This is a genomic window from Polaromonas sp. P1_A2, assembly GCF_056406895.1.
The window spans coordinates 1-57,671 of record NZ_JBFTZI010000009.1; the positions used below are offsets into that span (position 1 = coordinate 1).

The 57,671-nt window shown below is 66.5% G+C and carries 46 protein-coding genes (1 of these 46 running past the window's edge); 24 read left to right on the forward strand and 22 right to left on the reverse strand.

Annotation, left to right across the window (positions count from 1 at the left end; genetic code table 11):
• The 5 genes from AC1D09_RS23205 to AC1D09_RS23225 all read right to left on the reverse strand — a co-directional run bounded on the left by AC1D09_RS23205 (window position 1) and on the right by AC1D09_RS23225 (window position 14,737).
• Window positions 1-2,754, reverse strand: a complete 2,754-nt coding sequence (locus AC1D09_RS23205; RefSeq protein WP_477701250.1) for an SdrD B-like domain-containing protein — start codon at window positions 2,752-2,754, stop codon at window positions 1-3.
• Window positions 2,751-8,801, reverse strand: coding sequence for an SdrD B-like domain-containing protein (locus tag AC1D09_RS23210; RefSeq protein ID WP_477701251.1), 6,051 nt, complete (start codon window positions 8,799-8,801; stop codon window positions 2,751-2,753). The genes AC1D09_RS23205 and AC1D09_RS23210 overlap by 4 nt, the downstream gene beginning before the upstream one ends.
• 114 nt (window positions 8,802-8,915) lie before the next feature.
• Complete coding sequence (locus AC1D09_RS23215) at window positions 8,916-11,558, reverse strand: beta strand repeat-containing protein (RefSeq protein WP_477664799.1); 2,643 nt, start codon at window positions 11,556-11,558, stop codon at window positions 8,916-8,918.
• A gap of 92 nt (window positions 11,559-11,650) precedes the next feature.
• Window positions 11,651-12,151, reverse strand: coding sequence for a hypothetical protein (locus tag AC1D09_RS23220; protein WP_477664800.1), 501 nt, complete (start codon window positions 12,149-12,151; stop codon window positions 11,651-11,653).
• A 1,101-nt stretch (window positions 12,152-13,252) separates the two neighbouring features.
• A complete protein-coding gene (locus AC1D09_RS23225; RefSeq protein ID WP_477663422.1) occupies window positions 13,253-14,737 on the reverse strand; it encodes an aminotransferase-like domain-containing protein in 1,485 nt (494 codons plus the stop codon).
• Between the two features lie 130 nt (window positions 14,738-14,867).
• On the opposite strand from AC1D09_RS23225, the gene AC1D09_RS23230 reads away from it, so the two are divergent.
• From AC1D09_RS23230 to AC1D09_RS23290, 13 genes are all read left to right on the forward strand, one after another.
• Entirely contained in the window at window positions 14,868-15,479 is a 612-nt protein-coding gene (locus tag AC1D09_RS23230; RefSeq protein ID WP_477663423.1) for a LysE family translocator, read from the forward strand.
• On the forward strand, window positions 15,476-16,414 hold the full coding sequence (locus AC1D09_RS23235) for a DMT family transporter (protein ID WP_477663424.1): 939 nt from the start codon (window positions 15,476-15,478) through the stop codon (window positions 16,412-16,414). The genes AC1D09_RS23230 and AC1D09_RS23235 overlap by 4 nt, the downstream gene beginning before the upstream one ends.
• Entirely contained in the window at window positions 16,414-16,761 is a 348-nt protein-coding gene (locus tag AC1D09_RS23240) for an antibiotic biosynthesis monooxygenase family protein (RefSeq protein WP_477663425.1), read from the forward strand. The genes AC1D09_RS23235 and AC1D09_RS23240 overlap by 1 nt, the downstream gene beginning before the upstream one ends.
• Window positions 16,758-17,087, forward strand: a complete 330-nt coding sequence (locus AC1D09_RS23245) for a DHCW motif cupin fold protein (protein ID WP_477663426.1) — start codon at window positions 16,758-16,760, stop codon at window positions 17,085-17,087. The genes AC1D09_RS23240 and AC1D09_RS23245 overlap by 4 nt, the downstream gene beginning before the upstream one ends.
• A gap of 151 nt (window positions 17,088-17,238) precedes the next feature.
• A complete protein-coding gene (locus tag AC1D09_RS23250; protein WP_477701256.1) occupies window positions 17,239-18,432 on the forward strand; it encodes an aminotransferase-like domain-containing protein in 1,194 nt (397 codons plus the stop codon).
• Window positions 18,429-19,070, forward strand: coding sequence for a LysE family translocator (locus tag AC1D09_RS23255; RefSeq protein WP_477663427.1), 642 nt, complete (start codon window positions 18,429-18,431; stop codon window positions 19,068-19,070). Before AC1D09_RS23250 ends, AC1D09_RS23255 begins: the two co-directional genes overlap by 4 nt.
• Window position 19,071: 1 nt before the next feature.
• On the forward strand, window positions 19,072-19,692 hold the full coding sequence (locus AC1D09_RS23260) for a glutathione S-transferase (RefSeq protein ID WP_477663428.1): 621 nt from the start codon (window positions 19,072-19,074) through the stop codon (window positions 19,690-19,692).
• A gap of 34 nt (window positions 19,693-19,726) precedes the next feature.
• A complete protein-coding gene (locus AC1D09_RS23265; RefSeq protein WP_477663429.1) occupies window positions 19,727-20,641 on the forward strand; it encodes a PhzF family phenazine biosynthesis protein in 915 nt (304 codons plus the stop codon).
• 14 nt (window positions 20,642-20,655) lie between these two features.
• A complete protein-coding gene (locus AC1D09_RS23270; protein WP_477663430.1) occupies window positions 20,656-21,369 on the forward strand; it encodes a VOC family protein in 714 nt (237 codons plus the stop codon).
• A 1-nt stretch (window position 21,370) separates the two neighbouring features.
• Window positions 21,371-22,012 carry a LysE family translocator gene (locus tag AC1D09_RS23275; protein ID WP_477663431.1) on the forward strand — a complete coding sequence of 214 codons (642 nt, stop codon included), beginning with the start codon at window positions 21,371-21,373 and terminating at the stop codon, window positions 22,010-22,012.
• Window positions 22,013-22,067: 55 nt separating this feature from the next.
• Window positions 22,068-23,069: a threonine dehydratase gene (locus tag AC1D09_RS23280; protein ID WP_477663432.1), complete on the forward strand. Its 1,002-nt coding sequence runs from the start codon at window positions 22,068-22,070 to the stop codon at window positions 23,067-23,069.
• A gap of 51 nt (window positions 23,070-23,120) precedes the next feature.
• On the forward strand, window positions 23,121-23,789 hold the full coding sequence (locus tag AC1D09_RS23285; protein WP_477663433.1) for a histidine phosphatase family protein: 669 nt from the start codon (window positions 23,121-23,123) through the stop codon (window positions 23,787-23,789).
• A 101-nt stretch (window positions 23,790-23,890) separates the two neighbouring features.
• Window positions 23,891-25,042 carry a hypothetical protein gene (locus AC1D09_RS23290; protein ID WP_477663434.1) on the forward strand — a complete coding sequence of 384 codons (1,152 nt, stop codon included), beginning with the start codon at window positions 23,891-23,893 and terminating at the stop codon, window positions 25,040-25,042.
• 40 nt (window positions 25,043-25,082) lie between these two features.
• Here the strand turns inward: AC1D09_RS23290 and AC1D09_RS23295 are convergent, their stop codons facing one another.
• The 3 genes from AC1D09_RS23295 to AC1D09_RS23305 all read right to left on the reverse strand — a co-directional run bounded on the left by AC1D09_RS23295 (window position 25,083) and on the right by AC1D09_RS23305 (window position 28,698).
• Window positions 25,083-25,541 (reverse strand): Lrp/AsnC family transcriptional regulator, encoded by a 459-nt coding sequence (locus AC1D09_RS23295; protein WP_477663435.1) that lies wholly within the window; start codon window positions 25,539-25,541, stop codon window positions 25,083-25,085.
• Window positions 25,542-25,831: 290 nt separating this feature from the next.
• Window positions 25,832-27,976, reverse strand: coding sequence for a sensor histidine kinase (locus tag AC1D09_RS23300; RefSeq protein ID WP_477663436.1), 2,145 nt, complete (start codon window positions 27,974-27,976; stop codon window positions 25,832-25,834).
• A complete protein-coding gene (locus AC1D09_RS23305; protein WP_477663437.1) occupies window positions 27,973-28,698 on the reverse strand; it encodes a response regulator transcription factor in 726 nt (241 codons plus the stop codon). The genes AC1D09_RS23300 and AC1D09_RS23305 overlap by 4 nt, the downstream gene beginning before the upstream one ends.
• Window positions 28,699-28,908: 210 nt before the next feature.
• Here AC1D09_RS23305 and AC1D09_RS23310 point away from each other — a divergent pair, with 210 nt between their 5' ends.
• Window positions 28,909-30,192: an SPFH domain-containing protein gene (locus AC1D09_RS23310; protein ID WP_477663438.1), complete on the forward strand. Its 1,284-nt coding sequence runs from the start codon at window positions 28,909-28,911 to the stop codon at window positions 30,190-30,192.
• Window positions 30,192-31,613 (forward strand): hypothetical protein, encoded by a 1,422-nt coding sequence (locus tag AC1D09_RS23315; protein ID WP_477663439.1) that lies wholly within the window; start codon window positions 30,192-30,194, stop codon window positions 31,611-31,613. Before AC1D09_RS23310 ends, AC1D09_RS23315 begins: the two co-directional genes overlap by 1 nt.
• A gap of 10 nt (window positions 31,614-31,623) precedes the next feature.
• Here AC1D09_RS23315 and AC1D09_RS23320 read toward each other — a convergent pair whose 3' ends face one another.
• Both AC1D09_RS23320 and AC1D09_RS23325 read right to left on the reverse strand, forming a co-directional pair.
• A complete protein-coding gene (locus tag AC1D09_RS23320) occupies window positions 31,624-32,460 on the reverse strand; it encodes a creatininase family protein (RefSeq protein ID WP_477663440.1) in 837 nt (278 codons plus the stop codon).
• 29 nt (window positions 32,461-32,489) lie between these two features.
• Window positions 32,490-34,076, reverse strand: a complete 1,587-nt coding sequence (locus tag AC1D09_RS23325; protein WP_477663441.1) for a B12-binding domain-containing radical SAM protein — start codon at window positions 34,074-34,076, stop codon at window positions 32,490-32,492.
• 103 nt (window positions 34,077-34,179) lie between these two features.
• On the opposite strand from AC1D09_RS23325, the gene AC1D09_RS23330 reads away from it, so the two are divergent.
• The 5 genes from AC1D09_RS23330 to AC1D09_RS23350 all read left to right on the forward strand — a co-directional run bounded on the left by AC1D09_RS23330 (window position 34,180) and on the right by AC1D09_RS23350 (window position 39,908).
• A complete protein-coding gene (locus tag AC1D09_RS23330) occupies window positions 34,180-36,375 on the forward strand; it encodes a protein-disulfide reductase DsbD family protein (RefSeq protein ID WP_477663442.1) in 2,196 nt (731 codons plus the stop codon).
• A 43-nt stretch (window positions 36,376-36,418) separates the two neighbouring features.
• A complete protein-coding gene (locus AC1D09_RS23335; RefSeq protein WP_477663443.1) occupies window positions 36,419-37,084 on the forward strand; it encodes a thioredoxin family protein in 666 nt (221 codons plus the stop codon).
• Window positions 37,085-37,103: 19 nt separating this feature from the next.
• Entirely contained in the window at window positions 37,104-37,550 is a 447-nt protein-coding gene (locus AC1D09_RS23340; RefSeq protein WP_477663444.1) for a CoA-binding protein, read from the forward strand.
• A gap of 80 nt (window positions 37,551-37,630) precedes the next feature.
• Window positions 37,631-38,413 (forward strand): hypothetical protein, encoded by a 783-nt coding sequence (locus AC1D09_RS23345; protein WP_477701252.1) that lies wholly within the window; start codon window positions 37,631-37,633, stop codon window positions 38,411-38,413.
• 163 nt (window positions 38,414-38,576) lie between these two features.
• A complete protein-coding gene (locus AC1D09_RS23350; RefSeq protein WP_477663446.1) occupies window positions 38,577-39,908 on the forward strand; it encodes a class I SAM-dependent methyltransferase in 1,332 nt (443 codons plus the stop codon).
• A 9-nt stretch (window positions 39,909-39,917) separates the two neighbouring features.
• Here the strand turns inward: AC1D09_RS23350 and AC1D09_RS23355 are convergent, their stop codons facing one another.
• Window positions 39,918-40,217: an RNA recognition motif domain-containing protein gene (locus AC1D09_RS23355; protein WP_477663447.1), complete on the reverse strand. Its 300-nt coding sequence runs from the start codon at window positions 40,215-40,217 to the stop codon at window positions 39,918-39,920.
• Window positions 40,218-40,477: 260 nt separating this feature from the next.
• On the opposite strand from AC1D09_RS23355, the gene AC1D09_RS23360 reads away from it, so the two are divergent.
• On the forward strand, window positions 40,478-42,982 hold the full coding sequence (locus AC1D09_RS23360) for an EAL domain-containing protein (RefSeq protein ID WP_477663448.1): 2,505 nt from the start codon (window positions 40,478-40,480) through the stop codon (window positions 42,980-42,982).
• On the opposite strand, the gene AC1D09_RS23365 is transcribed toward AC1D09_RS23360, so the two are convergent.
• Window positions 42,963-43,325, reverse strand: a complete 363-nt coding sequence (locus AC1D09_RS23365; RefSeq protein WP_477663449.1) for an aminoacyl-tRNA synthetase — start codon at window positions 43,323-43,325, stop codon at window positions 42,963-42,965. The two genes, AC1D09_RS23360 and AC1D09_RS23365, sit on opposite strands and share 20 nt — an antisense overlap.
• Window positions 43,326-43,405: 80 nt before the next feature.
• Here AC1D09_RS23365 and hemE point away from each other — a divergent pair, with 80 nt between their 5' ends.
• Both hemE and priA read left to right on the forward strand, forming a co-directional pair.
• Complete coding sequence (gene hemE / locus AC1D09_RS23370; protein ID WP_477663450.1) at window positions 43,406-44,515, forward strand: uroporphyrinogen decarboxylase; 1,110 nt, start codon at window positions 43,406-43,408, stop codon at window positions 44,513-44,515.
• Between the two features lie 376 nt (window positions 44,516-44,891).
• Window positions 44,892-47,093 (forward strand): replication restart helicase PriA, encoded by a 2,202-nt coding sequence (gene priA / locus AC1D09_RS23375; RefSeq protein ID WP_477663451.1) that lies wholly within the window; start codon window positions 44,892-44,894, stop codon window positions 47,091-47,093.
• 284 nt (window positions 47,094-47,377) lie between these two features.
• Here the strand turns inward: priA and AC1D09_RS23380 are convergent, their stop codons facing one another.
• The 6 genes from AC1D09_RS23380 to AC1D09_RS23405 form a co-directional block, all read right to left on the reverse strand.
• Entirely contained in the window at window positions 47,378-50,209 is a 2,832-nt protein-coding gene (locus AC1D09_RS23380) for an autotransporter family protein (RefSeq protein ID WP_477663452.1), read from the reverse strand.
• Between the two features lie 351 nt (window positions 50,210-50,560).
• Window positions 50,561-51,142 (reverse strand): hypothetical protein, encoded by a 582-nt coding sequence (locus tag AC1D09_RS23385; protein WP_477663453.1) that lies wholly within the window; start codon window positions 51,140-51,142, stop codon window positions 50,561-50,563.
• Window positions 51,143-51,164: 22 nt separating this feature from the next.
• Complete coding sequence (locus AC1D09_RS23390) at window positions 51,165-51,704, reverse strand: alpha-ketoglutarate-dependent dioxygenase AlkB family protein (RefSeq protein ID WP_477663454.1); 540 nt, start codon at window positions 51,702-51,704, stop codon at window positions 51,165-51,167.
• 84 nt (window positions 51,705-51,788) lie between these two features.
• A complete protein-coding gene (locus AC1D09_RS23395; RefSeq protein ID WP_477701253.1) occupies window positions 51,789-52,367 on the reverse strand; it encodes a hypothetical protein in 579 nt (192 codons plus the stop codon).
• Between the two features lie 174 nt (window positions 52,368-52,541).
• Window positions 52,542-52,901: a hypothetical protein gene (locus AC1D09_RS23400; protein WP_477663456.1), complete on the reverse strand. Its 360-nt coding sequence runs from the start codon at window positions 52,899-52,901 to the stop codon at window positions 52,542-52,544.
• Between the two features lie 94 nt (window positions 52,902-52,995).
• Window positions 52,996-53,757 carry an ArsR/SmtB family transcription factor gene (locus AC1D09_RS23405; protein ID WP_477663457.1) on the reverse strand — a complete coding sequence of 254 codons (762 nt, stop codon included), beginning with the start codon at window positions 53,755-53,757 and terminating at the stop codon, window positions 52,996-52,998.
• Window positions 53,758-53,877: 120 nt separating this feature from the next.
• Between AC1D09_RS23405 and AC1D09_RS23410 the strand changes: the two genes are divergently transcribed.
• Window positions 53,878-55,164: an MFS transporter gene (locus AC1D09_RS23410; RefSeq protein ID WP_477663458.1), complete on the forward strand. Its 1,287-nt coding sequence runs from the start codon at window positions 53,878-53,880 to the stop codon at window positions 55,162-55,164.
• 6 nt (window positions 55,165-55,170) lie between these two features.
• On the opposite strand, the gene AC1D09_RS23415 is transcribed toward AC1D09_RS23410, so the two are convergent.
• The 4 genes from AC1D09_RS23415 to AC1D09_RS23430 all read right to left on the reverse strand — a co-directional run.
• Window positions 55,171-56,469, reverse strand: coding sequence for an RNA polymerase sigma factor (locus AC1D09_RS23415; protein WP_477663459.1), 1,299 nt, complete (start codon window positions 56,467-56,469; stop codon window positions 55,171-55,173).
• A 6-nt stretch (window positions 56,470-56,475) separates the two neighbouring features.
• Window positions 56,476-56,919, reverse strand: a complete 444-nt coding sequence (locus tag AC1D09_RS23420) for a YciI family protein (RefSeq protein WP_477663460.1) — start codon at window positions 56,917-56,919, stop codon at window positions 56,476-56,478.
• A gap of 31 nt (window positions 56,920-56,950) precedes the next feature.
• The gene (locus AC1D09_RS23425) at window positions 56,951-57,496 is read right to left on the reverse strand and encodes an SRPBCC family protein (RefSeq protein ID WP_477663461.1); all 546 of its coding nucleotides are present in this window, start codon (window positions 57,494-57,496) and stop codon (window positions 56,951-56,953) included.
• A gap of 172 nt (window positions 57,497-57,668) precedes the next feature.
• On the reverse strand, window positions 57,669-57,671 hold the final stretch of the coding sequence (locus tag AC1D09_RS23430; RefSeq protein WP_477663482.1) for a YciI family protein. 360 nt of this gene lie beyond the right edge of the window; 3 of the gene's 363 nt are visible here — the last part of the coding sequence; its start codon lies beyond the right edge, outside the window; the stop codon is at window positions 57,669-57,671.

Here is a 57,671-nt window from a genome sequence, read left to right on the forward strand (position 1 = left end):
CTACTGGTCGACCTTGACGCGGTAAGTGACGATCAGTTGCCCGCCCGAGGCCAGCGAGCCGGTGAAGGTCCACTTCAGCGCCCCCTGCGCATTGACCGCCGGCTGCGTCGTCACCGTGCAGGCCGTGATGCCCGTGGGCAGCGTGCCCGGGCAGGCGGCCGACACAAAGCCGGTGAAGGCCGCGGTGGAGTCGCTCACAAACAGCGTGGACAGCGGCTGCGTGCCGTTGTTGGTGGCCGTCAGCGTGTACTGCAGCGTGTCGCCGGGATTGGCGTTCACGCTGGTGGCCGCGGGCAGCGCCTGGGTCACATTGCTCACCAGCTTGGCCAGCGACAGGTCGCCGGCCTGGCCCACCGTGGTGATGTCGGTGGCCAGCAGGGTGCTCACGGCCAGGGCCGGGGCCGAGTTGGTGTAAGTGAAGGCGGCGCTCAGCGTGATGCTGTTCTGCGCACCCTGGCCGGCACCCGCGGGCACGAACTGCTTGATCACCAGGCACACAGTCTGCCCGGCGGTGACAGTAATGGTCGCGGCAGGCTGCGTCTCGCTGGCCTCCACCGCAGCGTTGCAGTTGCTGTCCTGGTAAAGCACCTGGTTCCAGGCGGGGCTGGCCGGCGTGGCGGTGTTGGCGATCGAGAAGGCGACTGACCCGCCGGTAGCCGCCTTGTAGGTATGGGCGTAGAACACCACGGTGCCGGGCTGGGCGGTCTGCGCGCCGTTGGGGCTTAAGGTGTTGGGCGCCACCATGCCGAAGCTGATGCCGGTGCGGGCCAGGCCCGAGCCGGCGGTGTAGCTCACGCTGGGGCGGGTGTAGCTGCCACCGGTGGTGCCGGCCGAGCCGCCGGTGGCGGTGTAGCCGGCCGGCAGCACGGGTGTGAGGACCACGGTGCCGCTGGTGGCCCCGGGAATCCACAGGGTAAAGCTGCCGTCGCTGGCCGTGGGCTCGCTGTCCAGCGTGGTCGCGCCCTGCATGGCGTTGACGGTGATGCCGGCCAGGCCGGGCTCGGTGCCGGCCTTCACGCCGTTGTTGGCCGTGCCGCCGCCCGCGCCGTTGTCGGCGAACACAGTGCCGCTCAGGGTGCTGCCGCTGTACAAGCCGAAGTTCTGCGGGACGGGCGGTGCGCCCACGATGCTGAACTGGATGATGCCGGTCGGGTTTTGCGTGCCGATAAAGCCGGCCGGGTAGGCCGCCGTGATGTCGCTCAGGGTGGCGTTGCCGTCCACGACCAGGCAGTAGTTGCCCTGCTGTATGTTGGTGAAGCTGTAGGCGCCGGTCGTGAGGTTGACCGAGGCCGCCACCGTGGCCGGGCCGTTGCAGGTGCTGCCCGAGCGAGGCACCAGCTTGACCCACAGCGCGCTGGAGCCGCCTATGCCGGCTTCGCCCGCGTCCAGGTTGCCGTTGTGGTTGGGGTCGCTGTACACGTTGCCGCCGAAACCCAGGGCCACCGCGCTGACCACGGGCGCGGCGCAACCGGCGCTGGGTGTGTTGGCGGCCGTGCAGGTGGTCGGGGTCGGCGGGCTGGTGCCGCCGGCCGGGTCCACGGCGGTGTAGTTGGTGACCGTGATGTTGCTGGTGGGCCTGGCCGTGATCTGCAGCACCGAAGTGCCGCCGCTCGCAGCGATGGTGCCGGTGAAATTGCAGGTCACCAGCGTGCCGCCGGCGTTGGCCGCGGTCGAGCAGGTCCAGCCGGTGCCGCTGCTGCTGACGTAGGTCATGTTGACGGGCAGCTGGTCGACCACGCGCGCCACAAAGGCCGGCGTGGTCGTGGTGGTCGCCACCGTGAGGCTGTAGACGCTGTTGATGCCCACTTGCAGCGCCGGGCTGGGCTGCGATTTGGTGACGGTCAGCGTGGGGAAAATGGGCGTGATGATCACCGAGCCGTTGCCGCCGGGGTTGCCGCTGGCCGGTGCCGTGCCGGTCACCGAAGCCCCCCCCGCGCCACCCAGGGAGGCAGTGATGCTGAAGGCCGAAATTGCCGCCGTGTCACTGCAGGAGCCGCCGCCCGTGGCCTGCCGGGTGTTGTTGGTGCCGCTGCTGTCCACCAGTTCCGCGCCGCCCGCGCCGGCCGCGCAACCGCCGCCGCCGCCGCCGCCGCCGGAACCATCACCGGTGCGCGTCGTGCCGGCGGTGCCGGCACCACCCGGCATGGTGCCAACCGTGGTCGTCGCCGCCAGGCCCGCCCGGCCCGACACGTCGAGCGCGCCGCCCTGCCCGCCGCCGCCGCCGCCGGCAACAATCAGCCGGGCATTGGCGGCCGTGGCCACCACGCTGGCGGCACCGCCGCCGGCGCCGCCGCCGGACCAGCCGCTGCAGCCGGCCTGGCCGCCCGAGCCACCAGCCCAACCGGGCGCGCCGCCCGCCAGGCCGCCCGCGCCGGCCGCATTGGCGCAGGTGAAAGCGCCCTGCGAGGTATTGCCGGCGCGCCCGCCCTGGCCGACGGCCACGTTGAGCACGGTGCCTGGAGCGATGTAATACGTGCCGGTGGCCCGCGCGCCCGCGCCGCCGGCGCCGCCCCAGCCGTTGGAGTCATTGCCGCCGCTGCCGCCACCCGCGCCGAAGGCCTGGATGATCACCCCGCCCGCACCCGCGGGCACGGTATAGGTCTGCAAGGCGCCGGTGTAGTTGAGGGTGGTCTGCGCCATCGCCCAGGGTGCGGCCAGCAGCAGCAAGGCGGCGCCCCATGCGGCCCGCGCCAGGCCGCGTGAAAACACCGGCTTGCGCGGCAAACGGAAAACGGGGCGCTGAAAAAGCATCATTGTTGGGGGGCCGCCGTGCGGGAAGGAGAAGCCGCGGCCGCGCCGGAAGGCTCGCCAAACACGTTCTCGTCAAACTTGAAGCGTACACGCAGATAGAGGCCGCGCTGGGTGTAGGCCTCGCCCGCCATGTCCGCGGCCTTGAAACCCTTGACGTTGTAGCCCACGGACACCCACATGTTTTTCCAGGCGAGGTAGCCGACCTCCACACCCACGGCGGTTTCGGCGGCGCCGTTGCCCCACATGCGGTAGGCCTGCAGGCTGAAGTCCCAGCGCTCGGTGAGGTCCCAGGTGGAGCGCCCGCCGATCAGCTGCGTGAAGGAGCGGCTGCTGATGCCGTTGGAGCGGTCGCTGCCCCACTTGGCGGCGTAACGCCCGCTCATGGTCCAGTGGCGGTTGGGCTGCACATTGAGGTGGGTGGACAGGATCAGGCCGGACTCGTCGCGGCTCAGTCCCGGGCCCAGGGTGCTGTCGGAATCTTTTTTGTACTCGATGCGGCCCAGGGCATTCCACTTGTCGGTGTCGACCGGGCGGTAGGCCACGCCGGACTGCGCCGTGATGAGTTCGCGCTTGCCGCCGCCGGCGCCGAGGTTGGACTGCTCGCTGTAGAGGCCGCGGTTGAGCAGCGTCCAGCTGTCGTCCAGCTTGTTGGCCAGCGCGCCGGTGAGCAGCCAGCTGCTCGAGTTGGTCGAGGTCTGCCACTGCAGCTGGCCCGAGGCCTTCCAGGTGGCGGCGGCCGTGTAGTCGGCGCCCAGCGTCACAGCGCTGGAGTCGTCGACCACCACGCCGGAGATCGGCTTGATGCGCTGCACGCTGGCCGTCAGGCCCACGCCGTTGTCCAGGCGCCAGAGCCGGCGCAGGCCCAGGGCAGCTTCGCTGGTGCGGCCGTTGATGCTGTCGCCCATGCGGTATTCGTTGAACAGCTGGGTGCTGTCGGTCAGCTCGGTGTTGATGCCGGCGACGGTGGTGTACTGCGAGGTCGAGGCGTTGAGCGTGTAAATGCTCTTGAGGCTGTTGATGAAGTCGTGGCGTGCATAGAGGCGCGTCGTCGAATTGATGGCGTAGTTGCCGCCCACGCCGACTTCGCGGCCGCCGCTGCCGTCGATGGCGTACTCGGCCAGGCCGTAGACGTCGGCCTGCGGCACGTCGGGCACGGGCACCGTCACTTTGACGCGCGCGGTGGTGGTACCGACTTCTTCGGAGGAGCCCGCCGCCAGCGCCGTGGCCGAGGGGACGATCGGCTGGGTGGAGCCAGGCAGGGCCGGGCCGGACAGGGCCGCGGCCGTGTTGGCGGCGCTGTAGCGCACGCCGACTTCCACCTTGACGTTGCCGGCCATGCTGTGTTCCAGCTTGAGCTCTGCGCCGGTCTGCGACGCGCCGGTCACGCTGTTGGCGGTGCGCAGCGCTTCGCCGACCACGCGGTTCCTGTCGTCCACCGCGTAACCGACCTTGGCGCCGTATTCGGATTGGCCGGCCGACTGCACGCTGTTGGGGTTGTAGAAACCGGCGCTGGTCTTGGCACCCCAGACGCGCGCCTGCAGCGCCTGGTCTTCGTGGCGGATCTCCACGCGCTGGCCCGAGCCGCTGCCCTGCAGGTCGGTGCTGCTGCGCGCGATTTCGCCGGTGGCCACGGTTTTCTCGCCGAGCTTGGCCGTCACGTTGAGGCCGTCCAGGTTCTGGCGGTTGGCCGGGTCGGTGTCGCGCAGCGTCGAGGCGCCCAGCGTCACGGCCGGCGTGACCTGCACACGGGCCTCGGCGCCGGCGACCGTGTGCTTGGCGCCGCCGGAATCGACCGAGTAGCTCACGCGCACGAAGATGGGGTTGAGGTCGGGATCCACACTGGGCACCGGCGCCTTGAGCAGCAGCCGGCCGCTCATGGGCTCGATCTCGTAGTCGGTGAACTGCGTGAGCGGCGTGTCGTTGACGATGACCGAGGCCTGGCTGCGGTTGCGCGTGAGGATGTTGACCTGCTGGCTGTTGACCACGCCGTTGATGTTCAGCAAGAAGGGGCCGGAGGTGCCGTTGGCGCGGAATTCCTGCACCAGCTGCGTGGTGGCGGTGCGGCTGGCAAAGCCTTCCACCGTGACCGCGCCGTCCTGGTAGCGGCCCTTCACGCCGTTCAGGGCCCGCGAATACTGCGTGAGCTGGCGCGCCTGGTTGTCGGTCTGGGTCGAGTAGTCGCCCAGCAGCGCGTAGTTGCTGCCGTTTTGCAGCATCACATAAAGCTTGCCGGTGGACTGCGCGTCAAAGCCGCGCGCCGACGAGTCGCCGTAGACCGGGTAGAACTGGCCGGGCTGGATGTCGCGGAACAGCGCCGTGTCCGAAGGCTTGTCCGAGTCGTAGGCCAGCGTCAGCAGCGAGGAGCCCAGGACCTTGCCCTTGAGGAACAGCGCGGTGCGCGCGGCGGCCTCGCCCTTGCCGCCGGAGAAGCTGCGCGAGGCGCTCTGGATCTGGCGCTCGAACACGTCGCCGCTTTGCGCGGGCTGCAGCGCGGAAGGATTGAGGCGGCGCAGGTTGATCGTGCCTTCCACGATGCCGGCGGCGATCATGGGCCGCAGGTTGGGCATGAACTCGATGGGCGAGACGGACTTGACGGTGCCGCTGGTGACGGTGAGCTCGGCCTTGCCGGGCTGGGCCGGCGGCAGCAGCAGGAAGCGGCCTTCGCCGCCTTCGACAAACACCTGGGTGCCGGGCTGGCGCGCATCGAGGTCGGGCGTCTGCCACTGGCCCTGGCTGGCCTGCAGGCTGACCTGGGTGCGCACCGCCACGGGCAGGCCTTGCGCGTCGCGCAGCGAAATTATCACGGGCACGGCGGTCGCGCCGTCGGCGACCAGTTGCGCGGGCGCGGCGACCTCGATCTTGGCCAGCGCGCCGGGCACGCGCACCGTGATCTGCGCCGTGCCGCGGGCATTGCCGAAACCGTCCAGGGCGCGCACGGCCAGGGTGTTGCGGCCGGGCTTGAGGTCCACGCCTATGTATTCCCAGGCCAGGACCTTGTTTTTCTCCAGGCTGCTCTTTTTGCCGACCTGGGTCGCGGGCACGGGCTGGCCGTTGACGGTGAGTTCGAAGCGCGCGCCCAGCGGCCCCTTCACGCGGACCCGGGTCTGCGCGACCGGCAGCAGCTGTTCGTCCACCAGGCCGACAAAACCGGTGGCGGCGTCCAGTTCCGGCAGCAGGTCTTCCAGCGGCTGCGGCACCTGCTCGGCCGCGGGCGCCTCGGCGCCGGCGGGCGCGGCGGGCTGGGCCGGCTCGACGCTAGCCGGCGTGTAGATGGGTTTGGGCAGGCGGGCATTGGGCGCGGTGGGACCACCCGTGTCGCCGACGGCGCCCAGGGTGCCCGGCAGGGGCGCCGCCGCCATGGCATTGCTGCCGGCGTTGTTTTGCTGCGCGCCCGGCAGTCCCATGGCGCCGCTGGCCGGCAGCGTGCGGCTGTCGGCCGCGGCGGCAGCGCGGTTGGCCTGCAGCAGCGTGCCGGCGGCCTGGGTGATTTCCGACGCGTTGCCCAGCGCCTTGCGGCGCGCCGCGATCTGCTCGCGGATGCCGGGCGTGCATTCGGCAATCGCGAAGTCGGCCTTGTGCAACTCGCCGTTGGTGAGGTCCGCGAAGCGGCTGCCGGCGTCGAAGGCATTGCGGTTGTTCAGCACGGCCAGCGTGGCGCCCGCGGGCAATGTGGTGTTGTCGACCTTGGCCACATGGGTGCGCGGCTCCAGGCCGTAGAAGCTGTACTTGCCCTCTTCGTCGGTCACGGCGTAGGTGCCGTCCTCGAGGTAGATGCGCACGCCCGGGATGCCCGGCTCGCCGGCGTCCTGCACGCCGTCCCTGCTGCAGTCGGCAAACACCTTGCCGATGACATAAGCCTTGTTGGAAAACACGCCGCCCACCACCTGCACGCGCACGCTGGAGCTGTTGGAGCGCACCGCGCCGCTGGCGGCCTGGGCCGTGTTGATGCCGTTGCCGCTCTGGCTGCCCGCGCCCACGCGCACGCGGTAGGTCAGCACGGGCTGCGCGCCGGCGGCCAGCGTGCCCACGGCGAATTGCAGGCTGGGGCCGGCGCCGCCGGCGGGATCGGCCAGCGCCGCGCCATTGAGGCGCGCACTGCCGCGCACATAGGCGAAGCCGGCCGGCAGGCTGTCGCTGACCACGGTGGCCGGCAGCGGCACGGTCGAGACGTTGTTGAGCTTGACCGAATAATCGACAAAGTCGCCGATCTCGGCGGTTTTTTTGTTGGCGGTTTTCTGGATGAACAGGCCGCCGGTGGTGGCGCCGGGGTCCAGGGGCACGTCGAAATGCACCGGCGCCAGCGCCACCAGAAAATTGCCGCCATAAGACCCCGACGTGTCTATCACCCGGCCGGCCGGTTGCAAGGCCACAGGCACCCGCGAAGGAAAGGAAAAGCCAGCCGGCGGGGTAACCACCAGTCGATAGCGACTGTTGAGCACCAGCGGGAATTCAAAAAAACCGTCGGCCGCCGTCACGACGACGCTGGGCGCCGGCGTGATGCCGTCCATCAGGAACACCACGGCCGGGCCGCCGGGGTTGCCGCCGTTGCCCGCGCCGAGGACGTCAATCAGCTGCACCGTGGCGCCGGCGATGGGCTGGTTGGTGGCCGAGTTGTAAACGGTGCCCGAAGGGTCCACCAGCAGCGTGGTGGTGACCGACACCGTTATGCCGCCGCAGGTCGTGATGCTGGCGGTCACGGTGTCGTTGCGCAGCACCTCGAGGATGCCGTCGCCCGAGGCCACGATGTGTGAAGCCGCGTTCGCGGTGGGAACGCTGGGCAGGATGCGGAACACGCCGGTGTTGGGCCCGGTTTCCACGGCAGTGTAGGTTTCCGAATCACCGGTGAGCTGGCTCACGATGGTGATGGGCACCGTGCCTATCGTGCTTGGGTCGGCATTGCAGATGGACGCGTCAGCCTGCACAAACAGGGCGTTGCCGGGAATGCTCTGGGCGGCGTGCGCCGTATAGGTGTTGTTGGTATAGAACTGGAGGCTCGCCGTGTGCGCGGGCAGCGGCAGCACCACGGTGTTGCTGGTGGTGGTCAGTGGGGCGGCGGCGTCGGTCCAGTCGGCATAGGCGGCACCGCTCACGTTGCCGGAGGCGTTGGAGTTCACCATGACGCTGAACTGCCCCAGGAACAGACCGCCCTGCGGCAAGGTGGCGATGGCCCAGGCCACCGCGTCCACCACGCTGCCGGCCGGCACAGTGGTGACATAGCTGCCGGTGGCGGCGCCCTGCAAGTGGTACAGCGTCTGTGCGCCGGGATTGGTGGCGGGCTGGGCCGAGGTGAAGGTGGTGTTCACCGGCACCGGTGCGCGCAGGATGAACAGCGCGGCGGGCGCGCCGTTGACCGTCACGTTGGCGGGGCTGGCCGCCATGTTGCCGTTGTTGATGGCCCTGGCCGTGAAGTTGAGCGCCACGCTTTGGGTAGCGGTGGCCGCCCCGGCCGCGTAGCTGACCTGCACGGCCGCGCCATTGGTCAGGTTGATCGTGTCCGTGTTGGTGGCCGTGGCGCTTTGCAGCTGGCTGATCGCGCGCAAGCTGATCTGCGCGGTCTGGCCGGGCACCGCGCCGGGCGGAATCTGGCCGGTGATCAGCAGGCCCGCGGTGGCGCCGACGGCCACCGGCACCACGCCGCCGGCGGGCACCACGGGCTCACCGGCATCGACCAGGCCGTTGCCGTTGACGTCCAGCACCACCTGCAGGTTCAGCGGCGTGAAGACGCTGCCGGCGGCCACGCTGGCGGTGACCAGGTAGTTGGTGGTGGTGTTGCCGGTGTTGGCGAGGTTGTGGTTGATGGTGAAGGAGGAGCCGACGCCGATCAACAGGTTCTGGCTGGCGTTCAACGTCAGCGCTTCCAGCGCCGCCACCCTGGTGTTCACGGTATTGGAATTGATGCGCACCGGCAGGCCCGTCGCAGCGTCCGTGAAGGTCGCGCTCGCGGTATTGCTGATCACCGTCCCCACCGGGGTCGGCGCTGCCTGTGCGGCTGCCCAGAAGAGCAGCAACATGCAGGAAATCAGCAGTTTGCGCAGCGGGCGAAAGAGCATGTGGGCTGGGTGGGTGGTGGGTTGCGGCAGGGCGTCGCTTTCCAAAGGGCGCGTTGCCGTGCCCTTGGAAAAGCGGGGAAGCTTTCGCTTCCCGCGCTGGAGGTCAGTCCCGGGTTAGGGGTTGATGCGCACACCGAAAGTCACGACAGCCGACTGACCGGGGGTCAGGGTGCCGATCGTTGCGGTGACGGTGCCGGCCGCGCCCGCGGCGGGGCCGGTGACCGTGCCCACCGTGCTGGCGGCGGCGCTGCTCAGCGTGGTGTAGCTCGGCGTCGCGTCGGACACGACGACGGAGGTCGCATTCGCGGATCCCACATTGGTCACCGTGATCTGGTACAGCACGCACTGGTTGGGACGGGCGCTCAGGGTGGCCGCCGCGTAAACCGTGCCGCCGTTGGGACCGGCGCAGGCCGTGTCCAGGGATTGCGCCTTGGCCAGGGTCAGGTTGCCGGCGATGACGGTGGTGCTGTCAATGGCCGTGGCCACCGCGGGAACCGTCGTCACATAGCTGCCGTTGCTGGTCGTGACCGTGATGGTCGTGGCATCCACCGCGCCGGGGGTCGCGCCGCTGGGCGCGATCACCTTGTTGAACACGGTGATCGATGCGCCGGGAGCCAGGCCCGCGGGCAGGACACCCGCGGCATGCAGGGTGCTGCTGATCTGCGGGTCGGTCGCGTCGAGCACGCCGTTGGCGTTGGCGTCGTAGTACAGCGCGGAAGTCCAGCCGGCCTGGTTGTCGGCGCCGGCAAGGGTCACCGTGCTGACCGTGCCGTTGCCTTCCAGCACGTTGCCGGTGTTGGTCAGGGTGTGGCTGTAAACATAGGAGCCGCCGGGGTAGGTCTGGCCGGCGCCGTTGGGCGTCAGGGTGATGGAGCGCACGGCGTTCACGACCACCGCGTCATGCAGCGTATCCGAAGCGTTCGAGGTGGGCGACAGCGTGCGGAAGTACAGCTGCGTGGTGCCTGCCGCGAAGCCGGCCGGCACGCCGACCACCGCGCAGACCACGACGTTGCCGCCGGCGGCCACGGAGCCGGTGTTGGTGATGGTCGCGCCGGTGGTCGAGCAGTTGCCCGCGCCGCCGTCGGCGCGGAAGCTGACCGTCCAGCCGGCCGGCAGCGTCACGCTGGCGAAGGTGTTCACCGTGCTGGCGCCCAGGTTGTAGCTGTCCGGCGAGGGGCCGGTGTTGTTGGCCACGATGGTGAAGACCGTCGAGGCGCCGGGGTTCAGCGTGTTGGTGACCTGCGCCGCGCCTTCACCGTTGGCGAACACGCCCACGCCGGGAACACCCACCGCGGTCGGCAGGTTGTTGGTGGCGTCAACCGCTGCGTTGGCCACGGCGGTCAGCTGGTCGGGGGTGCTGGCCGTCTTGGTCGGGTCGAACACGGAGGTGGCCGTCTTGGTGATGATGAAAGGCGAGCCGGTGTTGGTCGCGTTCGGCGGCAGCGTGGCCTTCAGGATCACGTTGTAGGTGGCGCCGGCGGCCAGGGGGCCGGTGTCGACCGTGCCGTCGCTGTTGGTGTCGACCAGCGGCGTGACGCCGTCGCTCTTGAACAGCTGGAAGGTCGTGCCGGCCGGGAAGTTGCCCGCGCTCAGCGTGATGTTGAAGGTGTCGGAGCCGTTGCCGGTGTTGGTCACCGTGTTGGTGAAGCTCACCGTCGAGCCTGGCGCGGCCGGGCCGGGCACCGTGGTGCCGGTCAGCGTCACGGCGGCGGTCTGCAGCACCGTGAAGGGCACGGTGTTGGAGCCGCCCGTCACCGTGGTGGCGCCGTTGTTGTAGGACGTCGTCGCGGTGTTGTTGAGCACGCCGGGCGCCGTGCCCGGTGCCACGGTCACGCCGAAGCTGATGGTGCCCGACTGGCCGGCCGTCACCTGGTTGAGCGTGACCAGCAGGGTCTTGGTGCCCAGGGTGTAGCCCGAAGTCAGGGTGTTGGGCGCGGAGCCGCTGGAGCCGCCGCTGTCGCTCAGCGCGGTGGCGCCGGTCACGCTCCAGCGAGCGGAGCCCGCGGTGTAGGTCAGGCCTGCCGGCAGGACGTCGGTGATCGCCACGGCGGTGGCCGTGCTGTTACCGGTGTTCGTGTAGGTCAGGGTATAGGTGATGGCCGTGCCGGCCGCGCCGCTGGACACGCTGGCCGACTTGGTCAGCGTCACCACCGCATTCGTCGTGGCCGTGGTCACGTCGGTGTTGGACTGCGTCTTGGTGTTGTCGAACACGCTGGTGCCGGTCACCGTGATGGTGTTGGTCTGCGTCGCCGTGGCCGTGCCCGGGAGCGTGGCAACCACGATGTACTTGAACTGGCCGCCCGCGGCGAGTGCGCCGGTCGAGGTGATCGCGGGGCCCGTGGGGGTGCCGCTGCCGTTGTCGGCAAAGATCTGCACGCTCGCCATCGAGAAGGCACCGGTGTTGCTGGTGGTCAGGTTGAAGGTGTCCGTGCCGTTACCCGTGTTGGTCAGGGTATGCGGGTAGTACACCACGCTGCCCGGCGTCGCGTTCTGCGCGCCGTTGGCGGCCAGCGTCAGGCTGGCGATCTGCTGCACCGTGGTCTGCACCACGTTGGAGGTCACCGTGCGCGTGATGCCCGAGGCATCCGAGTAGGTGGCCGAGGCCTGGTTGCTGATCGACGTGCCGGCGGGCGGCGGTGCGGCGTGCGCAGCCGTTCCGGCCATCACCAGCGCGAAGGCAACGAGCAAGCCCACAATCCAGTGGGTGAAGAAGTGCGGCAGCCCTAGGGGCCGCGGACTCGGGGGGTTGGCATACATGGCGTATTTCTCCTGGCTACAAGACAACGGTGAATCGACAGACAACTAACAACAAAAACTGGGAAGGGCGCTGTGGACGGATCCGGCCGCCATCAGGGCTTGGCCGCCGAGGCGACCGCCGGCGCATCGATGCTCACGCGCAGGCTGACCACCGAGGTGGCGCCCGCTGGCAGGCTGCCGAGTTCCCAGCGCAGGGCGCGGTAGTCGGCCAGGGGCACGGGCTCTTTGCGCGTGCTGCCGTCAGCCTGCTTGACCATGCGGGTCAGCGGCATGGGCGCGAAGCTGCTGCCGTCCGTGGAGGCCTGGGCCGGGGCGGGCTGCTCGCTCGCGGCGATAAAGGTGGTACCGGGCGGCACCGGCACGGTGGCCAGCAGCTTGCCCGCGGCGGCCGTGCCGTTGTTGCGGTAGGTGGCGCTGTATTGCAGGACGTCGCCCGGCTTGCCGTCGCCGGCAGGCTTGAGCACCGGCTTGCCGGCCACCATCTCCACGCGCTGCGCCAGCAGCTGGGAGGTCACCGGTGAGGCTTGCGCCAGAACCACCTGGCCCAGGGCCAGGCCGGCGGCAAAAATGCAAAATTTCAGAACAGTTTTCATGGTTCACATCCTTTTCGTTACAAGTCGACGGATAACAGCGCCAGTGGTGGGCGGCATGGCCTGTATGCGCTTACAGACCTTTGGACGTAACTTTATGTTACTGATTGCTGTTTTTTGGCTCGACTAAATCACGATTCGCCAAAAAACAAATAGAAAACCCAGATTTCCGTGAGAAAACACGCAAAACGAGATCGAATTAGGGTCGCATCTGTGACTTATTGTAATTTTTCATCTTGTCGTCTTACAAGTAGTCACAAGTACACAGGGCGGGTTTTCGTGACAAATTCACGTAAACCCTAGGGACTAGGTTTTGGTTTTTGCTCGCGGCGCGGGGTGGTTATTACAAAAGGGGCGTTGCGGCTTCCCCCTTCCGCAAGGGCGGGCTTGTTCCAGCGGCTTGCTCTCTGTTGAGGGTGGCTGGCCGGGGTTGCCCGGCGGCAACTCACTTTTCTTTGCTTCGCCAAAGAAAAGTAAGCAAAAGAAAGGCGACCCTGGTGTCTGCGTCCCTTCGCTTCGCTACGGGCAACCTGCGGTGCTCGGTCCAGCCGGGGTCTGGCTAAACTCGCTACGCTGCGCTTCGCTCAGACAACGCCAGCCCTTATCCGTCTGGCCCTCCGCTCCTCGGCGCATACACAAGGGGGTGGGGACAGGAATACCAAACAGCCGAAGACAGAAACCCGAATACCTGAAAAAAACAAGGACACGCCATGGCGTGTCCTTGTTGGTATTGGTTCCCGCTCCCGATTGCCCCGTCCTGGCTGGGCCGAGGAGCGCAGACGTAGGCGGATCAGGGATCGCGCTTGTTTGAGCCGAAGGCGAGTTTGCGCGAGACCCCGCCGTAGTCGAGCACCGCAGGTTGCCCGTAGCGCAGCGGAGGGACCCAGACTGCGGGTCGCCTTTCTTTTGGGTACTTTTGGTGTTTGCGTAACTTCGCTGCGCGAAGTGAGCAAACCCCGCGCGCGTAGCGCGCCTTTGGCGAACAAAGAAAACCCGCTTTGCGGGTTTCGCTAAAAGTGCCTCGCCCGCCGGGGCGAGACCCGGCCAGCGGAACTAAGAAGAGGAGGGAGGAGGGAGAGCGCGCAAGGCCGGAGCAAGACTTGGCTACTTCACCGCATCTCTCAACCTCGCGAACACCTTCCAAAACGCCGCCTCCTGCGTGGTCGCAAAATTGATCCGCATCAGCGTGCTGGGCGCCCGCACCGCGTGGAACAGCGCGCCAGGGGCGATCAAATAGCCCTCGTCGAGCATGCGCTGGGCCAGCGCATCGGTGTCGACGCCGGTGTCCACCCAGCCGAACAGGCCGGCGGGCTCGGTTGCGAAGCTGCAGCCGTGGGCGATCGCCAGCTTGACGCTGCGGGCGCGCGCCGCATCGAGCCGGGTGCGTATGCGCTCGGCATGGCGGCGCAGCTGGCCCTGGTCTATGCACCAGGCCAGCGCTTTTTCGAGCAGGGCCGGCGTGGTCAGCGTGGCCAGCAGCTTGGTGTCCAGCAGGCGCTCGACCAGGTCGGGCGGCGCGGCCATGAAGCCGACGCGCCAGCCCGGCGCGAGGATTTTGGCGAAACCGCTGACGTAAATCGTGCGCTGCAGGCCGTCCAGCGAGCACAGCCGGGTCGCGTGTTCGGGCGCCAGGTGGCTATAGGTGTCGTCTTCAACAATGTGGAAGTTGTGCTGCATCGCCAGCTGCAGCACGCGGTGCGCGCTGCCCGGCGTGAGGCAGTAGCCGGTGGGGTTGTGGAACACGCTGACGCTGACAAACAGCTTGGGCTGGTGAATTTCGCAGTACTGCGCCATCACCTCCAGGTCGGGGCCGTCGGCGCGGCGCGGCACCGGCAGTATGCGCATGCCCAAAGCGTCCAGCCGGGCGAACTCCACGGCCCAGCCGGGCTCCTCCACCATCACGCAGTCGCCGGCGCGCAGCAGCGTGCGGCTCACGATGTCCAGCGCATGCGTTGCGCCCACGGTGGTGATGATCTGCTCGGGCACGGCATGCACATTGAGCGCGCTCAGTTTCTGCGACAGCGCGCGGCGCAGGCCGCTGTCGCCCATGGGCTCACCGTACTGCAGCGAAAAATCCCTCAGCGCGCTGACGCTGGTGACCTTGCGCACGGCAGCGGGCATGAAGGTGGTTTCCAGCCAGTCGGGCGGGAACACGCCCATGCCGGGCTGCGGCTTGTTGCTGACCTTGTGGAACATGCCGCGTATCAGCGCGGTGGCGTCGACCGGCGCCTGGCGCGTGGCGATCCAGCTGGCGGTGCTCCAGGTGCCCAGCGGCGCCAGGTCGGCCGCTTGCACCGGCCCGAGTTTTCCGGGGTTCGCCGCCGGCGCTTTGGCGGCGGGCGCCGAAGCCGCGTTGAGCGAGGCATCGCGCACAAAAAAACCGCGGTTCTTGCGCGCCACCACCAGGCCTTGCGCCAGCAGCTGGTCATATGCGGCCACCACGGTGGAGACGCTCACGCCCTGCTGCTCGGCGCACAGCCGCACCGAAGGCAGGCGCGCGCCCGGCGCCAGCAGGCGGCTGCGTATGCGCTCGGCAAAACGCGCCGAGAGCTGTTCGGTCAGGGACTGTGAAGCGGCTTTCATCAACATGGCGCGGCCTTTTTCCTGTTCACCGCCCTCGGCAGGGCATGGTGTGCTGATTATTTGACCAATACAGTTTTGGAATTTGTACCGCTAACTGTATTGGTGGTGTATTGCTTTCAACTATAAAGTGGGAAACATGAACTGGCAAGAATTTACGGCTTTACTGGTGCTGGCCACGGCGATGAGCTTTTCGCCCGGGCCCAACACCACGCTGTCCACCGCGCTGGGCGCCAACCACGGTTTCCGCCGCGCGCTGCCGTTTGTCTGCGCTGTGCCCGTGGGCTGGGGCGCGCTGCTGCTGGTCTGCGCGCTGGGCCTGGGCGCGCTGGTGCTGGCGGTGCCGCTGCTGAGCTGGGCCGTCAAGATCGGCGGCGTGGCCTACCTGCTGTGGCTGGCCTTCAAGGTTTCCCAATCGCGCCAGCTCAGCCAGGCCGACGCCTCCCGGCTGAGCGTCACCTTCTGGCAGGGCGCGGCGCTGCAATTCGTCAACATCAAGGCCTGGATGCTGGCGCTGGCCATCGTCAGCGGCTGGATCGCCGGCCGCGAGGCGCCCGCCCTGCGCCTGGCCATCGTGCTGCCGGTGATGCTGGCGTATGCCTTTGTGAGCAACATGGTGTATGCGCTGGCCGGTTCATTGCTGCGCGACTGGCTGTCCGGCCCGGCCGGTAGCGGCCTGCGGCTGCGCTGGTTCAACTACGTCATGGCGGCCGTGCTGGTGGCCACCGCGATCTGGATGCTCTTTATATGAGCCCCCACGCGCAAATCAGCAAAGGCCTGTGGCTGGGTCTGCTGGGCACCGTGATCTTTTCCGTCACGCTGCCCATGACGCGGCTGGCCGTGGGCACACCGGATGCGCCGCAGATGTCGGGCCTCTTCATCGCGCTGGGCCGCGCCGTGGTGGCGGCGGGCCTGTCGGCGGTGTTCCTGCTGGCCACGCGCGCGCCCCTTCCCAAGCGCGGGGACTGGTGGCCGCTGGCCGCCACGGCGGGCGGTGTGGTCTTCGGTTTTCCGCTGTTCACCTCGATTGCCATGCGTTATGTGGAGGCCGTGCATGCCGCCGTGATCATCGGCGCCCTGCCGCTGGCGACCGCCGCCGTGGGCGCCTTGCTGCACCGCCAGCGGCCGTCCGCCGGCTTCTGGCTGTGCGCCGCCCTGGGCAGCGCGCTGGTGGTGGCTTTTGCCCTGTTGCGATCGAACAGCGGCGGCCTGTCCATCAGCCTGGCGGACTTGCTGCTGCTGGCCGCCGTGCTGTGCGCCGCCGTGGGTTACGGCTACGGCGCCAGGCTGTCGCAGCGCATGCGGGCTGAACATGTGATCTGCTGGGCGCTGCTGCTGTCCCTGCCGCTGACCTTGCCGCTGGCGGCCCTGAACTGGCCCGCAGCGTCCATCAAGGCGTCTGCCTGGTGGGGCTTTGGTTATGTCGCGGTGTTTTCGATGTGGCTGGGCTTTTTTGCCTGGTACCGCGGCCTGGCCCTGGGCGGCACGGTGCGCGTGAGCCAGGTGCAGCTGCTGCAGCCGTTTTTGTCCATGCTGTTCGCGGTGCCGCTGCTGGGCGAAAGCCTGGACGCGGTGACCGTGGGCTTCGGCCTGGCGGTGATCGCCACCGTGTTCATCGGCAAAAAAATGCCGGTGCACCAGCCGGCCGCCATGCACCCTTCATTGCTGCACCCGAGGAAGACCTGATGTACTGCGCCTCTTTTATTTTTGAACCCGGCACCTATGACGAGCGCTTCCACGCACTGGACGCGCTGATCGAGGAAGCTGCCCACGCCACCCCGGGCTACCTGGGCGCGGAAACCTGGCGCTCGCCCGATGGCACGCGCAGCAACGCGACCTATTTCTGGGACAACCAGGAGGCGCTGCGCGCCTTCTCGGCCCACCCCAAGCACCTGGAAGCCAAACGCCAGTACACCCAGTGGTACAAAGGCTTTCACATCGTCGTCTCGCAGGTGCTGCGCTCTTACGGCGACGGCAAGATCGAACACATCACCCCCAACCAGCGCGACCGCGGCCAGGGAGTTGCCGCATGAACATCGCCAACATCCCTTTCGGCACGACCGACTGGTCCGCCGTGGACCGCACCGAGCATTCAGCCCTGGAAGGCAAGGCCTTCTGGCGCACGCAGAAATTCGGCGACGTGCGCGTGCGCATGGTCGAGTACACGCCGGGTTATGTGTCCGACCACTGGTGCAAAAAAGGCCACATCCTGCTGTGCCTGCAGGGCCAGTTGCATACCGAACTCGAAGACGGGCGCCGCTTCACGCTGGAGCCCGGCATGAGCTACCAGGTCGCCGACCAGGCCGAAGCGCACCGCTCGACCTCGCCGCTGGGCGCCACGCTGTTTGTGGTGGATTGAGCGGCCGTACCGTATGAACTGTCTCTTGCGCAAAAACGCCAGGCTGCGATCATGCGCCATGGCCCTATGCCATGGGACCCTGAATTTTTCAACCATTGTGTGAGCCGGGCCGCCCGAGGCGGCCCTCAAGGAGGAGAGTGAGATGAGCGACATGACATGGACCCAGGCGCAACGCGCCCACAAGATGAACCCCTCGGTGATCCGCGAGATCCTCAAGGTCACCGAGAAGCCCGGCATCATCAGCTTCGCCGGCGGCCTGCCCTCGCCCAAGACCTTCCCCGTCGCCGCCTTTCGCGAGGCCTGCGACAAGGTGCTGCGCGAGGACGGCCATGCGGCGCTGCAGTACGCGGCCAGCGAAGGCTATGCGCCGCTGCGCGAGATGGTGGCCGCCATGCTGCCCTGGGAGGTCGACCCGGCGCAGGTGCTGATCACCACCGGCTCGCAGCAGGGCCTGGACCTCATCGCCAAGATACTGATAGACGCCGGCAGCCGCGTGCTGGTGGAAACACCCACCTACCTGGGCGCGCTGCAGGCCTTCACGCCCATGGAGCCCGAGGTGGTGGGTGTGGCCAGCGACGAGGAAGGCGTGGACATCGCCGACCTGGCGAGCAAGGCCGCCGGCGCGCGTTTCTTTTATGTGCTGCCCAACTTCCAGAACCCGACCGGCCGCACCATGAGCGAGGCGCGCCGCGCCGCGCTGAGCGCCGAGGCCGCGCGCCTGGGCCTGCCCATCGTCGAGGACAACCCCTACGGCGACCTGTGGTTCGACACGCCGCCGCCGCTGCCGCTGACGGCACGCAACCCCGAGGGCTGCGTCTACATGGGCTCCTTCTCCAAGATCCTGGCACCCGGCCTGCGCCTGGGCTTCATGGTCGCGCCCAAGTCGCTCTACCCCAAGCTGCTGCAGGCCAAGCAGGCCGCCGACCTGCACACGCCGGGCTTTAACCAGCGCATGGTGGTCGAGACCATGAAGAACAACTTCCTGGAGCGCCACGTGCCGACCATACGCGCGCTCTACAAATCGCAGCGCGACGCCATGCTGGCCGCCATGCAGCGCGACATGCCCGAAGGCGTGAGCTGGAACACGCCGGCCGGCGGCATGTTTTTGTGGGTGCGCCTGCCCGAAGGCATGAACGCCATCGACCTGCTGCCCAAGGCCGTGGAGCGCAACGTGGCTTTTGTGCCCGGCTGGGCCTTTTACGCCGACCATGCCGACGCCCGCACGCTGCGCCTGTCCTTTGTGACCTCCAGCGTCGAGCAGATCAACATCGGCATCGCCGCGCTGGCCGCGGCCATCCGCGAGCAACTGCCCACGGGCCTGCCTGAACTGCGCGCGGCCGCATGATGGACACGGGCACGCTGTCGCTGTTCGTGCTGGCGGTGCTGGCACTGTTCATCTCGCCCGGTCCCAACATGGCGTTTGTGCTGTCGCACGGGCTGGCGCACGGCATGCGCGGCGGTTTCGCGGCGGCCATCGGCATCTCGGCGGCCGACCTGGTGCACACACTCTGCGCCGCGACGGGCGTGACCGCGCTGGTCGCGGCCTGGCCGCCCTCCTTCGATGTGCTGCGATACGCCGGCGCGCTCTACCTGCTGTGGCTGGCCTGCCAGGCCTTGCGGCCGGCCGGCGCGCGCGGCGACAAGGCGCCGGCCCAGCCCGCCGGTTTCGCGCGCATTGTGCGCATGGCCTGGCTCAACAACCTGGTGAACCCGAAAGCGCTGCTGTTCTTCATGGTCTTCCTGCCGCAGTTCGTGAACCCGGCGCGCGGCCACGTGGCCTTGCAGCTGCTGGTGCTGGGCGTGCTGCTGTCGGCGCTGGCGCTGGTTTTCAACACCGTGCTGGGCGCCTTCAGCGGCCAGATAGGCCGTCGCCTGCAGGCGCGGCCCGGCGCCGCGGCATTCCAGCGCGGCCTGCTGGCTTTGACCATGGCCGGGCTCGCGCTCAGGCTGCTGCTGCTCGACCGACCCTCCAAAGGAATCTGACATGCTTCATCTCTGGGGGCGCATCAGCTCCATCAATGTGCGCAAAGTCGTCTGGGCCGCGCAGGAACTGGGCCTGACCCTGCAGCGCACCGATGCCGGCGGGCAGTTCGGCATCGTCAAGGACGCCGACTACCGCCGCAAGAACCCGAATGCGCTGGTGCCGCTGATGGAAGACGGCGAGGTCCTCGTCTGGGAGTCCAACGTCATCGTGCGCTACCTCTGCGCCAAATATTCATCGGGCAACTTCTATCCCACGGCGCTGCCGCAGCGTTTTGCCGCCGAGCAGTGGATGGACTGGCAGCAGACCACCTTCAACCCGGCCGGCCGCGCGGCGTTTGTGCAGCAGATACGCACACCGGCCGAGCAGCGCAATGCGGGGCTGATCGCGCAATCGGTGGCCGCCACCGAGCCGCTGCTGGCTTTGCTCGATGCACACCTGGCCGAGCATGCCTATATAGGCGGCGAGCAGTTCGGCATGGCCGACATCCCGCTGGGCTGCGAAATGCACCGCTGGTTCGGCCTGCCGCAGCCGCGGCCCGCGCGGCCCCACCTGGACCGCTGGTACCAGAACCTGCTGGCGCGTCCCGCCTCGCGCGGCGTGCTGGACCTTCCCCTGTCATAAATCTTTAAACCCACCCGGAAAACCGAGAGCCCCCATGAAGCAGCGCGCATTCAAGCAAGTCGACGTATTCACCCCCAGCCCTTACTACGGCAATCCCCTGGCCGTGGTACTGGACGGCAGCGGCCTGGACGATGCCGCGATGCAGCGTTTTGCCAAATGGACCAACCTGTCCGAAACCACCTTTTTGCTGCCGCCCACGGACGCCGCGGCCGACTACCGCGTGCGCATCTTCACGCCGGGCGGCGAGCTGCCCTTTGCCGGCCACCCCACGCTGGGCAGCTGCCACAGCTGGCTGGAGGCCGGCGGGCAGCCGCGCTCCAAGGACTTCATCGTGCAGGAATGCAAGGTCGGCCTGGTCAAGATCCGCCGCGAACCCGGCAGCAAGCGCCTGGCCTTTGCCGCGCCGGCGCTCAAGCGCACGGCGCCCAGCCCCACGGTGCTGGCCCAGGTGGCCACGGCGCTGGGGCTCAAGGCCAGCCAGGTGCTGGCCGCGCAATGCCTGGACAACGGCCCGCTCTGGCTGGGCCTGCTGCTGGACAGCCCCGAGACCGTGCTGAGCCTGGCGCCCGACCACAAGGCGCTGGCCAAGCTGGGCACCAAGGTTGGGGTCGTCGCGCGCTATCCGCACGAAGGCGCCGCCCCGCTGATCGCACGCGCCAACCGCGAGGCCAGGGCTTTTGCGCCGTCCCAGCCCTCTTTTGCGCCCGACTTTGAGGTGCGTGCCTTCGCCGCGCCCCTGGGCGTCGACGAAGACCCGGTCACCGGCAGCCTCAACGCCAGCCTGGCGCAATGGCTGATCGCCGAGGGCCATGCGCCCGAGCGCTACACCGCCTCGCAAGGCGTGTGCCTGGGCCGCGCGGGCCAGGTGCACCTGGAGCGCGACGCGGCCGGCCAGGTCTGGGTCGGCGGCGAGTCAGTGAGCTGCGTGGACGGAAGCGTCACGCTTTAAGGCCTGCCAACACCATGGAAACCGCCACAGCATCCCCTCCGCTGGCCTCGCAGGTCGACCACCTGGTGGTGGTGGCGGCCAGCCTGGAGCAGGGCGTGCAGTGGTGCGAGCGCGTACTGGGCATCACGCCCGGGCCAGGCGGCGAGCATGTGCTGATGGGCACGCACAACCGGCTCTTCAGCATCGCGTCGCCGGCCTTTCCCACGGCTTATTTTGAAATCATCGCGATCCAGCCGGGCAAGCCCTGCACGCGCCCGGCCCCCGCCAGGCGCTGGTTCGACCTGGACGACCTGGAGCTGCAACTGCAGCTCAGCAAAGGCGGGCCGCAGCTCGCCCACTTCGCGGCCTCCACCGCCCGGGCGCAGGGCGGCGTGCGCGCGCTGGCGCGCCTGGGACTGGACCGCGGCGAGCTGCTGGAGGCTTCGCGCATGACGCCGCAAGGCCTGCTGTCCTGGAAGATCACGGTGCGCGAGGACGGCCAGCGCCTGTTCTACGGCGCGCTGCCCACACTGATCCAGTGGGGCGAGGCCCATCCCAGCCAGAGCATGGCGCCCTCGGGCGTCACGCTGCAGTCGCTGCACGCCAGCCATCCGCGGCCCGACGCTTTGCGCGCCGGCTACGAGGCCATAGGCCTGGCCGGCGTGGGCCTGTCACAAGGCCCGCCCAACCTGATCGCCACGCTGCAGACGCCGCGCGGCCTCGTGACACTTCAATCACACGGAGTCTGAGATGCTTTTCAACACCACCGAACTCGCCTGGTTTGCCCTCGCCGCCTTTGTGCTGGTGATCACGCCCGGGCCCAACATGATTTATTGCATCTCGCGCACGCTGTGCCAGGGCCGCGGCGCCGGCCTGGTGTCGCTGAGCGGCGTGGCCCTGGGTTTTGTGGTGCACCTGCTGGCCGCGTCCTTCGGCCTCACTGCGCTCCTGCTGGCCGTGCCGGTGGCCTTTGACGCGATCAAGGTCGCGGGCGCGGCCTATCTGCTGTGGATGGCGTGGCAAGCCGTCAAGCCCGGCGGCCTCGCACCCTTTGAGACCCGCGAGCTGCCGCACGACCCGCCGCGCACGCTGTTCCTCATGGGTTTTATGACCAACCTGCTCAATCCCAAGGTCGCGATGTTTTACCTCTCCTTCTTCCCGCAGTTCCTGCATCCCGAGCGCGGCGACCTGCTGCTGCAAAGCCTGACGCTGGGCGCGGTGCAGATCAGCGTGAGCACCAGCGTGAACACGGTACTGATCTGCTTTGCCGCGGCGATTGCCGGCTTCCTGAACCGCAACATCAGCTGGATGCGCGTGCAGCGTTATGTGATGGGCACGGTGCTGGGCCTGCTGGCGCTGCGCCTGCTGAGCGAAAAACGGGCGGCCGCATGAGCCGCCGGGCCGCTCCCAAGGCGAATACCGCAGCTCGCAGAGCGGAGGCTAGCCAATGAGCGCCGTCCTCGACCAGGCGCCGGCGCTGGAGAACAGCCTGCTGCCCTCGCTGCGCGAGATCGAAGACGCGGCCCGCGTCGTCTACCGCGAATTCCAGGCCACGCCGCAATACCGCTGGGGTTTGTCCAGCCAGCGCCTGGGCACCGACTGCTGGATCAAGCACGAGAACCACACGCCGGTCGGTGCCTTCAAGCTGCGCGGCGGGCTCACCTATTTCGAGGCGCTGCAGCGGCGCGGCGAGCTGCCCGCGCAAGTCGTCAGCGCCACGCGCGGCAACCACGGCCAGAGCATAGGCTGGGCGGCGCGCGCCCACGGCGTGGCCTGCACCATCGTGGTTCCGCACGGCAACTCGACCGAGAAAAACGCCGCCATGCGCGCACTGGGCGTGACGCTGATCGAACACGGCGACGACTTCCAGGCCAGCCGCGAATTCGCCATCGCGCTGGCCGCCGAACGCGGCGCCCACATGGTGCCCAGCTTCCATGCCGACCTGCTGCGCGGCGTGAGCACCTACTGGTGGGAATTCATGCTGGCCGTGCCGCAGCTTGACGTGGTCTATGTGCCTATCGGCCAGGGCTCCGGCGCCTGCTCGGCGATTGCCGCCAAGCTGGCGCTGGGCCGCAAGCTGCGCATCGTCGGCGTGGTGAGCGCACATGCCACCACCTATGCCGACTCGCTGGCCGCCGGCCGCGTGCTGGAAGCGCCCGTGACCACCCAGCTGGCCGACGGCATGGCCTGCCGCGTTGCCGATGCCGATGCGCTGGCCATCCTGCTGCCGCAGCTGGACCACGTCGTGAAGGTGACGGACGACGAAGTCGCCCAGGCCATGCGCGAGCTGTACGCCGACACCCACAATGTGGCCGAAGGCGCGGGCGCGGCGAGTTTTGCCGCCGCGATGCAAGAGCGTGCGCAATTAAAGGGTCAGGTCGTGGGCATTTCGCTGAGCGGCGGCAATGTTGATACTGCCACTGTCGCCAAGGTGCTCCTGAACGGCTGAGCGGTCACACGCGGGACTGGGAGCCCATTCCGGCTTCGTCACAATCCGCCCATGGGAACCCTCTACCTCGTGCGCCACGGCCAGGCCTCGTTTGGCGAAGACGACTACGACGTGCTCAGCCCCATGGGGCGCCAGCAAAGCCTTCGCCTGGGGGAATACTTCAAGTACAAGGGCATCGCCTTTGACGCGGCCTTCACCGGCACGCTGCAGCGCCAGATCAACACCTTTGCCGGCATCTGCGAGGGTATGGGAATAGACATGCAGGCCGAGCAGCGGCCCGGCCTCAACGAATACGACAGCCATGCCGTCATAGGCGCGATTCACCCGCACAAGCTGGAAAAACCCACCACGCCCGAGCAATACCGCGGCCATTTCCGCCTGCTGCGCGACGGCCTGACGCAATGGATGGCCGGCGTCGTCAGTCCCAGGGGCATGCCCAGCTACACGGAATTCGTCGCCGGCGTCACCGACGTGCTGGACCAGATCCGCAGCACGCACAGCGGCAATGTGCTGCTGGTCTCCAGCGGCGGGCCGATCTCGACGGCCGTGGGCCACGTGCTGGGCACCAGCCCGGAAACCACCATAGAGCTCAACCTGCGCATACGCAACTGCTCACTCACCGAGTTCGCCTTCACGCCCAAGCGCCACATGCTCGTGACTTACAACACCTTGCCGCACCTGGACGCGCCCGAGCACGCAAGCTGGATCACCTACGCCTGAGAACCTGTTGACGGCCTAAACGCTGACGCAAACCTTGCATCGGTCTCCGTGGTGTTTTTACCATTGCCGGGATCGCGCCAAGCAAAGATACTCTTCGGCACATGAGCGCAGCCCCCACTCCCAGCCTCGCCGTCGCGGGCATACACCTTCACGCCGGCACGGCCGATGCGCTGGCGGCGTCCAGCTACCGCTTCCTGGTGCAGCTCGAGCAGCTGGGCCTGCAGGACGCCGTGGAAACCGAGGAACTCCCCGCGCGCGAAGGCGCCGCCATGGGCCGGCGCTTTCGCCTCAGGGCCGGCCTGGCCCAAAAATGGGCGCCGGGCCTGGACACCCTGGGCCTGGCCGAAACACTGCAACTGGATACGACGGGCAACAGCGAGGACCTGGAGCGCGAAATCCTGCTGGCCATGCTGCTGAGCCCGGTTGCCTTCGAGTTTCCCAGCCATGAAGAGCTGGCCTCGGCACTGCGCGTGCGCCGCAACATCGTGGTCGCCGCGCGCAAGACGGCGCTGGAATTCCACACCACCGAAGTCAACCGACCCGAGGACTGCTGGACCTACTCCGAGGACGACGGCTTTACCGTGCGACCCGGCTGTGCGCTGATTCCCGCCCTGCAAAAAGCCACCCAGCCCGAGGCCTCCGGCAAGCTGTATTCCTTCTCGTGCTACCGCGCGACCGAGTATGTGATCCTGCTGGCCATCGCGCAGGAGCTGGAGGCCTGCAACCCGGCCCTGCTGGCCGGCCTGCAGCAGCGCTGGGAGCGGCGCGCCATCATGTCGGGCAAGTTCCACGACGTGTTCCTGCGCGAATACGGCTCCATGGAGCAGCCGCTGCCGCCCAAATATTACGTGCCCGGCGACCGCCTGTGGTTCCGCAACCCCGACGAACACTCCTCGGACGTCTCGGGTTACGAAGGCTCCTGGGTGTTTTACATCGGCAACGGCCTGTTCACCAACTTCTGGAAGCGCGAGCAGCCCTACTCGCTGACAGCCAAATGCCTGGAGCTGTTCCACTGGCGGCACGCGACCTATACCGACGAAGCCGGTGAGCTGCGCATCAACGAAAGCATTGTTGAAGCCGGCGTCAAGGCCTCCAGCGCCGACCCGGCCGAGACCGCGCGCATCCTGGAGCTGATGCTGCGCATGCGCGAGCCCAAGGGCGTCTACCAGTCGGGCGGCTGCATAGACACTTCGCGCGAGTACCCGCGCTGGATGCGGCCGGGCACCGCCGACATGGTGCTGCCGCCCGCCTGATTGCGCCGCCTTGCCACCCGAACGCCTGGGAACCTGATCCTCAGCCCGGCAGCAGGGGGAGATCGGCTTTTTTCAGCGTGCGCAGCACAAAGCTGGACTTGCTGTGGCGTATGCCCTTGATCTTGTAGAGCCGCTCGCGCAGCAGGCGCTCATAGTCCTTGGTGTCATGCACCGCGATGCGCAGCAAATAGTCGTATTCGCCGGACACCAGGTAAGCCTCGACCACCTCGGGAATCGCGGCCAGGGTTTCACCGAATTTTTCAAGCGTGTTGTCGGAATGGCTGTCCAGCGTGACCTGCACCATGACCGTGTCGCCCAGGCCCAGGGCCTGCGCATTGAGGCGCACGGTGTAGCCCTCGATCACGCCGGCTTCCTCCATCTTCTTGATGCGGCCCCAGCAGGGCGAGGGACTCAGGCCCACGGCCTGGCCAATGTCTTGCAGGCTGGTGCGCGCATCGGCCTGCAACACCTGAAGGATTTTCCGATCCAAAGTATCCATTCAGCTAATTTATCTGATTTTTAGGAATTTGCAGATTTTTTATCTGTATCCGGCAAATCCGGCAGCAAATCAAGCAAATTATTCGGTCCCGTCCCGGCGATACTTTCTTCCATGGCAGCGGGCTTACCGGTCCGGCTGGCAAGACAAGGCCTCCAGCAAGTTACCGCTCGCTGGGGGCTTTTGACTTTATTCCATTGCCAAATCAACGCGATAGGTCGTTGCGCCGCCTTGCCGTGCTGTAGCACTGTCTGCGGCGGCGCGCCTACTCTCGCGCCGATTTGGCAATGGAATCAGGCGCCGGCCGCGCACTGCAGGCGCAATTCGAGGCACACGCCATCATCCAGGTTGCGCGCGCTGATGGTGCCGCCCATCTTGGCCATATAGGTCTTGGCGACAAACAGGCCCTGGCCGCGCTGGCCCGGTGCGCCGGCATCGGTGTCGGGCAGGTCGGACACGCCGTATTCAAAAATCTTGTCCAGCATGCCGGCGTCTATCCGCGGGCCCAGGTTGCTGATGGCGATCAGCGCTTCGGGCGCCGTGGCGCCTTCCCGCGCCTGTAGGGACAGCGTGATGCGGATCAGGCTGCCGGGCCGGCGGTAACGCTCGGCATTGCGCAACACATGCGAGACCACGTCTTCCAGCGAATATTCGTCGGCGCGCACCGTGACCGGCTGGGCCAGGGGCTCAAAGGCCACGTCGGGAATGCCGGCCGCCGCGGCGTTGCGCGCCACGTGGCGCAGGAATTCGTTGGCGTCCAGGGTCTGCACATTGAGAGCGGTGGACTCAAACGCCTCGCTGGGCGAGGCGCTGCCGTAGAGCACACGCACCGCCTGCTGCATGCGGCTGATGTAGCGGTGCGCTGGGTCGTCGGCGCTGCCGTGCAGCACCATCAGCGACTGCAGCGGCGACATGATTTCATGGCCGACCGCATGCCAGGTGTCTTTTTCCTGGGCCACGCGTATCTGCTCGCGCCGCACGTCCTCGTTCACGCGCTGCAGCAAATCCTGCAGGCCGCCGGCCAGCACGCCCAGTTCGTCGCCGCCGCGCAGGTCGGCCAAATCCACCGCCGCCAGGCCGTCACTGGCGCGCACGCCCTTGGAGACGGTGGCGGCGCGGCGGGTCAGCTCGGTGATGCGGTGGATGATGCGCAGCTCGATCGCCAGCCAGGTCGCGAAAATGGCCAGCAGCATGCCGCCCACAAACCAGGACACGCGGGTAGCCACGGCCGTGAGGGCCTTGTTGACCGTGCGGATGTCGCCGGTCAGCGTGAGTTCATAGCGGCCCAGCGGCGTACTGATGATGTCCGTGCTGGTGACGGGCGCGTCGTAGCCCTCCACCTGCAGCCGGCGGATCAGCCAGGCGATCAGCGGCGAGGCGCGCTCCGCGGCCTCGGCGCCGGACAGCGCCACGATGTCCTTGCCGGCGCCGCCCGCGCCCAGCTTGCGTATGCGCAGCTTTTCGCCGGGCAGCAGCAAGGGGCTCAGCTCGGCCCAGGAAAAAGGCGCGGTGGCGCCCGCGGCATTGCTGTCGAACAGCGGCTTGCCCTCGCCGGGGGCCAGCATTTCCACCTGCACCTTGATCTGGTCCAGGTCGGCCGGCGGCCAGACGATGCCGGCCGGGCCCTTGGCAAACAGCGCCTCGCGAAACAGCTCCACCGGCAGGCGCACGCTGACAAAGGCGCGCCGCGCGCAATCCGGGTCCGCCGCCGGCGCGCTGTCCACGCAGCGGCCGTCCTGCCAGAGCCAGCCGCGGAAATCGCGCACCGGCCGGCTGGCCGGCGTGATCGGGCCGTCGTCGGCAAAACCCACCAGCCGCCCCCGGGTGTTGGCAAAGGGCGAGGCGTTGCGGCCCTCATCGACGGCCTGCATGGCCTGGAAAGGAGCGATCCAGCGGTAGCGCTGGCCGCGCATGTCGACCGTGATGCGGGCGCGGTGCGCCAGGCTCAGATCCAGCGTGCCCGAACTGTGCGACACCAGCGGTCCGCTGTTGAAGCTGCCGACGGCGTAGAGGAAACCGCCGGCAAAGGGGTTGTTGCCCACGGCCACGCACATCGAGGCCGCATCGGGGTATTGCACCAGGCAGCCGGCCATCTCCACCGCCTGCTGGGCCTTGTTGCGATCGTCAAAATCGAGGGCCGAAAACGGCAGCACCAGCGGGCGCAGCGGCGTGACCTCATGGTCGTAGGCGGTGGGGTTGAGCAGCACCAGCTGGCCCGTGGGATGGCGCAGCTTGGCCGCGATCTGCGCCTGGTTCTTGCGAAAGCCGTCCTGGTAGTTGCGGTAGCTGCGCTCTTTTTCATCCTGCAGCACGGCGACGGCCAGCGCGATGGTGGCCAGCCCCAGCAGCAAAAAAGCGCCGCGAAAGAACACCCGCAGGCCGAAGGGCACGCGCGCCGGCAGCAGGCGCTCGACGTCCAGCCCCGCCGGCAGCTTCACGCCCGGCCCTTGCCGCGCGGGGCGGTATCGGCCTCGGCCCAGCGAAAGCCGCGCATGGGCACGTTTTCAATGCCCTCGAAGGCCGCGTCGATTTCCTTGAAGGCGTCGCGTATGGTGCTCACGTGCTTGCGGATGTTGTCGCGGTTGCGGCCGCTTTTGACCACCTGGTAGAGGTCTTCATAGCTGACCACCTCGCCCCGGCGCGCATGCAGCGCCGCCAGGATGCGCTGCGCCGTCAGCGGCAGGTTCACGCGCTGGCCGCGCCAGATGGCGGTGTTCTGGCGCAGCGGGTCCAGCTGCAGCTCCTGGCCGTCTGTCGCGGGCGCCTTGCCCGCGGGGTTTGCCTTGGCGCTGCGCAGGATGTCCAGGAAGGTTTCGATGAAGTCGGCTTCCTCAAACGTGGTTTTTTGCAGGTAGTCCCAGGCGTCCAGGGCTTTCATGATGCTGCGGTAGATGGCGGCCGGCATGGCCGAGACCACCAGCACCGGCGTGCCCTGCCGCTGCTTGTTGATGGCGTTGATGATGGCCACGCCGGCATGGCGTTCGCGCCCCAGTTCGATGTCCAGCACCACGGCGTCGTAACCCTCGCGGGCGATGGCGGCTTCGGCGTCGTCGCGGCTGAACCACTGGTCGACCTGTATGCCCGGCCGGGCCGATTCAATCCAGCCCCTGAGCTGGTTGCTCATGGGCAAATCGTCTTCGATGACGGCAATTTTGGTCATGGGGCGTGCGAAGTAAAGGGGTGGCTTGATTATGGGTGCGGGCCGGCCCCGGCCGTGTGAGTGTTTCTTCCGTTGGCGGATGAATGCCGCCGCCCAGGCGCGCAAAGACACCGCGCAAGCGCATTGAATGCTCCGGGCCCGCTTCGAACAATGGAGGCCAGAGAGAGCGCAGCCCGCGCCTCTCGCCAAACCAGACCGGAGGAGCCCGTCATGAACCCACGTTTTAGCCGCATCGCCCTGCGCATACGCGCCATCTTTTCCAGGGGGGTGCACGGCACCCGCCGCATCGCCGCCACGGGCGTGCGCCGCGCCGCCGGCGCCCGCAGCCTGATGATCGCCACCGCCGCGGCGGGCGCGGCCGGCTACCTGCTGTGGGTGCACCCGCCGCTGGAATCCGTGGCGCGCGGCGACGTGGCCATACGCACCAACCAGCTGACCGGCGGGGTCGACGAGTTCCGCGAAGGCTCGCTGCTGCTGCTGCCCGGGCTGCACGAGCTGCGCACCTTCTCGCTGCGCGACCAGGTCTACCGCCCCGAGGGCAGCAGCCGCGCCGACGGCCCCTCGCCCTTCCAGTCGGTGGAGGGCATGTCGCTGGGCGTGGACCTCACGGTGCGTTATGCGCTGGACCCGGCCAAGGTCAACGCGCTGTCGAAAAACCTGCCCGACGACATCGCCGGCCAGATCGTGCAGCCCGCCGTGCAGGGCGTGATCTACAAGACCTTCACCCGCTACACGGTACGGGAAATCTTCTCGAGCAAACGCGCCGAGATCCAGCAGCTCATTGAAGCCGAACTCAAGCCCAAGCTCGCGGCCGACGGCATCCTGCTGCGCGGCGTGCAGATGGGCAAGGTGGACCTGCCCGCCGACTACCGCCAGGGCATGGACAAGCTGCTGGCCGAGGAGCTCGCGACCGAAAAAATGCGCTACACCCTGGCCTTGAAGGAAAAGCGCGTCAAGGAAACCGAGCTGGACGCGATGGCCGAAAAAGTGCGCCGCGAGACCAATGCGCAGGCCGCCGCCAACGAACAGGTGATCGCGGCCAGGGCGCAGGAAGAGGCCATGAAGCACGTGCTGCCCTTCAAGCAAAAGCAGATCGAGCAGCGCCAGCTCGAAGCCGAAGCCGAGAAACAGTCGCGCATACGCACGGCCGAAGGCAGCGCCCAGGCGCGGCGCATCGAGGCCGCGGGCGAGGCCGATTCGCGGCAGAAGCTGGCGGACGCCGAAGCCTACCGGCTGGACCGCGTGGGCAAGATCAACAGCGAGCAGATGGCGCGTGAAGGCGTGCTGGTCACGCGGCACCCGCTGCTGATCCAGAAAACCATGGCCGACAAGCTCAGCGACAAGATCACCGTGATCATCGCCCCGCCCTCCACCAGCGGCGGCTTTGTGGGCGCGGGCCTGCTGGGCGGCGCGCCCAAGCCCGGCCGCAACGTGGCGCAAGCGCCGCGCGATGCCGGCACGCAAGACAACGACAACAAGGAAGAGGCCGAATAATGATCACCACCGCACTCCTGACCCTGGCCATCGTGACGCAGGACCAGGCTAGCCTGCGCGCCGCCCCGCGCGATTCGGCCGCGCAGCAGGCGGCGCTGTGGCAGGGCGACGCGCTCGAGATCCGCGGCCAGCGCATGGACTACCTGCAGGTTTACGACCACAGGCGCGAACGCGCGGGTTTTATCCACGTGAGCCAGGTGCGCACTGTCTCGCTGCAGCCCGAGGAAGCGCCGCAGCTGCTGTCGGTGGTGCGCTTCCTGCGCGAAAGCCCGGGTGCCGAGGCTTTGGGCATTGCCTACACGGCCGCCTACCTCAAGGCCGCGCCCGCCGAAGCCATAGACGCGGAAACCTTCGACGCGCTGGGCACCATGGCCGAGCGCCTGGCGCGCCGCGCCTCCATGAAACACGGCAAGGCCACCAGCGACGTGATTTCCGCGCACATGGAAGTGGCCAGCTTTTACGGCGTGGGCTTCAAGGGTTATGAGCAGGGCGGCAGCATGCAGCTGTGCTACAACGGCGAAGCCTTTCGCCGTGTGCTGGCCCTGCCCTCGGACGCCGAGCAGCGCGCCCGCGCCGCCCTGGCCCTGACCCGCCCCGACTGCATGAGCCCCGACCTGCACCCGCAGGAGCGCCTGGCACAGGACCAGTGGCGCGCCGAGGTGCTGGACAAGCTCAGCGCCGCGCAGTTTGCAAGCCTGCCCGAAGTCAGCAAAAACCGTTTACGCCTGCGCCGCGCCGGCGTGTTGGCCAGCCTGGCCTTTGAGCAGGCGCGCCGGGGCGAAGCGCCTACGGCCGCGGCCCAGCGCGCCCTGGCGGAACTTGCTGCGGTGAACAAGCTGGAACTGAGCGACAACGACCGCCAGGACTACAACGACGCGGCGATCCGTGTGGGCGCATCGCGATGGGCCGCCGAAACCGCCCTGCCCCGTTTTGCGAAATTGACGCTGGCGACCGAGGCCGGCCAGGCCGGCGAAACCTGCGTGGCGCTGTATGAAAACAAGGCCGACGGCAAACCGGGCAAGGAAGCCGTGGCCAAACGCTGCACCTACGGCATCGTGTGGGCCGCTTCCGCGAGCGCCCATCCCGACGGCCAGGCCCTGGCGCTCGCGGTGCAGCCGCTGGATGCCTGGCGCGAGCTGTGGGTGTTTCGCAAAAGCGCCGGCAAGTGGGCGGTTGAAGTGCTGCCGCCCGCCAGCAACGGCCCCGAATTGGGTTATGTGGAATTTGCTGGTTGGGTGCGCGGCGCGCCGCACATGCTGCTGGCCCGCGAAACCCGCATCGCCGGCCGCCTGCGCCGCAATTTTGAGGTCGCGCGCCTGGACACCTTGACGACCGAGAAGCAGGCCGGCGACCCGGGCACACTGGCCGCCTTCCGCTGGCAGGACGCCGCGTGGAAGCGGCAGACGGTGATCCTGCGCTGAAGCTGCTGCTTTAGAAAGCGGTCTTGTCGCTCAAGGTATCAGCCGGCAGCTGGTCGATCTCCACCAGCAGTTGCGCCAGGCTGCGGCCCGCCGCGCCCAGCAGGGCGCGGCCTTTTTCGGCGGTGGCGGCGGCCGCATTGCCGACCGCGCCCTGCGGGTTGTAGTCCTGCATCTGCCAGGCCAGCTTGGCGCTGCGGCCGTCACCCAGGAGCTTGAATTTTTGGGCGCGGTCCTGCGAGCTCGAATGAAAGTCTTGCGCCTTGGCCATGTCGACCTGCTCCGGCTTGAGCGCCAGCATCATGGAGGTTTCAATTTCGCCGGCATGGATGCCGAAGCGATGCTCCTCGGCGCTGAACAAATCGTTGACCGACTTGCCGTCTTCAGCCAGCAGCGGCAGGTTGAACCAGTTCACGCTGTACACCAGCATGCCCAACCGGGCCCGCAGGTCGCGCGCCACCACATCGAGCAGGCCGACCTGGCCGCCATGCGAATTGAGCAGCACCAGCTTTTTGACACCCGTCTGCGCGACCGACTCGGCCAGCTCGGTCCAGAGCCGTATCACCGTTTCGGCTTTCAGCGTCAGGGTGCCGGCAAAACGTGTGTGCTCGGGGCTGAAACCCACGGCTTGCGTGGGCAAAAACAAAATGGGCTGCGCGGCCGGCAGGTGCGGCAGGGCGGCCTCAATCACGCCCTCGACCAGCGCCGCATCCACGTTCAGCGGCAGGTGCGGGCCGTGCTGCTCGGTTGCCGCCACCGGCAGCACCGCGATGCAGCGGGCCAGGTCCAGTTTGGCGAAATCCGGGGTTTTCAGGGTGGACCAGTGGCGAGGGGGGGTTGGGGTGGGCATAAAGGGTATTTTGAGGTATTTACGCGGGCTCAAGCCGCAGCAGCTGCCTTCTGGATTTCTTCCTTATGACCTGCCTGCTGCCCCAGATGCCGCCCCTGCCGCTCGGCACCGTGCCGGCCGGCCCGTGGCGGCGCCGCCACCCGCACCGGAACCAGGGCGTCGGCCAGGCACTGCGGCCTTCCGCGCGCACCGCCGGCCAGGTAATCTGCGAGCAGCGCAGCGCGCACATCTTCCACAGCCAGGCCGCGCACGGCGGTCAGGTGATCAAACAGCAAATCCACCAGCTTCTCCAGCGCAAACTCATGCGTCTTGCCGGTGGTCAACCACAGCCAGTCGCTGAAACGCAAAAAATTGCCAAACGCCGATCCGGGCGCCAGCAGCAGTTCAAGCCCGCGCGCGAAGCGCCCAGAATTCGCGACCATTTCCCAGTAGCGCGCAAAGCGGTTGATGCGCTGCATGGTGGCGAAGTCGATCGTGGAGTTTTGCAGAATCGTGTACGGCGTCTGCGGGTCGTAGGCCATGGCGAATTCCGCCGTGTGCCTGGTGATCGGTGTGCCGCGCAGGCGCTTGAGGATACCGAACTGGATTTCATGCGGCGCCAGTTCGTACAGGCGGTCAAAGCCGTCGGCAAAACTTTCCAGGGTTTCGCCGGGCAGGCCGAAGATCAGGTCGGCATGCACATGGGCCCGGCTTTCATTCACCAGCCAGCGCAGGTTGTCGGCGGTCTTGCCGTTGTCCTGCTTGCGCGAGATGCGTTGCTGCACCTCTGGGTTAAAACTCTGGATGCCGACCTCAAACTGCAGCGAGCCGGCCGGGAACTGCGCGATCAAGGTCTTCAGGCGCTCGGGCAGGCTGTCAGGCACGACTTCAAAATGCACAAACAAATCCGGCGCCATGTGGTCGAGGAAGAACTGCAGGATGCGCACCGAATTCTCGACCTTGAGGTTGAAGGTGCGGTCGACAAACTTGAAGTTGCGCGCGCCACGGCGATACAGCGCGTCCATCTCGGCCATGAAGACGTCCAGGTCAAAAGCCCAGGCGGTCTTGTCGAGCGAGCTCAGGCAGAACTCGCACTTGAAGGGGCAGCCGCGCGAGGCCTCGACATACAGCAGGCGTTTGGCCAGGTCTTCGGCGCTGTAATCGGTGTAAGGCAGGGCCAGCGCCTCCAGCGGCGGCTGTTCGCCGGCAATCACTTTCATCAGCGGCTGCGGGCCGTCGAGCAGCGCGCGGCACAGCTTGGGAAAACTCACGTCGCCCCAGCCGGTGACCACATGGTCGGCCAGGCGGCAGATTTCCTGCTCGCCGGTCTCATAGCTGACCTCGGGCCCGCCCAGCACGATCTTGATATCCGGCCGCAAGGCCTTGAGCAGGCGCACCACCTGGGTGGTTTCGACCACATTCCATATATAGATACCCAGGCCTATCACTTCGGGCTGCAGCGCCAGCAACTCCTCGACGATCTGCGTGGGCCGCTGCTGGATCACAAATTCGCGCAGCTGCGTGGCTTCGCGCAGGCCCGGCCCGCCATGCCTGTCCATATTCGCCAGCAGGTAGCGCAGGCCCAGCGAAGCGTGGATGTACTTCGCGTTGAGGGTGGCGAGGACAATACGGGGCATGACCCTATTATCGGAGTTGGCTCTGAAAACAGCTGTAATCGGGTGGCCGGCGCTGGCCGCCCCTCAGGAACTAATGCCCCCAAGGCCCGCTCACACCCGCACCATGCATTCCAAGCGCCCCCTGCTCGCCGCCCTGGCCGCTACGCTTTTGATAGCTATCGGCGCACTGTCCACGGTGGCCAGTGCCCAGAACACGCCCTTGAACCTGCCGGGCAAAAGCAGCCGCGGCGCGGCCGCCAGCGTGGTCACCACCGAGCAGGTGCGGGCCGAACTGCTGGCCTGGGCACCCGAGGGCGTGGAGCCCGGCAAGCCGGTCTGGGTGGGCCTGGCGCTCACGCACCAGCCCGAGTGGCATACCTACTGGAAGAACTCGGGCGATTCGGGCCTGCCCACGCAGCTCGACTGGCAGTTGCCGGCCGGCATTGACGCGGGCGAGATCGCCTGGCCGACGCCGAAAAAGATTCCCATAGGCACGCTGGCCAACTACGGCTACGAAAAAACCGTGCTGCTGCCGGTGCCGCTGACGGTGGCGCCCAGCTTTGCCGGCAACCAGCTTGAGGTCAAGCTCAAGGCGGCCTGGCTGGTCTGCCGCAAGGAATGCATTCCGCAAGAGGGCGAGTTCGCGCTGAGCATCCCGGTGCGCAGCTCGACGGCCGCCAGCAGCCAGTTGTTCCAGGACACTTTCGCGGCCACGCCCAAGCCGCTTGCGGCCGGCGCCAGCCAGGTGGAAGTCGGCGGCGGCAAATCCATCAAAATTTCCCTGGCCGGCCTGCCCGCCGCGCTGCAGGGCAAGACACTTGCGCTGTATCCCGAAACCGGCAGCGTGATCGAACCGGCGGCCGCCTGGCAGCAGGCCTGGCAGGGCGCGGTCTGGACGGCCGAGCTGCCCTTGTCCGGCCAGCGCAGTGAAAGCCCGGCCAGCATGCCGCTGGTGGTGGCCCTGGACAACATCGCCTACCGCATAGACGCGCCGGTCAAGGGCAACTGGCCCGCACCGGCCGCGGCCGCCGTGGTGCCGCCCGCGCTTGAGGCGGCCCTGCGCGCCAATGCCGCGACCGGCGCCGCGCCAGTGCAGGCCGGCGGCACGCCACCCGTGGGCCTGTTCGCCGCGCTGCTGGGCGCCTTGCTGGGCGGGCTGGTGCTCAACCTCATGCCCTGCGTGTTCCCGGTGCTGGCCATCAAGGTCGTGGGTTTTGTGCAGGTGAAAGACGCCGCCACGCGGCTGACCACCGGCCTGGCCTATACCGTGGGTGTGGTGCTGTCTTTCCTGGCGCTGGGCGCGCTGCTGTTGGGCCTGCGTGCCGCGGGCGAGCAGTTGGGCTGGGGCTTCCAGTTGCAGAACCCCGCGGTGGTCGCGCTGATGGCGGCGCTGTTCACGCTGCTGGGCCTGAACCTCGCGGGCCTGTTTGAATTCGGCAACATCCTGCCTGGCCGGCTCGCGGGCTGGCAGGCGAAAAATCCCACGGTCAACGCGTTTTTGTCGGGTGTGTTGGCCACGGCGATCGCCTCGCCCTGCACCGCGCCTTTTATGGGCGCCTCGCTCGGTTATGCGGTGGGCTTGCCGGCCTTGCAGGCGCTGTCGGTGTTCGCGGCCATAGGCGTGGGCATGGCCATTCCCTACCTGGCGGCCAGCGCCATCCCGGCCGTCGCGCGCGTGCTGCCGCGCCCCGGCCCCTGGATGCTGACCTTCAAGCAGTTGATGGCCTTCCCCATGTTCGCCACCGTGGCCTGGCTGGTCTGGGTGCTGGGCCAGCAAAGCGGGGTGGACGGCGCGGGCGCGCTGCTGGCCCTGCTGGTGTTGATGGCGCTGGTGATCTGGGCTTTCACGCTGCGAGGCACGGCGCGCACGCTGCTGGCGGCTTTTTCCATCGCGCTGGGCGCGCTGGGCCTCTGGGCCGTAGGCCCGAATATCACGCGGCCTGTGGCCCTCACGTCGGCTAACTCGGCCGCGCCACTTGCCGGCGGCTGGCAGGCCTGGGAACCGGGCCGGGTTGACCAGCTCGCCGCACAAGGGCAAAGTGTGTTCGTCGACTTCACCGCCGCCTGGTGCGTGACCTGCCAGTACAACAAGAAGACCACCCTCTCGAATGCCGCGGTGCTGGCCGACATCCGGGCCAAAAACGTGGCGCTGCTGCGCGCCGACTGGACGCGGCGCGACCCGGCCGTGACGGCGGCACTGGCCCAGTTGGGCCGCAACGGTGTGCCGGTGTATGTGATCTACAAGCCCGGCCGCGCGCCCGTCGTGCTGTCGGAGATTTTGTCGGTCGATGATGTGAGGGCCGAGCTGGCCAAGCTGTGATGTGCTTGTCTGTTTCTTCTTTTGTCTTCAAAGGAGTCGAGTCATGAATGATCAAGCATCCCCTGCCCGGCCGCTGAGCCGCCGGCATTTCTCCTGCGCCCTGGCCGCCGCGCCCTGGCTGGCCTCGGCCGCGCTGTTCCCGCTTGCCGCGCAGGCCGCGACGGCCGCCGTGGGCCAGGCGGCGCCCGACTTTTCCGCCGTGGACACCGCCGGCAAGACCCACCGCCTCAGTGACTACAAGGGCAAGCTGGTGGTGCTGGAATGGACCAACCCGGGCTGCCCCTTTGTGCGCAAGCACTACAGCGGCAATATGCAAAGCCTGCAAAAAGAGTTCACCGCCAGAGGTGTGGTCTGGCTGGCCGTCAACTCCACCGAAGCCGGCAGCGGCGACTACCTGGCGCCGGGCAAACTCGCCGGCTGGATGGCCGAAAAACAAGGCCAGCCCAGCGCCACGTTGATGGACGAGTCGGGCCAGGTGGGCCAGCTCTACGGCGCCAAGACCACGCCGCACATGTACATCATCAGCCCGCAGGGCCAGCTGCTGTATGCGGGCGGCATAGACAGCATCCCCTCGGCCCGCGTGGACGACATCAAGACCGCGACCAACTATGTGCGCCAGGGCCTCACGGAAGCGCTGGGCGGCAAGCCGCTGAGCGTGGCGAGCAGCCGCGCCTATGGCTGCTCGGTCAAGTACAAGGACGCGGCGTGAACCGCCGCCGGATATCTTTATGACCACACTCCCCCCCGCCGAGCGCATGCCGCACATCCTCAAGCACTACCGCAACATCGCGGTCGTGGGCCTGTCACCGCAGCCGCACCGCGCGAGTTTTGACGTGGCGCGCTACATGCAGGCCAACGGCTACCGCATCATCCCGGTGAACCCCAATGCCACCGAGGTGCTGGGCGAAAAAGCCTACCCTTCGCTGAGCGAAGCCGCGCGCCATGAAAACATCGAGCTGGTGAACTGCTTTCGCAACAGCGAAGATATTCCGCCCGTGGTCGACGAGGCCATCGCCATAGGCGCCAAGGCCGTCTGGATGCAGCTGGGCATCAGCAACCCGGCCGCGGCAGCCAAGGCCGAGGCCGCCGGCCTGCTGGTGGTGCAGGACCACTGCATCAAGATAGACCACCGGGTGCTGCAGTCGCGCGGCCTGCTGGATACCGCTTCGGCCTGAGCTTGCGTTTGCCCTTGCCGCGGTCCCAGGCCCGGGAAAGCCAGGCTTGCGCGGCCGCGCATGGCCGCTGAAAATGCGCCATGTCCCTGCGCACGGCACCCATCCTCACTCCCGCTTCCGCCGTTCCGCCTTCGCTTTTCCCCTTCTTGCGCCCTTCCCTGCTGCTGGCCGCCGCGGCGCTGGCCGGCTGCGCCAGCGATGCGCCCACCCACAAAGGAGAAGCCCAGGCCGCGCCCATAGCCGCCGCCGAGGTCGGCCAGTCGGACGCGAACCGCATGGCCACGCTGGGCATGCGCGACAACCTGGAAAGCCTGCTGCGCCTGGCCGACAAGCTCTACCGGCGCAACCCGGCCGAATGGCGCAAGACCAGCGCCGTCAGCCGCGATGCGGCTCTGGCCCAGCTGCGCGTGGCCGTGGACACGCGCACGCCCTGGCCGGAGCTGCAGGGCAAGCGCGACATCGCCGCGCTGTCGCTGGCCCTGGGACCGGACTTCAAGGGCGACCGCGTGGCCGCCTTTATTTATGCCAGCGCCGACATGGTGGTCACGGCCCACGGCGGCAAGACGTCCTTCTACCTGACCGACAGCCTGGACGCGCAATACATCTACAACGCCGCGCGCAACATCGAGATCGCCGTCTGGATGCTGTCGAATCGCCGCAATGCCGCGGGCCAGCCCCTGCTGCTGGCCGACGAGATCACCGAGCGTGAACGCAACCTGAGTTTTGAGCGCGAGTTCGGCAAGGTCATAGGCCGGCTGGATTTGCTGTCGTCGGTGCTGACCGAGAAATACCGCCGCGCGGTGATCACTTACGTACAAAACCTGCTTGGAGGCACCTTCCTCCAGTTCTTACCCGTCAGGTAAAGCAAGCACACCCCCTTCTCCGCTCACTTCGTGTAGCGGGATCCCCCCTTGCAGGGGGCGGCCGCTGCGGCCCGGCAAAGCCGGTTCCGCGCGGCCACTGGAGAAGTCGGGAAGCGCCCTGAGCGAAGACAATACGCATTTGCCGTTCAATTCCGGAAATCCCATGCCCGATAACTACCTGCCCGAGGTCAGAAACCAGTACGAAGCCCTGCCTTACCCGCCCTGCAACCCGCAGGACGAGCACAAGCGACTGGTGCTGACCTGGCTGGAAGACCTGCCCATGATCAACCACTACTGCTTTGCCGGAAAGCAGTCCTTCCAGAAGGGCTTCCGGGCGCTGGTGGCCGGCGGCGGCACGGGTGACGCGACCATTTTCCTGGCCGAGCAGCTGCGCCACACCGACGCGCAGATCGTGCACCTGGACATGAGCCAGGCCAGCATCGCGCTGGCCCAGGAGCGCGCGCAGATCCGCGGCCTCAGCAACATCAGCTGGGTGCACGACTCGCTGCTGAACCTGCCGGCATTGGCCGCGCAGCTCGGCAGCTTCGACTACATCAACTGCAGCGGCGTGCTGCACCACCTGGCCGACCCCGACCTGGGATTCAAGGCGCTGCAGAGCGTGCTCAAGCCGGACGGCGCCATCGGGCTCATGGTCTATGCCACCACGGGCCGCATCGGCGTCTACCAGATGCAGGCGCTGATGCGCATGGTCAACGGCAGCGAGACGGACGCGCAGCGCAAGATCGCCAACACCCGCGACATCCTGGCCAGCCTGCCGCCCGGCAACTGGTTCAAGCGCAGCGAAGACCTGCACCATGACCACAAGGCCGGCGACGCCGGCATTTACGACCTGCTGCTGCATTCGCAGGACCGCTCGTACAGCGTGGGCGAGCTCTTCGACTGGCTGGGCGAGGGCACGGCGGACGGAAAAAAAGGCCACGGCCTGCAGCTGGCCTTCAGCGATGTGCAGCGCGGCCGCTCGCCCTACCTGCCGCACATGGTGCTGGGCAGCAAGCCGCCGGCCATGGCCGCGGCGCTGCGCAAGCTGCCGCTGCGGCAGCAGTATGAAATGGCCGAGCTGATGGGCGGCAGCATCATCACGCATTCGCTGTACCTGACGCGCGACGCGGCCTGCAGCGCGCCCTACGGCGACACCGACTACGTGCCTTTTTTCTACCACGAGCCGCTGACCGGCGAGATCGCGTCCCAGGTCTTCGGCAACAGCCGCGGCCAGCCCTTCATGCTCAGGCACCAGCATTCGGGGGTGTCCATGATGGTCAACCCCGGCAAGTACGGCGCGAAGATTCTCGCGCTGATAGACGGCCGCCGCAGTTTCGGCGAAATCTTCGAGCAGTTCCGCGCGGCCTGGCAGGGCAAGGCCGCGGCGCCCGACAATGCCGCGCTGTTTGCCGACTTCGCCGAGTCCTATGAGACGCTCAACGCGCTGGAGCGCCTGCTGCTCAGGCATGTTTCGGTCGCTGCAGCCGCGACATAAACAAAGGCCCTAAGCGGCGGAGCTCCACAGGTCCGCGCTCGCGGAGGGAGGCTGCTCAACCAGCAAATCCACGACCACCACCAGCTCACCGCCAAAGCGGCCTATGCCCAGGCCTCTCATGAGCTTTTGCTCCTCTTCCTCCGAGGCCATGCGCACAAAACACAGGGCCTGCTGCTTGCCGGCATGGGCGGCCGGCAGGACGTTGACCTGCCTGACCGAACCAAAGCGGGCGCACAAGGTCCTCAAGGCGGTTTCCAGGGTGGCGATGTCGGGGCATTGCTGCAACTGCTCAAGTTCTGGGGGGCTCATGGGTCCTTGCCTGGAATAAAAGATACGGGAACAACGGGAAGATGGCGTCGATAGCGCCGGGAGGTGGTGCAGCATGAAGGGGGATGCGGGCATACCTCGTGGGGAGCGTGCGATCCACAGCGTAGGACAAAACCGTGTGCCGGTAAGTGACGGAACGTTTTGCAACGCTTTATCGCCAACACTTGCAAATCTCGCGCTGAAAACCACCACGCCATGCCTCAGCATGTTCTATTGAATGACTGAAAAGCAGGTGCTTGTCCGTGTCCGTTTCCGTTCCCAACCTGGCGCCCGCCTTCGCGCTCCATGTGCTGCCGCATTCCGGCACCGACCGGCTCGCCCGGCTGGCGGCCCGCGCCTGCGGCGCACCGATTGCCCTCGTCGCCGGCCTTGACAGCGGCGAGGCCAGCTTCATCGCGGGCACCGGTTTTTCCGCGCAGGAGCGTGAGGGCCTGCTCGCGCTGTGCGGCGCCAGCCTCGATACACCGCCGCGCCAGCCGCTGCTGCCGGCACGCGGCGCGCCCGAGATCGCCTTTTACCGCGGCCTGCCACTGAGCCGGGAGGACGGCACCCTGCTGGGCGTGCTGGCGGTCATGGACAAGGCGGCACGCACACTCAGCCCCGACCAGGAAGAAGACCTGGAGACCCTGGCCGGCCTGGCCGCCGCCCAGCTCGATGCGCCGCACATCCAGGCACTGCGGCAGACCGGGGAAGACGCCCAGCGCCTGGCCACGCGCCTGGGCATCACGCTGGAGAGCATCACCGAGGGCTTTTACACGCTGGACCCGCAGTGGCGCTTCAGCTACCTCAACCGCGAAGGCGCACGCCTGCTGGGCCGGCCGCCCACGGAGCTGCTGGGCAAAAGCATCTGGAAGGAATTTCCGGGCGCCATCAACACCCTGTTCTCCGAAAAAGTGCGCGCGGCGGTGGCGGGCAACTACCAGGTGGAGTTCGAAGCCCTGTATGCGCCGCTGGACAAATGGTTCGAGATACGCGCCTATCCCTTTCCCGACGGGCTGGCGATCTACTTTCGCGACGTCAGCGAGCGGCGCAAGGCGCGCGAACAGCTCATGCTGCTGGAGACCAGCATCTCGCGGCTCAACGACATCGTGCTGATCGCCGAGGCGGTTCCCTCGGGCCGGCCCGGGCTGCGCATCATCTTCGCCAACCATGCCTTCGAGCAGCACACGGGTTACAGCCTGGCCGAGGCGCTGGGCCATTCGCCGCGCCTGCTGTGCGGGCCGCTGACGCAGCGCGGCGAGCTCGAGCGCATAAGCAACGCCTTCCAGAAGGGCGAGCCGGTGCAGGCCGAACTCATCACCTACAAAAAAAACGGCCGGCATTTCTGGATGGAAGTGGACATCGTGCCGGTGGCCGACGATGCCGGCGTGTTCTTCACCCACTGGGTGGCTGTGGGCCGCGACATCACGCGGCGCAAGGTGGCGGAAAGCGAGATCAAGCACCTGGCCTTTTACGACCCGCTGACCCAGTTGCCGAACCGCCAGCTGCTGATGGACAGGCTGGACAAGGCGCTGAGCCACAACCTGCGCCATCCGCGCGAAGGCGCGCTGATGTTCATCGACCTGGACAACTTCAAGACGCTCAACGACACCATGGGCCACCAGAAAGGCGACCTGCTGCTGCAGCAGGTCGCCAAGCGCCTGGCGGCCTGCGTGCGCCAGACCGACACGGTGGCGCGACTGGGCGGCGACGAGTTTGTGGTGATGCTGGAAGACCTGGGCCAGGACCCGCGCGAAGCGACCGTGAAAGCCGAGGTCGTGAGCGGGCAGATCCTGGCCGCGCTGTGCGAGCCCTACAGCCTGGCGGGCTACCAGCATTACAGCACCTGCAGCATAGGCGTGACCGCCTTCAACCAGACGCTCAACAACATCGGCGACCTGCTCAAGCAGGCCGACCTCGCCATGTACCAGGCCAAGATGGCCGGGCGCAATACGGTCTGCTTTTTCAACCCGGCCATGCAGGCCGCGGTGACCGCCAGCGCCGCGCTGCAGTCGGACCTGCGGCGCGGCCTGCGCGAAAAGCAGTTCCTGCTGTACTACCAGCCGCAGGTCGGCCGCGACGGCCGCATGACCGGCGTGGAGGCCTTGCTGCGCTGGCACCATGGGGAGCGCGGGCTGGTGCAGCCCGCCGAATTCATCCCGGCGGCCGAAGAAGCCGGGCTGATCCTGCCGCTGGGCCAGTGGGCGCTGGAGACCGCCTGCCGCCAGCTCGCGGCCTGGGCCCAGCGCCCCGAAACCGCGGCGCTCAGCATCGCGGTCAACGTCAGCGTGCGGCAGTTCCGCCACCCGGAGTTTGTCGACCTGGTGATGGCCGCGCTGAAAGAAACCCAGGTCGGCCCGCACAAGCTCAAGCTGGAGCTGACCGAAAGCCTGCTGGCCGAGGACATGGAGATCACCATCACCAAGATGGCCAGGCTCAAAAAAATGGGTGTGACCCTGTCGCTCGACGATTTCGGCATGGGGTATTCGTCGCTCTCCTGCCTCAAGCGCCTGCCGCTGGACCAGCTCAAGATCGACAAGTCTTTTGTCGAGGACATATTGCGCGACCCCAACGACGCGGCCATCGCGCGCACCATCATCGGCCTGGCGCAAAGCCTGGGGCTGGGCGTGGTGGCCGAGGGCGTGGAAACCGAGGCGCAGCGCGATTTTTTGTCGCGCCACGGCTGCGACTGCTACCAGGGTTATCTGTTCTGCAAGCCGCTGCCGATTGACGAGCTGGAAGCCTTTATCAAGACGCTGCGCATGTGACGGCGGGCGGCGGCGCGGCTTTGTGGTGTTCCAGCCGGAAGATCACTTCCTTGACGATGCCGTACATCAGGGCCCGGTCGCGGCTCGGGTGGTCGGAAAACTGCACATGGGTGGCGCCCAGGGTCGCGCCTTCGGCCTCAAAGCCCACGCTGATGCCGTGGGCCACCAGCAGCGGCCCGCAGGCCGCCCAGTCGCGCGTCCACTGCGGCAGGGCCTGGGCGCTGTCCCAGGGCGTGCCCGCGCTTTCATAACATTCCTCGATGTGCGTGTGGCCCAGCAGCTGCGCCAGGTGCCGCTCCTTGGCGATGCAGCTGCGGAAATACTCCTGGTCGTTCATGCGCATGGAATGCTCCTGGAAAGCCCTTGCGGCCATGGTAAATCCGAAGCGGCGAAGAGGCCAGCGGGAGCTGAGACAATCGGTGCATGTTCGCACCCCTTCAAAACGACACCTTTTTGCGCGCCTGCCTGCGCCAGGCCACCCCCCACACCCCCGTCTGGCTGATGCGCCAGGCCGGCCGCTATTTGCCCGAATACCGCGCCACGCGGGCCCAGGCCGGCAGCTTCATGGGCCTGGCCACCAACACCGACTACGCCACCGAGGTCACGCTGCAGCCGCTGGAACGCTACCCGCTGGACGCGGCCATCCTGTTCAGCGACATCCTGACCGTGCCCGACGCCATGGGCCTGGGCCTGTCTTTTGCGCTGGGCGAGGGCCCGCGCTTTGCCACCCCGGTGCGCGACGAGGCCGCCGTGGCCAGGCTGCAGGTGCCCGACCTGGCCAAGCTGCGTTATGTTTTTGACGCCGTGACCTCCATCCGCAAGGCCCTGAACGGCCGCGTGCCGCTGATAGGCTTTTCGGGCAGCCCCTGGACCCTGGCCTGCTACATGGTCGAAGGCGCCGGTTCCGACGACTACCGCCTGGTCAAGACCATGCTGTACCAGCGCCCCGACCTGATGCACAAGATGCTGGCCGTGAACGCCGACGCGGTGGCCGCCTACCTGAACGCCCAGATCGAGGCCGGCGCCCAGGCCGTGATGATCTTCGACAGCTGGGGCGGGGTGCTGGCCGACGCGGCCTTCAAGACCTTCAGCCTGGCCTACACGGCCCGGGTGCTGGCCCAGCTCAAGCGCGAGCATGAGGGCGTGAAGATCCCGCGCCTGGTCTTCACCAAGGGCGGCGGCCAGTGGCTGGAAGCCATGGCGCAGCTCGATTGCGAGGTACTGGGCCTGGACTGGACGGTCAACCTGGCCCGCGCGCGCGCGCTGGTCGGCGAGCAGGGGCCCCAGGCCAAGGCGCTGCAGGGCAACCTGGACCCGAACGTGCTGTTCGCCAACCCGGCCCAGATCGAGGCCGAAGTGGCCGCCGTGCTGGACAGCTTTGGTGCCCCCCATACCGATACCAGCCGGCCCGGACCCACCCATATTTTTAACCTGGGCCATGGCATCAGCCAGCACACGCCGCCCGAGAGCGTGGAAGTGCTGGTGAACGCAGTGCACGCTCACTCTCGCAGCATGCGCACCGCGCGTAGCTGAATCCTTTCGCCTGCCCCCATATTTCCGCCGGCCCAGGGCGTATTTCCACCATGGCTAGCACAAAACCGGGCCCCGCCGGCTGGACTTATGCACAAAAATCTTGTTGCGCCGCCGCAATGCGAGCACCCCGGTCCACCTCGCGCTATCAAAGCAATAGCGCGTGTAAGTTGTTGATTTATATAGAGACTTTAAATTGCTTTTTTTGCGGGCAATTTAAGAAAAGCCTTGATTTACAAGGCTTCGCGACCTTCGCCGACAAGCTGTCAACAAAGTTATCCACAGAAAATCTGGAAATCTGTAAAGTGGCGCCAAATCAAGGACTTAGCGCACTATCTGGATGTATTCCTCAAGAATTAAACACATTTAGTTACTCTGAATGAGCTATTGGCTGCAAGTCGTCGTCGCGGCGCCCGCGCACAGTTCCATCGCCGGGCCGCTGACTTACCAGAGTGAGTCGCCACTCGCCCTGGGCTCGCTGGTGCGCGTGCCGCTGGGCCGGCGCGAGGTGCTGGGCGTGGTCTGGGAGCTGCTGGCCGACAGCGGCGCGCTGCTGGAAATGCAGACACGCCACGTGGCCGGCGCGCTGGAAGGCCTGCCGCCCCTGTCCGCCACCTGGCGCAAGCTGGTGCAGTTCACCGCCGCTTATTACCAGCGCTCGCTGGGCGAGGTGGCGCTGGCGGCGCTGCCGCCACAGCTGCGCGACCTCAGCAATGTGCAGCTGGCGCGGCGGCTCAAACGCCCCATGGCCGACACCCGGGGCGAACAGGCCGGCGGCCAGTCGCTGGTGCTGAGCGCGCAGCAGGCCGCCGTGCTGGCCGAGTTCCATGCCGACAGCCGGCCCGCGCTGCTGTTCGGCGCCACCGGCAGCGGCAAGACCGAGGTCTACCTGCGCGCCGCGGCCCGCGTGCTGGAGCTGGACCCGGCCGCCCAGGTGCTGGTGATGGTGCCCGAGATCAACCTCACGCCGCAGCTGCAGTCGCGCTTTGAAGCGCGTTTTGCCCACCTGGGCAAGGAACGTGTGGTGGCCCTGCACAGCGGCCTGACGCCGGCCCAGCGCCTGAAAAGCTGGCTGGCGGCCCATGCCGGCCATGCGCGCCTGGTGCTGGGCACGCGCATGGCGGTGTTCGCCTCCATGCCCAACCTGCGCCTGATCGTGGTCGACGAGGAACACGACCCCAGCTACAAGCAGCAGGAAGGCGCGCGTTATTCGGCGCGCGACCTGGCGGTCTACCGCGCCAAGATAGAAACCGAAGACGCCACGCATGACCACGGCCCCTGCCGCGTGCTGCTGGGCTCGGCCACGCCCTCGCTGGAAAGCTGGCAGGCCACGCTGGCCGGCCGCTACCAGCGCCTGGTGATGGACGAACGAATAGGGACGGCTCCTTCGACCGGCGAAGAAGCGGCGCCCTACTCCGCCGGATCTCCGCCGGAGCCCTACGTTCCGCCACAAACCAGGGAGCCCGGCCCCCCGGACGACGCAGGCAGCCTGCCCACGGTGCGGCGCGTGGACATGAACCACCAGCCCAAGCACTGCATCATCGCGCCGCCGCTGCTGGACGCGATTGCGCAGCGCGTGGCGCGCGGTGAGCAGTCGCTGATCTTTTTGAACCGGCGCGGTTATGCGCCCGTGCTGGCCTGCCATGACTGCGGCTGGAAAAGCGAGTGCCCGCATTGCAGCGCGTTTCGTGTCTTCCACAAGATAGACCGCACCCTGCGCTGCCACCATTGCGGCTTCACCGAGCGCGTGCCGCGCGCCTGCCCCAGCTGCGGCAACATCGACATCGCACCCGTGGGCCGCGGCACCGAACGGCTTGAAGAACACCTGGCCGAACTGCTGGCCGGCGTGAAGCGGCCCGACGGCGAGGCCGTGCGCATTGCCCGCATCGACGCCGACAGCACGCGGCTCAAGGGCGCGCTCGAATCGCAGCTGGCCAGCGTGCATGCGGGCGAGGTCGACGTGCTGGTCGGCACGCAGATGATCGCCAAGGGCCACGACTTCCGGCACATCACGCTGGTGGCCGCTATCAACCCCGACGGCGCGCTGTTTTCCAGCGACTTCCGCGCGCCCGAGCGCCTGTTCAGCCTCTTGATGCAGGCGGGCGGCCGGGCCGGCCGCGATGCCCGCCACAGCGGTGCCAGCGAAATGTGGGTGCAGACCTTCCACCCCGAGCACCCGCTGTTCGCGGCGCTCAAACAGCACGACTACGCGGGTTTTGCCACGCAGCAACTGGCCGAACGCGAAGCCGCCGGCATGTCGCCCTTCGGCTTTTCAGCCCTGGTGCGCGCCGAGGCGCGCACGCAGGAAGTGGCGCAAGGCTTTCTGAACGCGGCCGCGGCCCAGGCCGAGGCCCTGCAGCTCACCGGCAACGGCCAGGTCACCGCCTACCCGGCCGTGCCCATGACGATACAGCGCGTGGCGAACATCGAGCGCGCCCAGATGCTGGTCGAAAGCCCTTCGCGCGCGGCGCTGCAGCGCTTTCTGGCGAATTGGCAACCGGTGCTGTTTGAGACGCGGCAGCAGGCTGAATTTAAAAGCCTGATTCGCTGGGCGATTGATGTGGATCCGATTGCGATCTAAGAGCCTGTTCAATATCTAAACGAGGCCGCGTTGGGTTGCAATCGGGATGAGTGGGCCGACCGGGCACGCCGCATGGGCTAATGCCCATGCAAGGGCCTGGGTGGCTCAATCGTCCGATTTCATCCCAACCCGGAGGGCAAGCCCCTTCTCGGGCGGTCTGCGGCGTTGCAGCGCTAGCCCATAGCGGGGCTATGGGCGTCGCACCGCGCCTTGCATCCCATCCCGAGAAGGGGCTTGCGCGGCCCCGTTTAGATATTGAACAGGCTCTAAGGCCGCGATCCACCTTAAAACTGCATCTGCATCCCGGCACTGAGCATGCCCTGCCTGGCTCCTCTACGCAACTCACCGGCCACGCCCAGATAGGCAAAGGCATTGGCTGCGAACCTGCGCGTGCCGTAGAACCCGGCCTGCACAAAGGCTGAACCCGCGCGGGGTGTGCCTATGGTGGTTGCCGTCCCGGCCAGCGATGCACTGAGAACCGGGTTGATCAGGCCCGACGAGTCCGCACCGACTGCGACGTTGACAAGATAGGTGTTGACCTCTTTCAGGGGATTCGTGCTCCTAGAGCCCAGCGTCAGCCCAATCACTCCGCGCACGGCTCTGCCACTAAAGCTGTCCACGCTCAGTGCAGCCGCCGACGAGCCTTCCGCAAACGAGGACTGCCTGACCTGTTGCCAGGTCAAACGTGCGTAGGGCGTGATGCGGGCAGACTCCAGGTCCGCGGGGCGGCTCAAGCCTGCGCTGAGCAAGGCATGGTTGCTCCGTATGTTTTTGGCCTCCAGGCCAGCGGTGTTGCCCGTGGGATCGTTGCGCGAATTGTTCGTTGAGCTCAGGCCCAAACTTGCCATGCCGTCGAACACCCATCCATCCACTGCCAGCTTGCCGTACAGGAAGACCGATCCTTGCTGAATATCGCCTGTTCCCTGATCGGCCGTGACATGCGTGTTGGACAGCGTGATCCCGCCTCCGGCCTTGGCGCCGTGTTCCGCATAGGCATCAATGCCTGCCACCAGCTGGTACAGATCATTTGAGAAGCCGCTCGCGTTTTGGTCGCCTCCGCGCTTGCCACGCTGGTAGGTGATATCGCCCCATGCCGGGCCACGGGTCGCGGTGCCATTGCTTGCGCCATCAAGGGCGCCGATGTGGACATCGGACCCCGCACTGGCCACCAATACCCCCGGGGAGCGGGAGGCACTGAATGCACCGGCCACAGGCGAAGAAGCCGCTCCATCCAGATGCGACATGACTGCCTGCTGGGCGCGCAGCGCGGCCTGGGGCAAAGCCGCAAGGCTCGCGCCATGAACTTCACCCGCGAGTCCGCGAGTAAAAGCCGGAAGGCTTGCGGCAGTTTGCGCTGACGCGGCAGACAGCAATTGGCTTTGTGCGCTGTTGGTCGAGCCTGCCTGGTTCGCCAGCACAATCCTGTCGAGAGCGCTTGCGGCGGACCGGGCATTGGCATTTTGCGCACTGAGCGTTGCCATATAAGACCGCGGGATCACCGCGAGGTCCAGGCTGTTGCTGCCCCCGACGTCGTAGAGCTGAACGAACTGCGTGTCCGCCGAAAGTTCCGCGGGTTGTGTCAGCACGGAGAACCGGCCAGAGATCCCACCATCGGCGCTCACGATGCGAAACCTGTCGCCCAGCACCGGGACATAAGGCCTGCTGCCGAAGCCGGATTCGGCCGGTGTGAACAGGCCCGACAAACGCGGCGTCAGGGTTGCGTTCGGCCGGATCACAAACTGGCCGCCGGTGACGCTCAGGAAGGAGTAATAGCCGGTCGCCCCCACAGGGCTCGCCGCACTGGCCTGCACCGTTCCCGCAATGTCCTGCTGGTAGGTGCTGCCGCCGGCCATCGTCACGGTCGAGTTCACTGCAAGATACCCAGGCGAATTGCCCGGCTTCAAAGTGCCCGCCACCGTCACCGGGCCGCGGACGGTACCCGTGCCCATCAAGGTGCTGCCTGAACCGACAAAGACAGGCCCCGTTCCGAGTGGGGAAGTGCCGCCGATCACCAAGGTGCCCGAGTTAACGGTGGTGCCCCCTGAATAGCTGTTGTTGCCGGTCAGCAGCAAAGTTCCAGTGCCATTGACGGTCAAACCACCTACCCCGGAAAACGCGCCCGAAAGCTGCGCCGAGCCGCTGGTGGGCGCAGTGATGGTGCCGCCCCCGGCATTGAGCGTAAATGCCCGGCTCGAGTTGTCACCGGACAGGAGCGCCAGCGTTCCACCCGCAAAGACCGGGTTGGCTGTGACACCCACATCACTCAGGCTGTAGAGGCTGCCGGTAGCCATGTTCACGCTGGCGATGGAAAACACCAGGTCCCAGATCGTGGTGCTGCCCGATGCCAGGCCCAGCTGCCAGTTCAAGCCGCCATAGGTGCCCGAGGTCGTACCGGTCAGGTTGCCCACCGTCAGGCCGTTAAGCACGCCCGCGTAGGTGCCGACGGCGACCGTCGAAGTGCCGTAGATGCCGAAGGTCATGCTGCCGGTGACCGCGGAAGCGGTGAGCTTTCCATAAGTGGACGGGCTGTTGATGATGATCCGGTAGTCCACGGGCAGAGCCCCTGTGTAAGTGAGGGCGCCATTGGCATTACCGACGCCTTGCAAATTGTTGAGCGTATTGAGCACACCCGCGTTGTTGGTGATGGCGGAAAACGGGCCAATGATGGACCCGGTATTGGTCAAAGTAGTGATCGTGCCGCCATTGAGGACAACGCCGCGCCGCACGCCCGATGAAATCCGTCCGGTGTTGATCAGCGTGGTCAATGTGCCGTTGACGGTGACACCGAATTGCGAACCGGTGGAAATGGTTCCGTTGTTGGTCAGCGACGAAGAGGTCGACGATGACAGAACAGACACTGGATCGCCATTCCTGTTACTGGGCGCATCGTTTGACACCGTTACACCCGCGTTGATGGTGACATTGGCGCCCGTATCCAGCGTCAGGGGCTTGACATTGCCGCCCGCACAGCTGGCGCTCACCACCAGGGTTGAAGTGACAGTGACACCGCCATTGCACACCGCCCAGGCCTTGCCCTGTGGAAGTGCAGAAAAAAGCACTCCAAAAATCGATACCACAAATCGTTTTTGCAAACCATTGTTCGCATCATTGAGCATGGGTCATCAGACTGGGTTCGAGATTTGAGTGTCTCGGCTTTCATGAGCTTGGCAGGTTCAGTCATGCTAGTCCGATTGCGGTCGGAGCGCCTTGGTAATTGCCGTATTGACGCGCCTGCTGCTATCTGGCGCAACAGAGCATCACATTGGTTTTCGCCAATCCAGCCGTTGTTTTATGTAGCCGCATACAACAGTGCCCGCGGCATGGCAACTTGCGTAGTTGAGACGCACCAGCAGGCTGAATTCAAAAGCCTGATTCGCTGAGCGATTGATGTGGATTCGATTGCGATTTAATTAATGACGAGCCACCAAAACTGGCATTGAGGCTTGCCTTATTTCTTGGGTGCGTGCTCAGAAGGACTCACTAAACGCCTCTTTGAACTCCGGCACGGATAACAAATCGTCGATCACGCGCTGAAGCTTCAGGTTGGTCCTGGAGTAGGTTCGAAGCGGCCGAATGGCGTAAACAAGCGCTTCATATCGAAGGCCGGGTATTGCTTCCCGCAACTCCGAAATGATCTGATCACGTTCGATCCCCTCCGCAGCGAAACGGCACAACACTTCGATGGCATTTCCTTGCGTCCAGTCGTATTCGCCGTAGGCTGCTTGCCGAAGCAAAGGCAGGGACGACGGGCCGATGTGATACAGGATCTCAAATATCGCGAACTGCCTCGCCGCCATCCACTGACCTAACCCCGGAAACAAATGCGCCAGATCCGGTGGCGGGTCCTGTTTGGCATGAAACTCCTGGCTGAGTTGCTCAATTGCAGTCGGCCCAAACTCATTTGCAACCACTCGCGCGCGGCGTGAGAATTCCAAATCTTCCACCAATACCTCTGCGATCCAGCGAATTTTTACTTGAAGAATTGAATCATCACTTGCATCCGAATGAGCCAATCGACTAAAGAGGCGATGGAGGAACCCTTGTCTCATTTGAATAGCTCGCTCCATTGATTTAAAGGTTAGCACCAGTCTTGAGCATGCGCCTAAAAGTAAGGCTGATTCTCTGCCCGGAGCCGGGTGATTTTGGAATGGCGTGGAGCCACAAGGACTGGAACTCTTTTGACATGTACAAGAGAGAACCTGGAGTCAGTGCGTAGGGAATTTCGTGTGAACGAAGCTGCTTGTAGCGGAACATCATCTCCCGCTCACTGCCGAGGGAAACGATCGCGACGCCAGTGCCTTCTGCCAGTTCTTCCGTTGAATCGGAATGAAAGCCCATTGAAGACTGGCTATCCGGGTAGTGATTCAGCAGGCAGTTGTTGGGATGAAAGCCCAATGTTGCCTCGATCTGATGGCAGATTCCTTGAAGACTTTCAGGCATGGCAACTTGCGGGTAGGTGATGCCCGAGTAGTCGTAAGAGACCCCAAAGCTGGCCGTCTTTCGAGCGCGCAGGCGCTCATCCCAAGCGACCGAAGACAGCAGATGGTCAAACAGGTCGTTGTGATTTGCCACAAAATCTGGAACGAAGGTGACATTGGGTGTTGGAAGCATGGGAAAAGCGCGCTTTCTAATGCCTAACGCTGGAGTTGAGCCGCGGACCGGGGTTTTCCGAAGAGCGTCGGGTTGAACGACCGGTTAGATCTCTCGCGCACGAAGGAACTCCCAGCTTTCCGAAAAGGACGAGGCATCCAATGGTCTCGCATGCGGATCACCTGGTTTGAATAAGTGCCCGATTGCCATGTCTTGAATTGCACTTGTAAATCCGCCGCCACCTCCGAAAGCGACGCCCCATTGCCTGGTTGTACGAGCGAAAACGGGTGCGGACAGATATTCCGCGAGCTCTGCCATCGCATTAGCAAGCAACTCGACCTTGGAAATTCCTTGATCCAATGAAAGCGCGCAAATAAACCGCTGATTGAACAGCAGGTTCTTTTCCTTTTGACCGATACGATTTTCGTTCAAAAGATCAACATAGAAGTCCGGCGCGAGTCCTTCGCGTTCACAGACTGTCCATGAAGGCGTCCAGGCTTCTGCACTAAGAAAGTGGACGTCCGTCTGTCTATCTGCTGACTGCGTCCATTTCTCGCTGGACTTACTGTCCCAGCCAAGGCGTCCGAACGCAACAGAACGCCCCGCCGCACCGTACTGTGTTGTCCGCAAACTGGCTTTTCCACGCACACCAATGGCAAACCCCTCCAATAACTTTTCAACCATTCTCCAATGGCTAGTCTCCCAAAGCTTCGGGGAGGCTGGAGCTCCAAGCACAACGAAGACAAGGTATGAACGATCAAAGAACGGCATTGAAGGGGCCCGACGTTGAAGACAACTGGCATGCCCCGGCTTGCCGGGGCATGCCCGGTCGATTGACGGGTGTCGGCGCTTCTCGGCTCACTTCTTGACGCCGCTCTGCTTTTCCCACGCCGACATAACGACGTCGAGACGCTTTGCAAGCTCTTCCTGCTTGGTGAGAAATTCGGCCATCCGCTTTTGTTGAACCTCGGACTCCGCGAACATGGCATTTGCTCTGGCGACCTGCGCTTGATAGGTACGAGCCTGTTCGGTCTGCTGCTTCTCGTAGCTCGCGCTCGACGGGGCTGCGCTCGTAGACACGCTGAAGATCGGTCGATAGAGAACGGCATACACGGCCCATATGCAAATTGCGTACGCCAGGCCGCGACCAAAAGTCAGGAGAATTTTCTTGTTGACCGAGTCATTCGGCGAGGAGTTTTGAGTGTTTTCGTTGGTCATGATCAATGTGGAATAAAACGCCTGACGTAATGTATGCCGAAAATTTTGCAGCATACCTTGCGGAGTGCCACCCGCAAATGTCAATCCGAAGGGTTCAGGCGGCAACGGTCCGCTGCTCCCGCGCAGGAAAGGCATCGCCTTCGGTCACCTGCCGCCAGTCCTCCTGCCCCATCCAGCCACGCAGCGCCACCACGCCTTTGGGCGTGATCTCCAGCGAGCGCATGCCCTGGCGGCGCAAGAGCCAGCCGCGCTCCAGGCTGTGCGTGCAGATCAGCGTGCCCAGTTGCCCCGCGACATGAAAGCGGCGTTCGCTCCAGTCGAGACATGGGCGGCAGTAAGGCCGCCTGGTATTGGAGCCGGGCGGAGAAGCCGTCAGGTCAATGCCCAGGCGCGCCAGCACAGCGCCGGCCTTGTCGGTCGCATGGCCGGCTTCGCCGTCAAACACAAGCGCACCGTCGGCGACCAGGTGCTGGGCAATGGCCACGCCCAGCCGGCCGGCGATGTGGTCGTAGCAGCTGCGCGCCAAACGCATGGCCGCATCCTTGGGGCCGGGCACCACGGCGCGGCGCACGGCTGGCGTGTTCTGCGCCGCGAGCTGGGTGATGCCTTCGAGCACGCGGGCCACCTCGGGCGAAGCCAGCCGGTGGTAACGGTGGCGGCCGTGCTGCTCCACGCGCAGCAGGCCGCCTTCGACCAGCAGCGCGAGGTGGCGGCTGGCGGTTTGCGGCGAGACATTGCCGGCGCCGGCCAGTTCATGGGCGGTGAGCGAACGGCCGTCCAGCAGTTCCATCAGCATGGCGGTGCGGGCCGGTTCGCCGACCAGCGAGGCGATATGGGCGATCTGGTTGGTGTTCATCGTTGAGGTCCTCTAGTAGCAACCTTAGCAGCATCACGGTGCCCATGCTTCGCTCCAGGGCGAAGCATTGCGGGCCCTCTTCACCGCACCATGGAAGCCATGCCCTTCAAGGAGAAACCCATGGAACTGCCCCTCACCCCCACCCTGCAGGCACCGGCGCCGCGCCCCTTTTTTGGCGCGACCGTGGTGCGCTCTGCCTTTGTTATTGCCATCTTCGGCTGGGGCCTGGGTTTTTACAGCCCGGCGATTTTTTTGCATGCGGTGCTGGCGCGCACCGGCTGGGCGCTTCCGCTGGTATCCAGCGCGGTGACCTTTCACTTTTTGTTCGGCGCGGGCGTGGTGGCTTGCCTGCCGCGCATACACAAGCGCCTCGGTGTGGCCGCCACCACGGCCGCGGGCGCCGCCGCGCTGGCGCTGGGCCTGATGGGCTGGGCTTTGGCCGCGCAGCCCTGGCAATTGTTTATAGCCGCGCTGCTGACCGGCGGCGGCTGGGTCACCATGGGCGCGGCCGGCATCAACGCCATCATCTCGCCCTGGTTTGCGCGCGGCCGGCCCCTGGCGCTGGCCAAGGCCTACAACGGTGCCAGCCTGGGTGGCGTGATTTTTTCGCCGCTGTGGGGTGCCTTGATCGCGGCAATGGGTTTTACCGCCGCCACCGTGCTGGTGGGCGCCACCATGCTGGCCGTGGTGCTGGGCCTCAGTTTTTTTGTGGTGGCGAAGACGCCCGAGCGCCTGGGCCAGCGGCCCGACGGCGATGCGCCGGGCGCGCCTTCGCGCAGCGTGACCTCCGCGCATGCCAGGCCGCTGCCGGGCCGGCTGCTGTGGCACGACCGCGGCTTTCGCACGCTGGCCGCCGCCATGGCACTGAGCCTGTTTGCGCAGGCGGGGCTGATCACACATCTGTATTCGCTGCTGGTCTTCGCGCTGGGCGCCCAGGGCGCGGGCCTGGCCATGGCACTGGCGACCGCCTGCGCCATAGGCGGGCGCACCGTGGTCGGCAAATGCATGCCGCCGGATGCCGACCGCCGGCTGGTGGCCAGCGTGAGCTACGCGGTGCAGATCGTCGGCTCGCTGTTGCTGGCTTGCGCGGCGGAGCAGCAGACGGCGCTGATCCTGGCAGGCGTGGTGCTGTTCGGCGTCGGCATTGGCAACGCGACATCGCTGCCGCCGCTGGTGGCACAGGTGGAATTCGTCAAGGAAGACGTTCCGCGCGTGGTGGCGCTGATCGTCGCCATGTCGCAAGGCCTCTGGGCGCTGGCGCCGGCGACCTTTGCCTTGCTGCTGGTGGCGGCCAACGGAAGCCCGGTCCACCTGGGCGCGGGCACAGGCCTTTATTTCGGCGCGACGGTGCTGCTGCAGCTGGCGGCGATTGCCTGCATGCTGGGCGGGCGCAAGCCCGCAGGCTGAGGCGCTTCAGGAAAGGCGCGGCCTGGCGTCGGGCTCGCAGGCCGCGGCGCGCGCCAGCAGCAGTTCGCGTTCGCGCAGGTTGCGCGTGAGCGAGGCGGCGCGTTCGAACTCGGCATGGGCTTCGTCAAAACGGCCCAGCTTGAACAAAAAATCGCCGCGCACGCTGGGCAGCAGGTGGTAGTTTTTCATCAAGGGCTCGGCCAGCAGCGCATCGGCCACTTCCAGCCCGGTGGCCGGGCCAAAGGCCATGGCCAGCGCCACGGCGCGGTTGAGTTCCACCACCGGCGAGGGCGCGAGCTGCGACAGCGCATCGTAGAGCGCGGCGATGCGCTGCCAGTCGGTGTCGGCGCCGGTGGGCGCGCGCGCATGGCAGGCGGCGATGGCGGCCTGCAGCGCATACGGCCCCAGCGCGCCGCCCAGGGCCTCGGCGCGCGCCAATGCGGCCAGGCCGCGGCGTATCAGGATGTGGTCCCAGCGCGCGCGGTTCTGGTCCAGCAACAGAATCGGTTCGCCCGAAGGCCCGGTGCGCGCCTTGGCGCGCGAGGCCTGGATTTCCATGAGGGCCACGAGGCCGTGCACTTCGGGCTCCTGCGTGGCGAGCTCGGCCAGCACGCGCCCCAGCCGCAAGGCCTCGTCGCAGAGCGCGGGCCGCATCCAGTCGCCGCCCGAGGTGGCCGAGTAGCCCTCGTTGAAGATCAGGTAGATGACCTCCAGCACCGAGGCCAGCCGCGCGTTGCGCTCTTCGGGGCCGGGCACCTCAAAAGGCACGCGCGCTTCGGCCAGGGTGCGCTTGGCGCGCACGATGCGCTGGGCCACGGTGGGCTCGGGCACCAGGAAGGCGCGCGCGATCTCATCGGTGCTGAGGCCGCCCAGCAGCCGCAGCGTGAGCGCGATGCGCGCCTCGGTGGACAGCACCGGGTGGCAGGCGGTGAAGATCAGGCGCAGCAGGTCGTCGCCGTAGTCGTCGGCGCCGTCGTCGCCGGAGCCGGGCTCGTCTACATCGGCAAAAGCCATGTCCTGCTCCATCTCGAGTTCGCGGCCCAGCTCTTCATGCTTGAGCGCGAGCAGCTTGCGCCGCCGCAGGTAATCGATGGCGCGGTGCTTGGCAACGGCCATGAGCCAGGCGCCCGGGTTGTCCGGCACGCCCGTCTGGGGCCAGCGCTCGAGCGCCGTGACCAGCGCGTCCTGCGCGATCTCTTCGGCCAGGCCCACCTCCTGCACCATGCGTGCGACCTTGGCGATGACCTTGGCCGACTCGATGCGCCAGACGGCGTCGATGGCGCGGTGGGTTTCATGGGACGCCATGGGGCCTCAGCCGCCCTTGCCTTTATCTGCGTTCTTCCCGCTCGGGGCCTGCTGCATCTCGGTGAAGCCGGCGGCCGCTTCCTGCACGTCGGCCGGGAAATCGGACATCTCCATCACCTGGCGCAGCTCTATGGTTTCGTTTTCGGCGGCGGGACAGCGCGAGGCCCACTCGATGGCTTCGGCGCGCGAAGCCACATTGATCATCCAGAAGCCGCCCAGCACCTCGCGGGCTTCGGCAAAAGGGCCGTCGACCACGCGCGGCTTGCCGCCGGGAAAGCTCACGCGCGCGCCCATGGCGGGCGGGTGCAGGCCTTCGAGCGAAAGCAGCACGCCGGCTTTTTGCAACTCCTCGTTGTATTTCATCATCGCGGCCACGGCATCGGCGCTGGGCAGGGTGCCGGCGGCGGCGCTTTCATAGCCTTTGGGGATCATCAGCATCATGAATCGCATTTGAAGACTCCTTGGGTWGGGGGTGGGTGGGTCAGCCTTGCTTTTCGGCGGCGGCCTTCAGGTCGGCCAGGCCGGCCTCAAAGTCCTTGCCCACCATCTTGTCCATGCTGAAGAACACCTGCATGACCTTGGACAGCAGGGGCGCGGGGCCGGCCATCTCCCAGCTCACGGTGCTGCTGCCGCCGGCCTGCGGCTGGATGCTGAACACCACCTTGTTGTGGGCCTCGAAGGGTTTGCTGAAGTTGAGGTCTATCTTGACGAGGGAGGACGGCTGGGACTCGGTGATCAGCATGTCGCCCACACCAACCTCCTTGCTGTCCCAGGCATAGGCCGCGCCCTTGCCGGCCGCCGGGCCGCTGAAGCTGCGTTTCATGGCCGGATCTTTCTTCTCCCAGGGCGACCAGGCGCCCCAGTTTTTGTAGTCATTGATCAGCGGAAAGATTTTTTCGGGCGGCGCCTGGATGCTGGCCTGGCGCTGGACGCGGAAGGTGTCGGGCTTGCCGGAGGCCAGCACCAGCACGGTCACGACAAAAAGCAGCACCAGGACGGCGGCAATGATGGCAATGGTCTTGAACATGTAAATCCCCTTTTTTGGTGTTCGTTCATTTCATGAATGGCGAGCGCCGGTTTCAAGGGGCCGGTTCGGCCCGCAAAAAACGCCTGCTCACCGTTACGACGAACGGAAAACGCGAAATCGACATGCCGGGCGAAAAAATTTCAGAAAAATTTTTTGGCCGCGGCCCTGAAGCTCA

Coding starts and splice junctions, on each gene's coding strand:
- AC1D09_RS23365 (WP_477663449.1), bottom strand. CDS start 43,325: ATGCGCATGAACGACCAGGAGTATTTCCGCAGCTGCATCGCCAAGGAG.
- AC1D09_RS23230 (WP_477663423.1), top strand. CDS start 14,868: ATGAACTGGCAAGAATTTACGGCTTTACTGGTGCTGGCCACGGCGATG.
- AC1D09_RS23270 (WP_477663430.1), top strand. CDS start 20,656: ATGGAAACCGCCACAGCATCCCCTCCGCTGGCCTCGCAGGTCGACCAC.
- AC1D09_RS23280 (WP_477663432.1), top strand. CDS start 22,068: ATGAGCGCCGTCCTCGACCAGGCGCCGGCGCTGGAGAACAGCCTGCTG.
- AC1D09_RS23315 (WP_477663439.1), top strand. CDS start 30,192: ATGATCACCACCGCACTCCTGACCCTGGCCATCGTGACGCAGGACCAG.
- AC1D09_RS23285 (WP_477663433.1), top strand. CDS start 23,121: ATGGGAACCCTCTACCTCGTGCGCCACGGCCAGGCCTCGTTTGGCGAA.
- AC1D09_RS23205 (WP_477701250.1), bottom strand. CDS start 2,754: ATGATGCTTTTTCAGCGCCCCGTTTTCCGTTTGCCGCGCAAGCCGGTG.
- AC1D09_RS23220 (WP_477664800.1), bottom strand. CDS start 12,151: ATGAAAACTGTTCTGAAATTTTGCATTTTTGCCGCCGGCCTGGCCCTG.
- AC1D09_RS23305 (WP_477663437.1), bottom strand. CDS start 28,698: ATGACCAAAATTGCCGTCATCGAAGACGATTTGCCCATGAGCAACCAG.
- AC1D09_RS23415 (WP_477663459.1), bottom strand. CDS start 56,469: ATGGCGTCCCATGAAACCCACCGCGCCATCGACGCCGTCTGGCGCATC.
- AC1D09_RS23355 (WP_477663447.1), bottom strand. CDS start 40,217: ATGAGCCCCCCAGAACTTGAGCAGTTGCAGCAATGCCCCGACATCGCC.
- AC1D09_RS23290 (WP_477663434.1), top strand. CDS start 23,891: ATGAGCGCAGCCCCCACTCCCAGCCTCGCCGTCGCGGGCATACACCTT.
- AC1D09_RS23235 (WP_477663424.1), top strand. CDS start 15,476: ATGAGCCCCCACGCGCAAATCAGCAAAGGCCTGTGGCTGGGTCTGCTG.
- AC1D09_RS23395 (WP_477701253.1), bottom strand. CDS start 52,367: ATGGTTGAAAAGTTATTGGAGGGGTTTGCCATTGGTGTGCGTGGAAAA.
- AC1D09_RS23245 (WP_477663426.1), top strand. CDS start 16,758: ATGAACATCGCCAACATCCCTTTCGGCACGACCGACTGGTCCGCCGTG.
- AC1D09_RS23400 (WP_477663456.1), bottom strand. CDS start 52,901: ATGACCAACGAAAACACTCAAAACTCCTCGCCGAATGACTCGGTCAAC.
- AC1D09_RS23380 (WP_477663452.1), bottom strand. CDS start 50,209: ATGCTCAATGATGCGAACAATGGTTTGCAAAAACGATTTGTGGTATCG.
- AC1D09_RS23320 (WP_477663440.1), bottom strand. CDS start 32,460: ATGCCCACCCCAACCCCCCCTCGCCACTGGTCCACCCTGAAAACCCCG.
- AC1D09_RS23275 (WP_477663431.1), top strand. CDS start 21,371: ATGCTTTTCAACACCACCGAACTCGCCTGGTTTGCCCTCGCCGCCTTT.
- AC1D09_RS23345 (WP_477701252.1), top strand. CDS start 37,631: ATGTCCCTGCGCACGGCACCCATCCTCACTCCCGCTTCCGCCGTTCCG.
- AC1D09_RS23295 (WP_477663435.1), bottom strand. CDS start 25,541: ATGGATACTTTGGATCGGAAAATCCTTCAGGTGTTGCAGGCCGATGCG.
- AC1D09_RS23340 (WP_477663444.1), top strand. CDS start 37,104: ATGACCACACTCCCCCCCGCCGAGCGCATGCCGCACATCCTCAAGCAC.
- AC1D09_RS23325 (WP_477663441.1), bottom strand. CDS start 34,076: ATGCCCCGTATTGTCCTCGCCACCCTCAACGCGAAGTACATCCACGCT.
- AC1D09_RS23385 (WP_477663453.1), bottom strand. CDS start 51,142: ATGAGACAAGGGTTCCTCCATCGCCTCTTTAGTCGATTGGCTCATTCG.
- AC1D09_RS23250 (WP_477701256.1), top strand. CDS start 17,239: ATGACATGGACCCAGGCGCAACGCGCCCACAAGATGAACCCCTCGGTG.
- AC1D09_RS23255 (WP_477663427.1), top strand. CDS start 18,429: ATGATGGACACGGGCACGCTGTCGCTGTTCGTGCTGGCGGTGCTGGCA.
- AC1D09_RS23405 (WP_477663457.1), bottom strand. CDS start 53,757: ATGAACACCAACCAGATCGCCCATATCGCCTCGCTGGTCGGCGAACCG.
- AC1D09_RS23335 (WP_477663443.1), top strand. CDS start 36,419: ATGAATGATCAAGCATCCCCTGCCCGGCCGCTGAGCCGCCGGCATTTC.
- AC1D09_RS23265 (WP_477663429.1), top strand. CDS start 19,727: ATGAAGCAGCGCGCATTCAAGCAAGTCGACGTATTCACCCCCAGCCCT.
- AC1D09_RS23225 (WP_477663422.1), bottom strand. CDS start 14,737: ATGTTGATGAAAGCCGCTTCACAGTCCCTGACCGAACAGCTCTCGGCG.
- AC1D09_RS23420 (WP_477663460.1), bottom strand. CDS start 56,919: ATGCGATTCATGATGCTGATGATCCCCAAAGGCTATGAAAGCGCCGCC.
- AC1D09_RS23350 (WP_477663446.1), top strand. CDS start 38,577: ATGCCCGATAACTACCTGCCCGAGGTCAGAAACCAGTACGAAGCCCTG.
- AC1D09_RS23210 (WP_477701251.1), bottom strand. CDS start 8,801: ATGCTCTTTCGCCCGCTGCGCAAACTGCTGATTTCCTGCATGTTGCTG.
- AC1D09_RS23310 (WP_477663438.1), top strand. CDS start 28,909: ATGAACCCACGTTTTAGCCGCATCGCCCTGCGCATACGCGCCATCTTT.
- AC1D09_RS23330 (WP_477663442.1), top strand. CDS start 34,180: ATGCATTCCAAGCGCCCCCTGCTCGCCGCCCTGGCCGCTACGCTTTTG.
- AC1D09_RS23240 (WP_477663425.1), top strand. CDS start 16,414: ATGTACTGCGCCTCTTTTATTTTTGAACCCGGCACCTATGACGAGCGC.
- AC1D09_RS23390 (WP_477663454.1), bottom strand. CDS start 51,704: ATGCTTCCAACACCCAATGTCACCTTCGTTCCAGATTTTGTGGCAAAT.
- AC1D09_RS23215 (WP_477664799.1), bottom strand. CDS start 11,558: ATGTATGCCAACCCCCCGAGTCCGCGGCCCCTAGGGCTGCCGCACTTC.
- AC1D09_RS23260 (WP_477663428.1), top strand. CDS start 19,072: ATGCTTCATCTCTGGGGGCGCATCAGCTCCATCAATGTGCGCAAAGTC.
- AC1D09_RS23410 (WP_477663458.1), top strand. CDS start 53,878: ATGGAACTGCCCCTCACCCCCACCCTGCAGGCACCGGCGCCGCGCCCC.
- hemE (WP_477663450.1), top strand. CDS start 43,406: ATGTTCGCACCCCTTCAAAACGACACCTTTTTGCGCGCCTGCCTGCGC.
- priA (WP_477663451.1), top strand. CDS start 44,892: ATGAGCTATTGGCTGCAAGTCGTCGTCGCGGCGCCCGCGCACAGTTCC.
- AC1D09_RS23425 (WP_477663461.1), bottom strand. CDS start 57,496: ATGTTCAAGACCATTGCCATCATTGCCGCCGTCCTGGTGCTGCTTTTT.